Origin of the sequence: Catellatospora tritici (genome assembly GCF_019083965.1) — a bacterium.
Taxonomy (GTDB): Bacteria; Actinomycetota; Actinomycetes; order Mycobacteriales; family Micromonosporaceae; genus Catellatospora; species Catellatospora tritici.
The window spans coordinates 1-57,238 of the sequence record NZ_JAHRCY010000039.1; the positions used below are offsets into that span (position 1 = coordinate 1).

The following is a 57,238-nucleotide window of genomic DNA, read 5'->3' on the forward strand; positions in this document are numbered from 1 at the left end:
AGTTTGCGGGTCGACTCATGGGTACGGATCCGACCCAACCTCGGCAGGGTCACATGGTGGCGGCTGTCCTCGACCCGGATCGTGCCGGTGGTGAACCGCACCGACGGCACCACCCGCCGCCGCGACCTGAACCGCGGAAACCCGACCCTGGGCCCGGCGCGGCGGCCACTGCGCGAGGCCGACCAGTTGCCCAACGCCCGCGCCAGACCGTCCAATCCGGTGTTGTACGCCTCTTTCGAGCACTGCGCCCACCACGGCGCGACCTGCGGCTTGGCCGCGTTCCAGGCACGGCGCAGCGCGGGCAGGGTCCAGCCCAGTGCGGGGGTCAGCTGCGGGCCGGTCAGGCCGTAGGTGCGCTCGGCGGCACGCTGGCCGAGGTTGGCGCGTACCGCGGCCAGGGCCCAGTTGAACGCAAACCGGCCGGCACCGGCATGCCGGTACAGGTCACGGTCCTGAGCCGGGCTCGGGTCCAGGGCGAAACGGTACGCCTGCACCACCACAGCACCGGCCACATCAGACACACGGCACACGCTAGACACCGGGTACGACAACACCCGCCACCACCTGCCGGACATTACCCACGCCGAGTACGCCAACGACCACTGGAGCACGCGACAGCTCACTCAACCGTCAGCAGTTGGCAGCCCTCAGCATCGCCAGCTGACGCTGGACGTGGTGACATAGAGGAGCCGGTAGGCCGTCGCGACGAACGCTCGGTAGACGGGTCCACGGCACCGCCTCGGCACACTGCCAGCACCGCCTCGGCACACTGCCAGCGTAACCGAGGGAACTCACCGGCGGTTCTCCGCCAGGTCGGCCAGTCGCCGCAGCGCCTCGCGGTTGCGGGCATGCAGCAGCAGGTCATTGAGCTTGTTGCGGGCCGCGCGCATCGGCCCGTCGGTGAACTCCTCCACCAGCACCACCCGGGTCGTGCCGGCGGACTGTGCCACCAGGGTGAGCACGACGACCAGTTCGCCGAGTGGCCACAGTTTCGGCTTCAGGGCCAGGCGCACCGGCGGCTCGCATTCGAGCACCTCGGTCTCGTGGCTGCGGGTCAGCGGCCACATCCCGACCGTATGGTGCAGTTTGGTGCCCGTCTTGGGCCACTGCGGGTCGACGTCCCGGATGTGGGCGGTGCCGACCACCCAGTCTGAGTAGGTCCAGCCGTCGGCGAGGACCTCGAACACCTGTTCGACGGGTGCGTGGATGGTCCATTCGGTGCGTGACATCGTTCAGTCCCTTCCGGCCAGGGTCGCGGGTGCGCCCGCGTTGGTGGCGGTCCTGCCGCGCCAGCCACCGGTGACCCGGCGACCGCCGGGCATCGGCGTGAACAGGTCGGTGGTGGGCGGCGCACGCCGCCGCCGGCCTCGCCCCAGGTGCGGGGCGGCGGCGCGGGCACCGTGCAGGAGCCCTGGAAATCGACGTCGAAGGTGCTGCGGTCTGGTCCGTGGCACCGAGGGTTCATACCCGATCACGCTGCGTACTAATCGCGGGTGAGCGGGTTGCGTCAGAGTGGTGGGAGGGTGATCACGCCGGGCGGCGGTGCGGCTGCCACCGCGGGCGTGGCGTGTCGGCGGCCTGACCCGTCGGCACCCCCGCCTACCTGGCCCCGGAACGGGCCAACGGTCGGGTGGTCGCTCCGTTGGCCGACGTGTTCGCCCTCGGCGTGCTGCTCTACCGCATGCTGTCGGGAGAGCTGCCCTGGTAGGGCGAGACGCCTACGGCGCTGCTGCCGGCACCGGCCCTGCGGCCGCCGGACCCGCTGCCCTACGTACCCGGCCTGCCCGAAGCCGTCGAGTCGGTGACGCTCGCATGCCTGGGCTCCGACCCACGGCGCCGGCCGGGTGCCCGCGAGCTGTCGTCGATGCTGCACACGCCGGCGCCCAGAGCCGCCGTGCGGCGACTCACCTCCCGCCGCGTGGAAACGGCTGCGCAGCAGCCGAACCCGCTCGGCCGCCGACTGTTCGACGACACCTTGGACCTGGCCTTGGCCTACTCATGACCGCTGGAGCAGGGCGATCAGCGCGTCGGCCGCCGGTCCGGAGGAGGCCGGGTTCTGGCCGGTGATGAGCAGCCCGTCGGTCACGACGTACGGCTGCCAGTCATCGGTCTTCTGGAAGTTGGCTCCCTTGGCGATGAGTTCGTCCTCGACCAGGAACGGCACGACCTTCGTCAGGCCCACGGCCGCTTCCTCGCCGTTGGTGAACCCGGTGACATTCCTGCCTGCCACCAGGGGAGTGCCGTCGGGTTTGGTGGTGTGGCGTAGCGCGCCCGGGGCGTGACACACCAACGCGATGGCCTTGCCCGACCGGACGACGTCCTCGATCAGCTTGATCGAGGTGGGATCCTCGGCCAGGTCCCACATCGGACCGTGCCCGCCTGGGTAGAACACGGTGTCGAAGTCGTCGGCCGACACCGAATCCAGCCGGAGCGTGGCGTCGAGCTGTGCTTCGGCCGCCGCGTCGGCTTCGAAGCGGCGGGTCAGGTCGGTCTGGAACTCCGGTTCGTTGCTCTTGGGATCCAACGGCGGCCGTCCGCCCTCCGGCGACGCCAACGTGGTGTCCCAGCCCGCCTCCCGGAAGCGGAAGTACGGCGCGGCGAGTTCTTCGAGCCAGAAGCCCGTCTTACGACCGGTGTCGCCGAGCTGATCATGTGAGGTCAGCACCATCAGGACTTTCATCAGCACACCTCCTACGACACGTAATCGTATGGCTCCCACGGGTGACGCCGGGCCGCTGTGCGACAGCCGCCGAGGACAAACCGACAGTCGGGCTGAAACAACTCAGTGTTGCTGCCACGTGCGGATGCGGGTGCCGGAGTCACTCGGTACCCGCATCGCCGATTCACACCCGGCGGGCGGTGAACAGCAGGTACTCCCAGTCCATGGCGCCCCAGCCGAGGTCGTGGCGGCGGGCCAGCTCGGCCAGGTCGTGATCGAGCGCCGCGACCCGGTCCGGGTCGTCGCCGATGTTGCGGTACGCCGCGATCGTCGGCCCGTAGCACCGCTTGAAGAAGTCCCGGAACGCCTCGGCACTGTCGAACCGATCGACGCGCACCGTGCGCCGCTGCGCCTCCACCTCGGCGACCCGGTCGCCGAGCAGCTGTCGCACGTGCTGCTCACTGCCCCACAGTGGCGGCGGCTGCGCCCCGGGTGGCGGCGCCGCCGCGTACGGCTTCATCACCGCGAACATCTGCCCGATGAACCCCTCCGGCGTCCAGTTGATCAGGCCGATCGCGCCGCCCGGTCGGCACACCCGCACCAGCTCGTCGGCGCTTGCCTGGTGGTGCGGCGCGAACATGACCCCGACGCAGGACATCACCGCGTCGAATTCACCATCGCCGTAGGGCAGCCGCTCGGCGTCACCCTGCTCCCACCGCAGCCGCAGACCCAGCTCGGCCGTGGCCTGCCGACCGGTCTCCAGCAGCTCGGGCGTCAGGTCGCTGGCGACCACCTCGGCCCCCGTCCGCGCCGCGGGCACGGCCGCGTTGCCGGACCCGGCGGCCACGTCCAGCACCCGCTGTCCGGCGGTCACCCCGCACGCCTGCACCAGCGCCGGTCCCAGTTCGGGGATCACCTCGGTGGCGACGCTGGGGTAGTCGCCCAGCGCCCACATCGCCCGATGCCGTGCCTTGAGCGCCTGGTCGGCGTCGGACGGAACGGTCGTACCACTCATCTGTACAGCTCTCCTGTGGTCGTGATGAAACCACGCTAGGAAGAGGGGTATGGGCCGGCCTAGTACAGGATCTGTACTGGACCCGGTGCGTCGGGCCGTCTAACGTGCGCGCCATGGGAGCGTCCTACCACCAGTTCTGCCCGGTCGCCAAGGCGATGGAACTGCTCGACGAGCGCTGGACCATGCTCGTGATCCGGGAGCTCGTGGCCGGAAGCCGACACTTCAACGAGCTGCGCCGCGGCCTGCCGCGCATGTCGCCCACGCTGCTGTCCAAGCGCCTGCAACAGCTGGTGGCCGCCGGGGTCGTGCAGCGGCGGCCGGAAGGGTCGGAGGTGCAGTATCTGCTGACGCCCGCGGGTCGGGAGCTGGAGCCGATCGTGCTGGCGCTCGGGGCGTGGGGGGTCCGTTGGATCGGCAAGATCGGTGACCAGGACCTCGACCCGAAGCTGCTGCTGTGGGACATGCACCGAAGCGTCGACCGGGCCAGGGTGCCGGCGGGCCGGACCGTGGTGGAGTTCGGGTTCGACGGGGTGGCGCCGCAGCTGCGCCGCTGGTGGCTGGTGATCACACCAGACGACGTGGACGTGTGCGACAGCGATCCGGGTCATCCGGTGGACGTGCTGGTGGGGTGTCGGCTGCGGACGCTCGTCGAGATCTGGATGGGCAACCTCGGCTGGTCCGATGCCGTTCGGGCGGGCAGCCTGGATCTGGCCGGACCGCGGGTGCTGTGCCAGGACCTGCCGACGTGGTTCAGTTCGACGTTCGCCTCCGTGCCCCGTCCGGCGTCGACGGCATCGATGCAGGCCGTTTGAACCGGTTTCGGTCGGCCCGCGCTGCCTTTTGACGGCAGCGCGAATCCACCATCGGTGGGGACTTGACTCGGCCGTTCGATGGAGCCATGGAGATTTCCAGAATGATTCCGTTCCGCTACGCTCCTTGAGACCGGGCCGGAGAGCGCTCTCTCTGTTGTCTGCCAAGCAGATCACGCCTAACTGTCATGGGCGAGAGCGCTGTCCCGTGCCCGGGATGTCCCCACCAGAGAGGACTTCCTCGCAATGATGAGCACGAGTCCCGGCGGCGTCACCGTACGCCGAAGATTCGCCCTCGGCCTGGCCTCGGCTGTCGCCGTCGCCATCGTCGGCACCACCGGAGCGGCCGCGGCCGCGGTCCCGCCGTCGTTCGGCGCGCCCGACCTCGGCGCCAACGTCACCGTCTTCGACCCCAGCACCCCGGTCGCCGAGATCCAGGCCGCGCTGGACGCCGCGAACACCGCCCAGGTCGCCAACGAGATGGGCACCAACCGGTACGCGTTCCTGTTCAAGCCGGGCACCTACGGCACGGCCGAGCAGCCGCTGCAGATCAAGGTCGGTTACTACACCGAGATCGCGGGTCTGGGCGCCAACCCGACCGACGTCGTGATCAACGGCAAGGTCGAGGTCTACAACCGGTGCCTGAACGACGGCGGCACCAGCAACTGCCTCGCCCTGGTCAACTTCTGGCGCACGCTGGCCAACCTGACCATCAACGTCAACGCCGCCGGCCAGGACGGCTGCCGCGCCTCGGCCGACTTCTGGGCGGTGTCCCAGGCGGTCTCGCTGCGCCGACTCAACATCACCGGTGCCAACCTGTCGCTGATGGACTACTGCACCGCCGGCCCGCAGTACGCCAGCGGCGGCTTCATCGCCGACTCCAAGCTGCCGTTCGTCATCAACGGCTCGCAGCAGCAGTGGCTCATCCGCAACAGCCAGGTGGACGGCTGGTCCAACGGCGTGTGGAACCAGGTGTTCAGCGGCGTGGTCGGCGCCCCCGACGACGCGGCCTTCCCGGACCCGCCCTACACCACCCTGGACACCACCCCGGTGAGCCGGGAGAAGCCGTTCCTGTTCCTGGACGCCAACGGCAAGTACCAGGTCCGCGTGCCCTCGGCCCGGACCAACAGCAGCGGCATCTCGTGGGCCGACGGGCTGACCCCCGGCCGCACCGTGCCGCTGAGCGACTTCTACGTCGCCAAGCCGGGCGACTCCGTCACGAAGATCAACATCGCGCTGGCCCTGGGCAAGAACCTGCTGCTCACCCCCGGCGTGTACGACATCGCCCGCAGCATCGAGGTGTGGCGCCCCGACACCGTGGTGCTGGGTCTGGGCCAGGCGACGCTGACCGCGGTCAACGGCTCCACCCCGCTCAACCTCGCCGACGTGCCCGGCATCGTCGTCGCGGGCGTCACCATCGACGCCGGTCTGCAGGAGTCCTCGGTCCTGCTGCGCGTCGGCCGCAAGCACAACTTCCTGGCCTGGTCGCAGGCGAGCAACCCGACCACCCTGTCCGACGTCTACTTCCGCGTCGGGGGCCCGCACGTCGGCAAGACCGACACCGCGCTTGAGGTGAACAGCGACAACGTGCTCATCGACCACACCTGGGTGTGGCGCGGCGACCACGGCGTGGAGGGCTTCACCGACACCGAGCGGTGGAACACGAACACCGGCCGCTACGGCGCGGTGATCAACGGCGACCACGTCACCGCCACCGGCCTGTTCGTCGAGCACTTCCAGCGCCACAACACGGTCTGGAACGGCGAGAACGGCACCACGATCCTGTACCAGAACGAGCTGCCGTACGACCCGCCGACACAGGCGGACTGGATGAACGGTGCCGTCGAGGGCTACTCCGCCTACAAGGTCGGCGACAACGTGCGCACGCACAACCTCTACGGCGGTGGCGTGTACGTGTTCAACCAGAACAACCCGTCGATCCACACCGAGAACGGCTTCGAGGTGCCCAACCGGCCCGGCGTGCAGCTGTTCCACATCATGACGGTCAACCTGAGCGCCGGAACCATCGACCACGTGGTCAACGGGATCGGCGACCCGGCCGACACCACCCGCATCGGCGGACCGGTGTTCATCACGCAGTACCCGACCCCGTAACACCCGTACCACCTCCGCGGCCGACCGGTGCGAAAGCTCCGGTCGGCCGCGGCCGTCTGTGGGCTGACCGACCCGGGCATTCCGCACTGGGCGCCACCGACCCACGCCGCGCCGCAGGCCCTGCTGGTGGCCTGATCGCCTGAGACCAGTGGGGTTGGTTGTCGGCGGTGGGGCGGTGGTTCGTGGTCGCCGGTCCCGCAGCCGCCGCGCTGGCCACATCCGCGCAGCTGGTTGGGGTTTGGTGACCGATTGGCCGGGAACTAGCGGCTGACCAGGTCGTTAACCAGGGAGGCAGCCATGGCCATCGATGAAAGTGCGGCGGTGCCGCAGACCGCTTCGGCCGAGACGGCCCCGGCGGCCGGAGCGAAGCAGGAGCAACTCGCGCCCTACCGGGTGGACAAGACGGGAACGCGGTTGACCACCGATCAGGGCATCCCGGTCGACGACACGGACAACTCGCTCAAAGCCGGACCGCGTGGGCCGAGCCTGCTGGAGGACTTCCACCTCCGCGAAAAGATCATGCGGTTCGACCACGAGCGCATACCCGAGCGCGTCGTGCACGCCCGTGGCTCCGCCGCGCACGGCTACTTCCAGCCGTACGGCGATGGCCTGGCCGCCTTCACCGCGGCCCGGTTCCTGACCGACCCGAGCGTGCGCACACCGGTGTTCGTGCGCTTCTCGACCGTGCAGGGCTCACGCGGCTCCACCGACACACCCCGGGACGTGCGCGGGTTCGCGACCAAGTTCTACACCGACGAAGGCAACTTCGACCTGGTGGGCAACAACATGCCGGTGTTCTTCATCCAGGACGGCATCAAGTTCCCCGACCTGGTGCACGCGCTCAAGCCCGAGCCGCAGCACGAGATGCCGCAGGCCGCCTCGGCCCACGACACGTTCTGGGACTTCGTGTCGCTGCAGCCGGAGACCATGCACCACCTCATCTGGCTGATGTCCGACCGGGCGCTGCCGCGCAGCTACCGCACCATGCAGGGCTTCGGCGTGCACACGTTCCGGCTGGTGAACGCCGACGGACAGACGACGTTCGTCAAGTTCCACTGGACCCCGACGGCCGGGGTGCACTCGCTGGTCTGGGACGAGGCGCAGAAGATCTCCGGCAAGGATCCCGACTTCAACCGCCGCGACCTGTGGGAGTCCATCGAAGCGGGCGTCTATCCGGAGTATGAACTGGGCGTGCAGCTGATTCCCGAGCAGGACGAGTTCGCCTTCGACGATCTCGACCTGCTCGACGCGACGAAGATCGTGCCGGAGGAGCGGGTGCCGGTGACCCCGGTCGGGCGCATGGTCCTGGACCGCAACCCGGACAACTTCTTCGCCGAGACCGAGCAGGTCGCCTTCTGCGTCGGCAACATCGTGCCCGGCATCGACTTCACCGACGACCCGCTGCTGCAGGCGCGGCTGTTCTCGTACCTGGACACGCAATTGACCCGGCTCGGCGGCCCGAACTTCGCCCAGATCCCGATCAACCGCCCGGTGGCACCCGTGCGCCACCACCAGCAGGACGGCTTCCACCAGGACGACATCCCGCTCGGCCAGGCCAACTACCACCCGAACTCGACGGGCGGAGGCTGCCCGTACGTGCCCGGGGTCGGGTCGTTCCCGGAGGCGTTCACGCACCGTCCGGAGCTGGTCGACGGGCACAAGGCACGCAAGCGCGCGGAGAGCTTCGCCGACCACTACGGGCAGGCGATGCTGTTCTGGAACAGCATGAGCGCCTGGGAGCGGGAGCACATCGTCGCGGCGTACCGGTTCGAGCTGGGCAAGGTCGCCTACCCGCACATCCGGCAACGGGTCGTCGCGGAGCTGAACCGGATCGACAACACCTTGGCCACGGCCGTGGCCGCGGGCATCGGCGTGGACCCGCCCGCGGCGGTGTCGGTCAACGACGGACGCAACTCGCCCGCGCTGAGCCAGGCCGACCAGCCCAAGGCCGGTATCGCCGGACGCAAGGTGGCGCTGCTCGCGGCCGACGGAGTGGCGGCGACCAGCGTGGCCGGGCTCAAGGACTTCCTGGAGGCCAACGATGCGGTGCTGGAGGTGCTCGGCCCGGTCGACGGAGTGCTCCGCACCGCCGAGGGCGGCATCCTGCCGGTGACCCGGGCGATGAACACGGTGTCCTCGGTGCTGTACGACGCGGTCGCGGTGCCCGACGGCGACGAGGCTGTGTCGCGGCTGATCGGCGACGGGCTCGCCCTGCACTTCGTCGCGGAGGCGTACAAGCACGCCAAGCCGCTGGCGGTGCTCGGGACGGGGGACAGGATGGTCGAGGCGGCCAGGCTGCCGGTGTACACGACCTCCGACCGGGTCGAGGGCGTATCGAGCAAGCCGATCGCCGCCGCCCTGGACGGGGTGGTGTTCCTGGCCGCCGGGGCGCCGGTGGACGAACGTTTCACCACCGACCTGTTCGACGCGATCGCCGCCCACCGCCACTACGACCGGCCGGTCGACGGCATCGCCGCCTGAGCGTCGACGTGGACGGCCTTACGGCGCATAGTGGGCGTATTGCGCCAATCGGCAGGAAGCACGCTGCCCGAACTGGGGCCGGCCGTGGCCGCTGTTCGAGCGCCTGAGTGTTTGAGCAGCTCAGGCCAGCGGTACAGACGCTCCTATGGCTGACAACCCGCACGCGGCCGCGCCGCCGCCGGAAGCCGGACCTGACAGCCCGGTCGACCTGGGTCGCCATTCCTGGTGGCAGGTGCTGCGGCGCACCGTCAAGCAGTTCGGCGAGGACAACCTGGGCATCTGGGCTGCCGCGTTGACGTACTACGGCATGCTGTCGCTCTTTCCCGGGCTGCTGGTCCTCACCGCCCTGCTGGGCTTGATCAGCGACGACCTGATCGGTGGCCTGGTCGGCGACGTGAAGCCGATCATGCCTGGCCCGGTGCAGGAGATCTTCACGACCGCGCTGACCGACGTGCGGCAGAGCCCGCACAAGGCGGGTGTCGCCGCGGTGGTGGGCCTCGTCGTGGCCACGTGGTCGGCCTCGGGGTACATCGAGGCCTTCATGAAGGCGTCGAACGCCATCTACGACGTGCCGGAAGGGCGGCCCCTGTGGAAGCGGCTGCCGATCCGGCTGGCCGTCACGATCGTCACCGGGTTGTTGCTGGTGATCTGCACCTTGATCGTGGTGTTGGGCGGTCGGCTCGCCGACACGTTGGGGGACGCGCTGGGTATGTCGGGGGCGGCCGTGACCACTTGGAAGATCATCAAGTGGCCGATACTGGTCCTGCTGGTGGCGTTGCTGTTCGCGATCCTGTACTGGGCTTCGCCCAACGCCCGCCAGGGCGGCTTCCGCTGGGTCAGCCCCGGCGGTCTCGTGGCGGTGCTCCTCTGGGTCATCGTGTCGATGGCCTTCGGGTTCTACGCGGCGAACTTCGCCTCCTACGCGGCCACCTACGGCGCACTGGGCGGCGTCATCGTCTTCCTGATCTGGCTGTGGTTGACCAACATGGCGATCCTGCTGGGCGCCGAGTTCGACGCCGAACTCGAGCGCGAGCGCGCCATCGCCGCCGGACACCCGCCGCAGGAGGAGCCGTACCTGCGGGTGCGCGACGACCGCGCGATCGGCGACGACGACCAGCCCGATCTTTGACGGCGCCGACAAGAAGGTGACCGGCGGCCCGGCTGCGGGCCGCCGGTCACCTTCTGGCCGACCGGTGAAAGTGTGCCTGTTCAGCGTCCGCGATCGGCGCGACTCTGACACGGCACGCAGTGGACTGCCCAGGGCATGAGTTCGAGCCGACCCAGCGGGATCTGGCCGCCGCACGTCTGGCAGGCGCCCAGTGTGCCGGCATGCCAGCGCTCCAACGCCGTCTCCAACCGGTGCAGCTGCTCCTGTAGCGCGGCTGACACCAGTTCGTGCTGTGCGCTCTCGGAGGCGAGGGAACCCGCGTCGGCGATGTCGCCGGGGCCCTGCTGCATGAAGTTGAGTTCCGAGCGAGCCTGCGACTCCAGGTTGATGTGCTCGACCGCCTGCTCGTATCGCTGCTGCAGCAGCCGGCCGATGCCGTCCATCGACAGGTTTTCCGCCACCACGGTCATTCCCGGCTCCTCACGATGCGCTGTTTGGCGGTGTGCTTCCCGCATGGATGTCTGTTAAACGTCTCGATGGCGAAAGGGGTTCGGCTCCGCTCTGGACGGACCTTTCGGAATCTGTTTACGGACCCGTGCGGCAGGGCAGTCGAAGTCCGAGGACACTTCGCGCAAAGGAGAGGGTCATGACTGTCGCCGGAATCATCTCGGCCATCATTGTCGGCCTGGTCATCGGCGCGCTCGGCCGACTGGTCGTTCCCGGCCGCCAGGACCTGCCGGTCTGGCTCACCATCGTGGTCGGCATCGTCGCCGCGCTGATCGGCACCGCACTGGCCCAGGCCGTCGGGGTCGCGGTGACCCCCGGTGTCGACTGGATCGAGCTGGTCTTCCAGATCGGTCTGGCCGCACTGGGCGTGGCACTGCTCAGCGGCGTTCGTGGACGCCGTTCGGTGTAACCCGCCGAACAGCGTTGCGGGCCGGGGTGGACCACCACCCCGGCCTGCAACGCGTTTGCGGCGGATCGGCACTCTCTTGCGCGACACCGGGCCGACACCGGCGAGTGTTTGCCACCCCGAGCGAGCCAGGCTCGGCCGTACGATGGCTCATTCGGAGCCGGGACCTGGCGTGGGGCCGTCTCCGGCGGTGAGATGACGGGTGAGGGCGCCCAGTTGCTGCCGCAGGTCACCGAGCTCTTTCACCTCCGCTCGGAGGCGGGCGAGTTCGGCGAGCACCGCCTCGTTCGAGGCGTCCGACCCGTTGTCGGCCTGCTGGGGTTGTAGGCCGAAGAAGCTGGCCAGGGAACCGGCGAGCAGGCCGAGCAGGGCGACACCCATGAACATGATGGCCGTCCCGTCGATCCGACCGGCGGTCGTGATGGGCACGATGTCGCCGTATCCCACGGTGGTCAGGGTGACCACCGCCCACCAGATCGCATCGCCGAAGGTGGCGAACTCCGGATTCGTGGGGTGCTCGGCGTAGTAGGCCATCGCGGCGCCCACGAACAGGACCGCCGCCGCGACGATCGCGACCCGCCCCAACCGGGCGAACAGCCGTCGGACACCCTTGGTGGCGATCAGGAGCCGGGTGAGTCTGGCCAGTCGCAGGACCACCACGAAGCCGGCGCCGTGTACCCCGGACAGCAGGAACCAAGGTGCGGTGAGGACCACGATGGTGAGGTCGAACTTGCCCACCTTGGTGCCCAGGTAGTTCACGATCAGTCGCTGGTGCACGAAGAAGTCGACGGCGAACACGAGCCATGACACGACCCCGACCAGCACCCCCACCCAGTTCCCCGGGGTGGGGACGATGATCAGCGGCAGTATCGCCGACAGGATGATCGGCAGTCGAGCCCAGCGGTCGTACTTCGTCAGCGCCGCCGTGGCCGCCGCGTTCCGCGGCTGTCCGCGTTGCGGGACCTCGGTGCTCGTCCCTTTCGTCGCGTTCACCCCACAGATCCTGCCGGTCCCGGGCCGCCGCGCTCGGGAACCGCGCGATTCACGCCGCAGCGTGTTGTCGACCCCGGCATCGAGCGCGACGGCGGATCGGTAACCCATCGGCATCGTGCGATACCGCTACGGAACGTCCCGCGCCGCAGTGCGGTCCGTGGCCCGGACCGGTCGGTTGCGGCCGATCACAGGCGCCGGGTGAGGATCTGTCCCGGCCACTGCCCGAACGGTTGCGCCACGGTGAACGTCTCTCCTCGAGTGAAGCCCTGCCGCTCGTAGTAGCGCACCAGCGCCGCTTCGCCGCGGGCGAAGCAGTCCAGCCGCAGCAGGCCGACACCCTGCCGTTGGGCCAGCTCGCGGGCATGGGCGAGCAGGTCGGCGCCTACACCCCGCGCCTGGGGGTTGGACTGGTCCGAGATCACCAACTGGACGTAGAGCTCCGGCTCGTCGCACGGCGCTACGTAGGGCAGGGCGTCACCGACCGAGAGGACACCGACCGCGACGCCGTCGCGTTCGGCGATCCACAGGCCGCCGCCACGGGCGAACTCTTCGAACTGCGCGACCCGTCTGGGGTTCGTCGAGTGGGGATCGGAGCCCCACTGGTCGGCCCGGCCGATCGACACGAGCCAGGCCGTCGCCCGGTCCATGAGAGCGAGCGCGGTGGCGACGTCATCCAGGCCGCCAGGGCGGATGACAAGGGGGGTGAGGTCGGACATTTGATGATCTTAAACGGTGCCGGTGCCGGTCGAAAGGATGCGGCCGCCCTCAGTGACCAGCCATTCGCCGGTCTCCCAGTCGGACGTGCCGCCTTCGGCGCGGTAGCACAGGTCGAAGCGGATGCCCAGGTCCGGCCACGGGTGGCGGACCGGAACGACACGGAAGATGTCGTCGAGGCCGGGGAAGGTCAGCCCTTCTGGCTCCGGGAACAGCAGTTCCAGCTCGGCTCGGGTCAAGTCGGTGCGCAGGGCGATCTGCCAGGAGGTCTGGGTCAGCTGCTGCTCGTAGACCAGCTCGAACCGGGGCTCGCGGCCCACCGGGAAGTCGCCGATGTCGGCGCGGAACTCGTCAGCCGAGGCGGGAAGGACGAAGGGCCACTGCTCGCCGGTGGGGTAGCGGTACATCGTGGACTCGGCGGCCACGGCGCTCACCAGCTGCTGCCACTGCTCGGGCGAGGTGTCGACGGGCAGGTTGACGCCCGTGTGGTCCACCCGCTGAACGTGGCCGGCCAGGCGACGGGTCAGCTCCGCCAGGTCCAGGGTGCCGGGCAGGACGCAGGTCTGGGTGGTCTCGCCGTGGACGAGGCCAAGAACCAGCTCGGTGCCCAGGGCAACCTCCGGCTCGGCTATGTCGGCCAGGGTGAAGGCGGTCACCGGCCGGGCGCCTTCGGGTACCGGCGGGGTGAGGGTGAGACGGTCGGCCCCGGCTGCGTCGACCGACTCGACCGAGTCCGCGTACGCCACGTCGGCGAACAACGTGCGCAGCTGGTCGAGGAACGTCTGGGACGCCGGCGTGCGGGGCAGGCGGAAGGTGATCTCGGAAAGCTGGTCCATGCGCCTGACCGTAGCCGCGAGCCCGTCCTCGTCGACGTGACAATTTGGCGCTCGGGCGCCGAATCCGCGAATTGCCGACGCCGCGGCCCTGGTCGATCGGCTGGCGGCCGAGCAGGGCCGCACAGAACAGCCAATTGGGAACGTCATCGGTTCCCGAGGGCGCGGCACCGCACGCGGCGACTGTCAAGGATCGAAATGCGACAGTTCGTCACCGGCATGTCACCACCCCTGCCGCATCGGCTCGACAGCATCATCGAGGTTGTGAGCCGGCCCGGAAATCCCGTCGCAGTCGAAGTCGCCGAGCAGCTCGACTACTACCTGGTCTTCCCGAGCAGTCGTGCGGTCGAGCGTGGCCTGTCGCCGGAGGGCCTCGTCGTCGAAGAGTTCGAGTTGCGGCCGGACGGCACCACAGCCGGGCTCAACAGCGCGGGGTGGACCAAAGCCGGAGGCAGTTGGTGGACGGCGGCCGCGTTCAGCCGCACCCTGCGCGCCGACGCCCGGCTGCGAGCCAAGGTGGCGCCGGTCGGTCGGACGGTCGCGCAGTCGGCGTACCGGGAGCTGAGCGGCGTCGACCTGCCCACCGAGCCGCAACTGCGCCGCCACTTCCTCGACGGCCTGGAGTTGCCCGCCTCGGCCAGCTTCGTGCCGGTGCAGGCCACTGCGGATCAGCGCCTCTACCGGCTGCTGCTGGCGGGCGAACTCACGGAGCACGGGCTCGCGTCGCTGCGCGGTGGCTGGCGCATGCCGCCGTTCGACCGCGCGGGCGATGCCGCCCAGGGGGTCGCGGGACGCACCCGCCGAACCGTGGACGGCCGGCTGGTGTCCTGGACGCTGCGTCGTGTCGACGGCGACGCGGCTTGGGCGGTCGACCTGTCCGTCGACTGGGTCGACAGCACCCCGGCGCACACGGAGCCCTTGCTGAGTCGGCTACGTGCCGAAGCCCGGCGGCACGGCCTGATCCCGGTCACGGTGGCACGTCTGCGCTGAGCCACCCGTGCCAAGGGCACCGCCCGCCCGTCCCTCGCCGAGCTCTTGCCGCGGGTAAGATCTGGTCCGGCTGCGACTGGCGAAGGTGGACGACCACCGGGGAGCGGCCGCTTTTCCGCGTGAGCGTCGACCGCCTGGGCGCCTGCGTCAGTGATGTCCCACTGACCCAGGAGGCATGACGTGGAGCTGCGTTACGGAACCAACCCGCAGCAGGCGGCGAGTACCGCACCGGTGCGGCCCGGCCGGTGGCCGGTCCGGGTGCTGCAGGGCGGCCCGTCATACATCAACATGCTCGACGCGCTCAACAGCTGGCAACTGGTGCTGGAGGCCAGCCGGGCCCTGCACCGACCGGCCGCTACGTCCTTCAAGCACGTCTCGCCTGCCGGAGCCGCGGTGGCCGGGCCCGTCGATGACGTCATCGCCGAGCTCTACGGCATCGACCGCACCGCCGTCGGGGCGCTCACCAGCGCCTACCTGCGGGCCCGTGATGCCGATCCGAAATCCTCCTACGGCGATTTCGTCGCCGTCTCGCACCCGGTCGACGCCGAACTCGCCGAACTGCTGACCGGCGTGGTCTGCGACGGCATCATCGCCCCCGGCTACGCGCCCGGCACCGTCGCGACGCTCAGCCGGAAGAAGAACGGCCGGTTCCTGGTCCTGGAAGCCGACGAGACCTACCCGCCCCCGCAGCACGAGGCACGCGAGGTGTTCGGCCTACGGCTGACCCAGCGGCGCGACGACGTGACGCTGTCCACCGCGCTGCTGAACGACGTCGTGTGCGGCACGCTGTCCGCGACGGCTGCGGAGGATCTCCTGCTGGGCTTGGTCGTTCTGCGCTACACCCAGTCCAACTCCGTGTGCTACCTGCGCGGCGGGGCGACCCTGGGGATCGGCGCGGGCCAGCAGTCCCGCGTGGACTGCACTCGCCTGGCCGGCGCGAAGACCGACACCTGGTGGCTGCGACGCCACCCGGCAGTCCGTGCCCTCGCCTTCCAGCCACAGGTCCGACGCCAGGACCGAATCAACTGGCAGATCCGTTTCGTGGAGGGCGACCTCACCCCGGACGAGAACAGACGCATGTCGACAGTACTGGCCACACCCGCACCCGAGCTGACCAACCTGCAGCGCACGCAGTGGCTGGTGGGTCTGGCCCAGGTGGCGTTCGTCTCGGACGGCGCCCTGCCGTTCCGCGACAACGTCGACCATGCCCACCGGCACGGTGTCGGCTACATCGCCGAACCGGGAGGATCGATCCGCGCCAGCGAAGTCGAGGACGCGTGCCGCGAGTATCAGATCGCGCTGGCGCGCACCGGACTGCGGCTGTTCCACCACTGAGTGCCCGTCGCACCGCCGAATCCGACCGGACATGCCGGTCGCGGTTCGTCGCCGAGCCGTCACAACCGATTCACAACCACCCGGTCGTAGCCTGACGGTGGCCGTCGACGTCCCCAACCCGCCGTCGGATCGGCCGCGGCGAGAAGAGGCGGCCAGGAAAGGCGCCCCGTGATACGACTGCTTCGCCTACCGTTGCTGACCGCAGCCGCCGCTGCGGTGCTGCTGGCAGTTGCCCTGCTGCCCGGCCGCCCGGCCACCGCACCCATCAGCCCGGTGAACCTGACGCTGACTCTCAGCCCGTCACCGATTCTCAGCCCGTCACCGGCTCCCAGCCCGTCACCGACCCCGAGCGGCTGTGCCGGTTGCGTCCAGCCGCTGGACACGCTCTGCTGGGAAGGTCCACCGCGCTGCATGGTGCCGGTGCTGCGGGTACCGCCGCGCACCAATCTGGTCACGGCTCACTTCCGGACCGTCGCCATGTCGGCCAAGCCGGGGATCGACTACGTCGGCGTCACTTCGGGAACGCTGGTCATCCAGCCAAACCAGACCTCAGCCGAGATCGTGATCCAGCTGCTGCCCAATCCCACCCTGAACGAGGACCGGACGTTCGGCGTGGAGTTGTTCGCGGTGTCCGGCGCGGGCCTGGTCAGACCGATGGCCACCGTGACGATCAGACCGTCGCGGTCCTAGTCGGCGTCGGCGGACGCCGCGGCGACGGCGTCAACCTGTCGGAAGAGATCTACGGCCAGCTCGTGATGGTGACGCGCCTGCGGAGAGCGCCCGGCGCGTGCGGCGAGCTGGCCCAGATCGCGGTGGATCGCGGCGGCCTCGTACGGGTCCGGCGCGAGTTCCCGGGCCGCCAGGGCCCGGCTCAGATATTCACCGGCCGCCGTCACCTCGCCCGCGGCGAGAGCGATGCGCCCGAGGTGGGCCAGCGCGATCGCCTCCTGGTGCGGGTCGGCCAGTTCTCGGCTGAGGGCCAGCGACTGGAGAAAGCGTTCGGTGGCCGAGGTGAACCGCTGCCGGGCGAACTCGGTGAGGCCGAGGTTGTTCAGCGTCTCGGCTTCATAGCGGCGGTCACCGGCCTGGCGCCGCAGGATCAGCGCGTCGTGGAACCGGGCCGTGGCGAGGTCCCACTCGCCCCGGTCCCGGTGGGCCTGGCCCAGGCCGCCCAGCGCCGCGGCCTCCAACCGTGGATTGCCGATCTCGCGGCTGGCGGCCAGCGCGCGACTGAGATGGTCGAGGGCCAGATCGGCGCGGCCCATGCGGACGTAGGCGTCACCCAGGTTGCTCAGCGTCAGTGCGACGCCCAGCGTGTTGCCCTCGGCCAGGTGCAACGCCAGGGCCTGACCGTAGGCGTCGACGGCTTCGGCGAAGCGTCTGGCGCTCGCGTAGGTGACCGCGAGGTTGTTGCGCACGTGGGCTTCCCCCCGCTTGTCACCCTGCGCCCGCAGCACCTCCAGCGCCTGATTCAGGGTGGTCAACGCTTCGTCGAAGCGGCGGGTCGTCAGGTACGCCACGCCCAGGCCGCTGCCCATCAACCCCTCGGCCACGGGATCGCCGGCGGCTCGGGCGGCGGCCAGACCGAGTCGGCAGAGCTGGATACGCTGCGTCCAGTGGCCCCGGGAGTCGAAGAAGCCAGTGACCAGGTAGGTCATCTGCCAGGCCACGTCGGGGCGGCCGTGGTCCATGGCGCAGGTCAGGATCGGCTGCAGGTTGTCGCGCTCGCCGTCGAGGAAGGACAACGCCTGGTCGGCCTCGGCCCGGAACGGCAACGTCGCCGGGGGGTGACCGACCACGACGCGGACCCGGTCACGACCCCGGTCGACGATCTTGTTGGCGGCGTCGGCGATGGCGAGGTACCAGTCGAGGATCCGGGCCACGATATCGGCCCGGACCTGCTCGGACTCGCCACGGTGGGCGCATTCGCGCGCGTACAGGCGGATGAGGTCGTGGAAGCGGTAGCGGCCGTTGGCCACCTCGGTGACGAGGTGGACTGCGGCCAGTTCGTCCAGTGCGCGCCGGGCCGCGGTGGGGGCGACGTCGGCGGCCGCCGCGGCCAGATGGGGGCCGAAGGTGGTGCCCGGGTGCACGCCCAGTGCGCGGAACACGCGGGCGGTGACCGGCTCCAGAACCTCGTACGTGGTCGCGAAGACCGCCCGCAGATTGCGGGAGTCGCCTTCGACCGACAGTTCGTCGAGCCGCTCGCCGGTGGTCAACTCGTCGGTCAGGTCGGCGATGTCCCGCATCGGTCGGGAGGTCAGCTTGGCCGCCGCGATCTGCAGGGCCAGCGGCATGCGGTCACACAGCTCGACCAGCCGGACGGCGCTGTCGGGCTCTCGGGCCAGCCGCTGGGTACCCAGCACGGCGTCGAGCAGATTCAGCGCCTCGTCGGGGCGCAGCGCGTCGAGGTCGATCACCTTGACCGCGTGATGGGTCTTCAGCGCGGTCAGCCGGTGGCGGGAGGTCACCACCAGCAGCGTGCCGGTGTTCGCCGGTACGAGGGGAAGGATCTGCGCGACGGTGCCGGCGTTGTCGGCCAGGATCAGCATCCGTCGATCGCGCGTCAGTGAGCGGTACAGGCCCACGCGGTCGGGTTCGTCGGCCGGGCTGCCCCGATCGGGCTGGTCGAGGCTGGTCAGCACGTGGGCCAGCGCTTCGGCCGGGGGCATCGCCACGGCCGGGTCGTGGCCGCGCAGGTCGAGGAACACCTGCCCGTCGGGGAAGTCCGCGGCGGCACGATGGCCCCACTGGACGGCCAGCGCGGTCTTGCCCATGCCTGCCGCGCCGGAGATCACCACGACCCGGACGTCGGGGTCGGCGACGACGGCGTCCAGTTGCGCGAGCTCAGCGCGACGGCCGATGAAGTGCCCGACCGAGCCGGGGAGCTCGGCCGGACGGGGGCGAGGCCGAGTGAGCGGCGACGTTACCGGTACGGTTGGCGGCCCGTGGTGGTCGAGCGCGGGATCGCGGCGCAGCATCTGTACATACAGGACAGCCAGCTCCGAGCCGGGTTCGGCGCCCAGCTCCTCGCGGAGGTGGACCCGAAGCAGGTGGTAGAGGTTGAGCGCGTCGGTGGTCCGGCCGCACCGGTACAGCGCGAGCAGTGCGAGTCCGACCAGGCGCTCGTGGAACGGATACCGCGTCAGCAGGCGCTGCAGCTCGCCGACGGCGACCGTGTGTCGGCCCAGGCGCAGCTCGCCCTCCCAGAGGTCGCACAGGGCGGCCAGCCTCACCTCCTCGAGTCGGACCAGTTCGCCCGCCGCCCAGCCGTACGCCTCGGCACCGGCGAAGGCGTCGCCACGCCACAGGTCCAACGCGCGGTGCAGTCGGCTGACGGCTGCCGGGTCGGCGCCCTCGGCCAGTTCGCCGCGTGCCAGTCGCACCTCGCGTTCGAAGCGGTGTGTGTCCACGGCGGCCGGATCGATGGCCAGCTGGTAGCCGGAGTCGTTGGTGTGCACCAGATCGACGAGTCCGCAGTCGTCGAGTGCCTGCCGAAGTCGCGCGATGTGGCTGTGCAGCGTCTTCACGGCCGTACGCGGCGGTTCGTCGCCCCACAGGCCGTCGACCAGCCACGTCCGGGAGACCGTGTCGGGCGCACCGAGCGCCAGCAGTCCCACCAGCGCGGGCTGGCGGTTGCCGGTGAACACGGCGGGTCCGGCGGGTCCGGTCACCTCGATCGGGCCGAGAAGCCGGATGCGCGGCGGCGGCTCGGTCGGAGCGGATCCGGTCGGTGGCATCGAAGCCTCCTTCGCGTCCGCTCGCGCCCCGGACGCGAGACAGTCATGACCAACGATCTCCATTTCGAGAATAGGTCGTGATCGATAAATGCGACAACCATCTCGCAGCCGGATGACAGTCGCCGACTGATAGGAGTCTGCCAATGCGTTGGCGTCCGCCGACGCGGCACACGGCAGGAGGATCTCCATGAACACAGCGGATCGGCCGAAGCGTCGATCAGGTCTGCGACTGGTCATCGGCGCCGCGCTGACCGCCCTGGTGGTCATCTCGGCGGCGGGCGTCGCCGTGGCCGGCAGCGGCGGCGCGCAACCGACCGCCAGTGGCCGCACCGACGCCTATACCCGGGACCAGGTCGGCGACATCGGCATCGAGCCCAACCCGTCGGCGCTGCCGTTCTGGGCCAGCCCCGACATCAAGGTCTGCGCGACCGCGCTCGGCTGCGCCGCCGACCAGCCCCTGACCGTGGGCGGCACGGCCTACATCTTCATCACCCTGAACAATCCCGGGCCGTACGGCAGCGGGGTCAGCACCGGTGTCATGAACGTCTACTGGACGCTGCTCGGCGGCGCGGCCCAGTGGCCGACCGACTGGACCTCGATCGGCGCGGTCGCGGTGACCGCGGCGCCGGGCGTCACCACGATCACCATCCCGTGGATCAACGTACCCGACGACGGTCCGGCCCCGGGCGCCCACTTCTGCCTGCTGAGCCGGTGGGTGTCGCCGACCGACCCGTTCACCTTCGAGGGTCCGAACACGGTGGCCAACACGACGGCCAACAACAACATCTCGTGGCACAACGTGGCCCCGATCCCGGTCGTCACCAGCTCCAGCTCCGGCACGACCGTGCCGTTCGCCATCGGCAACGTGGCGGGCGTGCCGACCGCCAACGATCTCGTCTTCGGCGAGGGGGCCGACCGGCACTTCGCGGCCGTCGGCGGCAAGGTCGTGGTGGACCTCGGTGCGCAGCTGTTCCAGCGCTGGGTGCAGGCAGGTGCGAAGGGCACCGGGATCCAGCGCATCGGCGGTACGAAGATCGCGATCCTCGACCTGGCCAAGGCGCGGATCGCCGGGATCACCATCAACCCGGGTGAGCGGCCGCAGGTGCTGCTGATGTTCACCGCGGCCCAGCCGACGACGACCGTCTTCCCGATCACGGTCACCCAGTTCGGTCCGGGCCAGGCCGGTGCGCAGCCGACCGACATCGGCGGCGTCCGGTACGACGTCACCGTCGGACAGGAATAGGCGCGACGCCGCGATGGTGGCGACCCTTGCCGGGCCGGGGTCGCCGCCATCGCTCAGGTGAGGCCGAAGACGCGGTCGAAGAAGTCCAGCCGGGCCGCGTCCTGCACCGCCTCGCCGCCCTTGTGTCCGTTGAACGGATACACCTCGATGGCCTTGGGCCCGGCGTAGCGGTGGAAGGCGGCGTACACGGTTGACGGCGGGCAGCTGGCGTCCATGTGAGCCACGCTGAACAGGGCTGGGACGCGGGCCCGATCGGCGAACAGCACTCCGTCGAAATAGGAGAGGGTATGGAACACCTGCCGCTCGCGGTCGCGGTGCACGCCGAGGTAGGCGGCCAGTTCCGGGTAGGGCCCGGCGGTGGCCAGCTGCGCGCCCCGGCGCATCTCGCACAGGAACGGGACGTCCGGCGCAGCCGCGACCAGGTCGGGCACCAGCGCGGCGACGGCCAGAGCCAGGCCGCCGCCCTGGCTTTCGCCGGTGACCGCGACCCGGTCCGGATCGACCAGCGGATGGGTCCGGGCCGCGGCCACGGCCCGGACGGCGTCGGTGATCACCCGCCGGTAGTAGTGGTGGTGCGGGTCGAGCACCCCGCGGGTGAGAAATCCCGGGAAGTGTGGGTCGGACCCGGCCGGATCAGGGGTATGGCCGTGCCGCCACCCGCTGCCCTGGCCGCGTACGTCCAGGAACAGGTGCGCGTATCCGGCGGCGGCGTAGAGCAGGCACTGGTGGGCCAGCCCCCGCCCGCCGCCGTAGCCGGGGAACTCCACCACGCAGGGCAGCGGGCTGGCCGCGCCCTTCGGCACGGCCAGCCACGCCTTGACCGGGTCGCCGCCGAACCCGGCGAAGCCGACGTCGTACACCTCGACGGTCCGCCGCCAGGCGGAGGTGAAGACCGCCTCCAGCGGCCGCGACCCGGCCTCGGCCAGCGTCCGCGCCCAGAACTCGTCGAAGTCGTCCGGCGCCCGCAGCGTGCTGTGGTAGGCCTCGGGGTCCGGTTCGGTGATCGGCATCGCCTCAGCCCTTCACCCCGGTGTGGGCCAGACCCTCGATGAACTGCCGCTGCGCGATGACGAACACGACCAGCACCGGCAGCGCGGTCATCGACGCGGCCGACAGCTGCACGTCCCACATCGGGCCGCCGTACGCGTCGACGAACTGGGTCAGCGCCTGCGGCAGCGTGAACTTCTCCGCCGAGGACAGGAACACGATCGGTTCCAGGTAGAGGTTCCAGCTGTGCAGGAACGTGAAGATCGCGACCGCGCCCAGGGCCGGGCGGGCCAGCGGCAGCGCGATGCGACCGAACACGGCGAACCGGCCCAGCCCGTCGACCCGGCCCGCCTCCTCCAGCTCGTACGGCAGCGCCAGGAAGAACTGGCGCATGATGAACGTGGCCAGCACGCTGGGCGCGCCCAGGATCGGCACCAGGATCAGCGGCCAGTGCGTGTCGACCATGCCCCAGCGGTGGAACATCTGGAACAGCGGCACGATGGTGACCTCGCTCGGGATGAGCAGCCCGGTCAGCACCACCAGGAACAGCACGTTCGCGCCCCGGAACCGGATGCGCGCGAACGCGTACCCGGCCAGCGAGGACACCGCCAGCGTCCCGACCGTCACCAGCGCGGCGATGTACATGCTGTTGAAGTACTGCCGCGCGAACGGCTGCAGCGTGAACGCCTCCCGGTAGGCGTCGAAGCTGAACGTGTCGGGCCACAGCGTCGGCGGGAACGCGAAGATCTCGCTCACCGGCTTGACCGACGAGGTCAGCATCCACCAGGTCGGGAACAGGAACGGCAGCGCCAGCAGGCACAGCACGCCGTAGACCGCGGTCTTGGCCCTACGACTCATGGAAGACCCACTTCCTGCGCATGCGCCACTGCACGACCGTCAGCAGCAGCACGATGGCGAACAGCAGCACCGACAGCGTCGCGCCGTAGCCGAAGTGATGGAACTGGAACGCCTGCTGGTACAGGTAGTAGACGAGCACCGTGGTGGAGGTCCCCGGGCCGCCCTGGGTGAGCACCGCGATCTGGGCGAACACCTGCAGCGACCCGACCACGGTGATGATCGAGGTGAGCAGGATGGTCGGGCTGATCATCGGCACGGTCACGCTGCGGAACTGCCGCCACCGGCTGGCCCCGTCGACGGTGGCCGCCTCGTACAGGCTGCCGGGCACGCCCTGCAGCGCGGCCAGGAACAGCACCATGTTCAAGCCCACGTTCTTGACCACCTGCACCACGATCACCGACACCATCGCGGTGCCGCCCTCCCGCAGCCAGTTCGGTCCGTCGACGCCGACCGCCTTGAGCAGCCCGTTGATGCCGCCGTCGTCCTGGAGCAGGAAGCCCCAGACGATCGTCCAGGCGACCAGGCTCACCACGACGGGAGAGAAGAACACGGTACGGAAGAACGTGGTGCCGCGCAGCCGCTGGTTGAGCAGCACCGCCAGCAGCAGCGCCAGGGTCAGGTTGAGCACCACCAGGCCGACCGAGAACAGCCCGGTCGCGGCCAGCACGTCACCCAGGCGCGGGTCGTCCAGCAGCGCCCGGTAGTTGTCGGTGCCGGTGAAGGTGAAGGTGTCGGCGAGCACGTTCCACTCGTGCAGGCTGTACCAGACGGTCAGCGCCAGCGGGGTGAAGACGAACAGCACCGACCCGACCAGTTGCGGGGCGATGAACAGGTAGCCGGCGAGGTGGTCGCGCCGGCTACCGGTCCAGAAGGGTCGGTTCACTTGCTCAGCAGGGGGTTGATCGCGGTGCAGACCCCGCCGAGCACCGTTTTGACGTCGGCGTCGGCCTTCCACAGCGGGTCCAGCGCGGACCGGACCGCCTGGGCGATCTCGGCCTGGCCACTGTGACTGGGCTTGACCACGCCGGTGCTGATGCCGTTGATGACGACAGACTGCAGCTGCTCGGGCTTGAGCAACGGGTTGGTCTTGGCGAGGGTGTCGGCGGTCAGCAGCGAGGTGCGCGGCGGCGGGAAGTACGCCGCGAGCTTCGCCGAGTTCGCCGGGCTGGTGAAGAAGGCCAGGAAGTCCGCGGCGACGTCGGGGCTCTTGCCCTTGCGCAGCGCGCCCAGACCCGCCTGCCCGATCACCGAGTAGGCGCCCTTGGGCCCGGCGGGCAGCGGCACCAGGTCCCAGCCGAACTTGGCCTCCTTGAGCAGCGAGGCCCGCGAGATCTGGGTGATGGTCATGGCGGCGTCAGCGGCGAAGAAGTCGGCCGAGGTGCCCGGACCCGGCAGTGCCTGGTCGGTGAAGATCGCCTTGTGCAGGAACGTCATCGCGTCGACCATCGGCTGCTGGTCGAACCCGCACGTCTTGCCGTCGGCGCTCCAGGCCTGCGCGCCCCAGCCGGTCCACACGGTGGCCAGGTTGTCCCAGGTCTTGTAGTCGAAGTCCCGGACGACCAGGCCGCCCTTGCCGTTCTTGGCGTGCGCGGCGGAGGCGACGGCCACCGCCTTGTCCCAGGTCCACTCGCCCTTGGCGATCAGCTGCGCGGGGGTGGGCTGACCGGCGGCGGTGAGCAGGTCGTTGTTGACGAACACGCCGAACGGCGAGGTGCTGAACGGGTACGCGTACAGCTTGCCCTCGTTCTTCCACAGGTTCGTGGCGGCGGGGCTGAGGTCGGCGGTGTTGTAGCCGTCGGCCTTGGCCAGGGTGTCGTCCAGCGGCAGCAGCGCGCCGGAGCTGACGAAGTCCGGTGCCGAACTCTCCAGTACCCACGCCAGGTCAGGGCCGTTGCCCCCGGCGATCTGCGTGGTCAGCGTGGTGGTGTAGCTCTCGAACGGGATCGGATCGAACTTGATCTCGGTGACCCGGGGGTTCTTCGCCTTGTACGCGTCGGCGATCTCGTTGAACAGCTTCAGGTGCGCCTCGTTGGAGGTCCACACCGTCATCCGCAGCGAGACCGGTCCGGTCGACGCCTCGGGCTCGTCAGCGCCGCAGGCGGCCAGACCGAGCGCGAGCAGACCGGCGGTGGCACCGGCGAGCAGACCGCGTATTCTCATCTTCACTCCAACTCCATAAGCCGGAACACTCAGTAACCGGACACATCGGGCCAGCGCAGCTCAACGCCGTCGCGGACCAGCTGTGCCTGGAACCCCGACAGCAGCTCGGGGCTGTTGCGCACGCCTCGCGGCGTGGTCTCGTACCGCAGGCTGTACGCGGCCAGCGCTCCCGCGACCTCACCGACGTTCCACTCGACCGGATGCAGCCGGAACGAGCCGTTGGTGATGTGGGTGGTGCCGATGTTCTTGCCCGCGGGCAGCAGGTTCTCCATCCGGCGCGGGATCAGCGCGCCGAGCGGGATCTCGAAGGGGCAGGACCCGACGTCGATGTAGTTGTCGCCGCCGGTGGAGGGGTGCAGGTCGATGCGGTACATGCCGACCCCGACCGCGTCGGGGTAGGACACCGCGCCCTTGTCGCCGCGTACGGCCAGGGACAGGTCCTGCTCGACCACGGTGTACTCGGCCCGGATCCGCCGCGACTCGCGGATGTAGGGCGCGATCGCCAGTCCGTCGGCCGAGCTGCCGGTGACGTCGCCGCGCAGCCGCAGTCCGGGGAATCCGGCCTCGGTCTGCAGCCAGTAGAGGACCGACAGCGACAGCTGCCGCGCGTTGGCCAGGTGCTCCGCCGCGTCCGGCACGTCGATGACGGGCCCCTCGAAATAGTCGATCATCGGCCAGTTGACCAGGCAGATGTCGCTGTCGTACGTGCCGGGCGCGAACAGTTTGCGGGCCGCGATGCGCCGGAACGTCCAGAGGTTGCCGTCGCCGGGGCTCAACCGCTGGTCCGCGACGACCGACAGCGGGTCGTCGTCGGGGTTCGGGGTGAAGGTGCGCTCGCTGATCGCCAGCGTGCGCGGGTTGGGGGAGCGGAACGACAGCAGCCGGTCGCCCCAGAAGTCGGGCCGGTAGTCGCGCCAGAAGTCGTACTGCGCGGGCTTGTCGATGGTGTGGTCGCCGTCGACGTGGTCGACCGCGAAGCACACCGAGACGGCCTGCATGTTCATCGGCTGCGCCTGGTCGGGGGCGCTGGGCTCGCCGGTGTCGTGGGCCGACTCGAATCCGGTCACGTACTCGGTGCCGGTCAGCGGCAGCAGCTCGCCGGTCTCGGTCGCGTCCAGCACGTACGCGGCCTCGATGGTGATCTGCTCGCCGGTGCGGCGGTGCTCCACCGTCACCGCGCCGACCCGGTCGCCGTCGACGTCGGCGGCCACCGGCCGGTATGGCTGCAGCACCGTCAACCGCCCCGACGACCGGTACGGCGCCAGCATCGCCTCGATCACCGCCACCGCCACCCGGGGCTCGTGGCACAGGCGGCTGACGTGCCCGCCGCCGGGGTTCAGCTCGCGCCACGCCCGCGCCGCCGGGGTCAGCGGGTAGTGCTGCCGGTAGTGGTCGCGGATGCCCTCGCGCAGGGTGCGGTAGCTCGCGGTCACCCCGAACTGCTCGACCCAGCTGTGCTCGTCCGGGGGGACGGCCTGGCTGGTCAGCTGGCCGCCCAGCCAGTCGTACTCCTCGGTGAGCACGACCCGGCGACCGGCCCGCAGGGCGCCCAGCGCCGCCGCGACGCCGCCCAGGCCGCCGCCGACGACCAGGATCTCAGCCCGCATGTCAGTTACCTCTTTCGATGAGCGTGGTGCCGGGCACGAGCTCGCACGGCAGCAGGCGCTGCCGCGGTCCGGGCGTGCCCTCGATGACCGCCATCAGGACCTCGACGGCCTGGGCGCCCATCGCCTGCCGGGGGATCCGCAGGCTGGTGAACTCGGTCTCGGTGGCCGGTGCGGCCCGGGTCGGCTCGCCGAGGGTGGCGATGGACAGCCGCACCCCACGTGAGCGCGCCAGCTCGTGCAGCGCCACCCCGTCGGCGTGCTCCTCGGCCAGCACTGCGGTCACCCCGGCGGCCAGCGCCGCGTCCAGCGCCGCGACCAGGTCCCGGCCCGGCTCGGTCGCCTCGTCGGGTGTACCGGAGGGTTCGCGGGTCGGGTAGTGCACGCCGGTGACTCCGGCGCCCTCGACCGCGGTACGGAACCCGCGCATGCGGTCGGCCCAGGACTCGGGCCCGGCGCCCTGACCCAGGTAGGCCAGGTGGTCGTGGCCCAGCTCCACCGCCCGGCGCACCAGCGCCGCGACCGCCGCCGGGTAGTCGGCGCCGACGCTGGGCACCGGCCCGCCCGCGTCGTCGCGGCGGCCGATCGACACGAACGGCACCTCTTCGGCCAGCAGTCGGGCCAGGTCGGAACGGTCCAGCGAGCGGCCGAGCAGGATGCTGCCATCGGCCAGCCGCAGCCGGTTGTCCTGGTGGAAGATGCGGCGCTGCCCGTCGACCACCGGTGCGCTGGTCAGCAGCAGCAGGTCGCAGCCGAGCTGCTCGGCCTGCTGCTCGATGCCGACCAGGAACGGGTTATAGAAGTCGCTGTTGGCGCTGGGGAACACCGGCTCGTAGGTGAACACGCCCAGGATGCGGTTGTGTCGGGCGGCCAGGCGCCGGGCGATCGGGTCGGCGACATAGCCGGTCTCGGCGATCGCTCGCAGCACCCGCTCCCGGGTCTCGGCCGACAGCTTCACGCTGTCCTCGGCGCGCCCGTTGAGCACGAGCGAGACGGTGGCCTGGCTGACCCCGGTCATCCGGGCGATGTCCTGCTGGGTCACCCGCCTGCGGGCGGCTCCGGTCACGGTACGTGTCCAATCCTCGGGCTAATGCGCATTAGTTGTTTCGGTGAGATGACATGTTGCTGCCGCACCCTTCGTTCGTCAAGCCTTCGCGAACAAATTGAAGTCGATCAAATCTCCTGAACTAATTCGTATTAGCCCCTTGACGCGCCCGCGCACCGCCACCCAGACTTCCGGTTACTTTCGGTTAACTCCATTGACAGGAGGCACCACCGATGAACCCGTCCCTCAACCGGCGGCAGCTCCTCAAGGGCACCGCCGCGGTGGCGGCCGGCGGGCTCGGCGCGGCCACGCTCCTCGGCGGCACCGCCCACGCCGCCCCGGCCGGCTTCCCGACGTACCAGTACATCGGGACCCCGTTCACCAAGGCCAACCTGCGCTACAACCCGACCAACGAGCTGATCTTCCCGTGCATCCGCGGGGTGTACGACAAGCTCGCCGCCCCGCTGGCCAGGTACTACCTCTACTACGCCCCGCACGACAGCCCCGGCGGCATCTGCCTGGCCTACGGCAACTCCCTGGGCGGTCAGTTCACCGAGTACCCGAACAACCCGATCGTGGCGAACGTGTGGTCACCGCACTACTCGGTCAGTCACGTCTCGTCGCCGCACGTCATCTGGAACGCCGCGAACTCGAAGTTCTACCTGTACTTCCACGGCGAGAACGACACCACCCGGATGGCCTGGTCCACCGACGGCGTCAACTTCACCTACTACGGCCGGGTGCTGCACACCGGCGTCATCCCGGGCGCCACCGAGACGTCGTACGCCCGGGTGTTCGAGCACGCCGTGCCGGGGCTGGGCAACAAGTACGTGATGGTGTTCATGGGCGTCACCGGCGGCACCCGCAAGATCTTCTGGGGCTGGTCCAACGACGGCAAGACCTGGTCCTACGACCCCACCCCGCTGGTCACCCCGGGCCCGGACGGGCAGACCGACATCGCCGCCCCGTACCTGCTCAAGCGCAACGACACCGCGTACGTCGTCTACCACGGCAACGGCGGCGACATGTACCTCACCGAGGTCGGCAACAGCTTCGACCGCGAGGTGCACCTCGGGGTGTTCCATTACGCCATGGACGGCGCCCCCGACCGCGGCCGCAGCGCCGCCCCGTCCTTCGGCACCGACGGCGGCGTGCAGTACATGTTCTACGAGGCAGGCCCCCGCCTCGACGGCACCATCGCGGTCGCCCGCGCGGTCTGACCGCCGCACGATCCGTGGGCGCCGGCGGTCGGCACCACCGCCGGCGCCCACGGATACGGCACGGTGGGAGCACATCCACAGATGTCGAGAAATAACGTGCGCGCGAAGCCTGAGCCGTGTAGGAATCCGGCAGAGTTCGCCATCCGCGCCTGACGGGGGATGCGGCACCGCGCGGACGGAATGGACAGTGCGACTGATGCTCAGGGACCGGATCCGCGCCTGGTGGCGGCTGACGGCATCGTTGCGACTGGCCGGGCCCGCGGTGGTGGTGCCGACGGCCGCCCTGTCGTTGCTGACTGGCCTGCTGCCCACCGTTTTCGTCGTGGCCATGGCCAGGGCCATGTACGACCTCACCGCAGCCGACGCCGATGCCGTACGCGGCCTGGCCGACGTCGTCTCCCGCGCCGGCGCGAACCTGCTGCTCGCCTTCGGGGCGCTGGCCGTGCTCCAGCTCATCGCCCCGTTCCAGGAGGCGCTGGCCTCGCTGGCCGCCCGCCGCATCGACCGCCGCGCGCTGCAGACCCTGGTATCCAGCGCCATGCGGGCGCCACTGGCGCGAGTCGAGAGCGACCAGGCGAGGTCGTCCGTGACCGAGATCAGCAACGCGTTCCTGCACAACTTCCCCACCCCCGGGGTGGGCGCCGCCGCGCTACCTCAGCTCGCCGCCCGGTACCTGCAACTCGTCAGCGCGGTGGCGCTGGTCGGACTGACCGTCTCCTGGCTGGTGGCCGGAGCTCTGCTGGCGGGGGCATTGGCGATCCGGCGCGGCAACCGCGGCTCACTGGACCGCTACACCGAGGAGTGGAAACGCCTCAGCCCGGCACGCCAGCGGATGGGCTACCTCCAGTCGCTCGGGACCGAAGCCGCCACCGCCAAGGAGATCCGCGTTCTCGGGCTGCTGCCCTGGCTCATCCGGCGCCACCAGTCGGAGGCCGGCACCTACCTCGGCGGGTTGTGGCGGCGCCGTCGGGCGGTGTTCTTCCGGCCGTTCCTCAGCTACAGCGGCATCGGCCTCATCGTGGCGGTGGCCGCCTTCACGATGCTGACCCGCCTTTACTCGGCGGCCGACGGCGTGGTCGTGCTCGCGGTCGCGGTGCAGGCTGTCCTGGTCCCGCTGCGCTTCGGCGTGTTCTTCCCCGAATGCGACGTACAGACGCAGTACGGCCTGCAGTTCCAGCAGCAGATCGAGGAATACCGTCAGCTGGTGCGCGCCGACGAGGGTCCGCCGTCGCCGTCGCCGTCGCCGTCGCCGTCGCCGTCGCCGTCGCCGTCGCCGTCGCCGTCACCGTCACCGTCGTCCTCGGCCGCGGTCACCGGCGACAGCCACGAGATCCGGTTCTCCGACGTCCGCTTCCGTTACCCCGAAGCCGATCGGGAGGTGCTGCGCGGCCTCGATCTGATCCTGGCGCCCGGGCGTTCGACCGCCATCGTCGGCGTCAACGGTGCGGGCAAGACCACCCTGGTCAAGCTGTTGACCGGGGGATACCCGCCGACCGGCGGCCGGCTGACGGTGGACGGCCGCGAGCTGGCGCAGCTCGACGGCGCCGGTTGGCGCCGCGAGGTCGCGGTCATCTTCCAGAACTTCGTCCGCTTCGATCTCAGTCTCAGGGAGAACCTGCTGCTCGGTGCGGTCCACGCACCCGAGGACCCGGCTGCGATGACCCGCGCCCTTGGCCGTGCCAACGCCCTCGAAATCGTCGAGTCGCTGCCCGACGGCCTGGACACGGTGCTGTCACCGGAGTACGCCGGGGGCACCGGGCTCTCCGGCGGGCAGTGGCAGCGGGTGGCGCTGGCGAGAGCCTTCTACGCGGTCGAGAAAGGAGCGACGGTGCTGGTGCTGGACGAGCCGACGGCGCAACTGGACGTCCGCTCGGAGATCGACTTCTACGACCGGTTTCTCGAACTGACGGAAGGCCTGACGACGCTGGTGATCTCCCACCGATTCTCCACCGTCCGGCGCGCCGACGCGATCGCGGTCCTGGAGGACGGCCGCATCAGCGAATACGGCAGCCATGAGGAGCTCATGTCGCGACCGGGGACCTACGCCGCGATGTTCCGCAGCCAGGCGGACCGGTTCTCGGACGCGGCGACGTCAGGAGGGCAGCGGTGAAGACACTTCGCGCCGCCGCCGATCTGCTGTCCATGGCCTGGCGCATGGACCGCGCGAAACTGCTCAGAGCGATGCTCCTGCTCGGTGCGGGCTTCGTCGCGACACCTCTGGTCGCGGTCGGGCTGCGGGAGCTCACCGACGCCCTGCTCGCCGGGCAGACCACCCAGGCCACGGTCGTCGGCGTCCTGCTCGCGGCCCTTCTGGTGCTGGAACTCATGGGCCAGCACTTCGCGCACATGTCCTACTTCGAGCTCGGTGAACTGGCACAGAACCACCTGCATCACCGGCTGATCACCGCCGCCAACGCCAAGGTGCCACTGGCCCGCCAGGAGCAGCCCGACTACCACGACGACCTCCAGGTCGCCCAGTCGCAGACCTGGAAGATCAGCAACGCGCTCGAGTCCACCCTGCGCTTCGGCGGGCTGGTGGTGCAGCTCGCCATCGGCACGGCCCTGTTGGTGACGCTGAATCCGATCCTGGTCCTCATGCCGTGCCTGGCGATATTCCTGGTCGTGGCCGGCGCCCGCGCCCAGCGACTCCTCGACGCCGCGCAGCAGTCCGCGGCCGAGCACACCCGACGATCCCAGCACTTCCTACGCCTGGCCACGACATCGGAGACGCTCCTGGAGCTGCGGTTGCTGGGGATGCACGACGACGTCTTGGCGCGGCACGCGGCGGCCTGGGATGGCGCCACCAGCCGGCTGTGGCGCGGGCAACTGCGAGCGGCGTTGACCCGGGGCGCCGGGCAGCTCGCCTTCTCCGTCGGCTACGCGGCCTCGCTGCTGCTCGTGTTCCAGCAGCTGGCGACCGGCACCGCCACCATCGGTGACTTCGTGCTGGTCCTGGCTCTGGCGGTGCAGACCACCCTGCAGATCACCGCCGCGGTGAGCCTGCTGTCGGTGCTCCAGCAGACCGGTATGACGCTCAAGCGGATCGACCGACTGGCCGAACCGCAGCAGACCGAGCCGCGCCCGCCCGCCTCGGCTCCGCCGGGGCCCGAGTCGGGGATCGTGGTGCGCGACGTGGCATACCGGTATCCGGGCGCCGAACGCCCGGTGCTGTCGGACATCGAGCTGGACCTGGCACCCGGCACCATCGTCGCGATCGTGGGAGAGAACGGCGCCGGCAAGAGCACCCTGGTCAAACTGCTGTGCGGCCTGTATCAGCCCACCGCGGGCAGGATCTGGTTCGGCGGTCGCGAGGTCGACGCGGGCACGCCAGGGGACGGCACCGTGGCGGCCCTGTTCCAGGACTTCGCCCGAATCGAGCTGGCACTGCGGGAAAGCGTCGGCGTCGGTGCCTGCGAGGGGCCGCAGCCCGCTCCCGATGCGGCCGTGCGTCAAAGCCTGGCCCGAGCCGACCTCGCCGAGCTGCCCGACGGCCTCTCCGACGGACTCGACTCGATCCTCGGCTCGCGGTATGCCCGCGGCGCCGAGCTGTCGGGCGGCCAGTGGCAGCGCATCGCGCTGGCGCGCACGCTGGTCCGTGACCGCCCGTCCCTGCTGGTGCTGGACGAGCCCGCGGCAGCGCTCGACCCGATGGCGGAGCACTCCCTGTTCGAACGCTTCGCCGCCGCCGCGCGAGCACAGGATGCCCACGGCGCCGTGACCGTGTACGTGTCGCACCGGTTCTCCACCGTACGCATGGCCGATCTGATCGTGGTGGTGGAGGACGGGCGGGTCGCGGCCACCGGCACGCACGACCAACTCATGGCGGCGGGCGGCACCTACGCGGAGCTGTACCAACTGCAGGCACGAGCGTATGCGGTGTCCTGACGGCCGACGGTCGGGCCCGGCGGCAGCGGACTTCCCCACCGCCGCCTGCTGCGGGTTGAGCCCGACACCGGTCTGAAGCGCGTCGGCGTCCGGAACGGTGCCACCGCTCCGGACGCCGACGTGTTTCCGACGTCGGTCAGGCCGCCGCGACCAGGACGCGCGAGTCCCGGTGCGGTTCGGCGGCACGATTCAGCAGCATCGCGGCCACGTCCGTCCGGGCCACCTTGGGGTTGCCGCGCAGCGGCCGACCGGTCGCGTCCACCGGCCGTCCGCTGCCCGGATCGTCGGTGAGCGTCACCGCACGGATCACGGTCGTCGGATGGGCCGCCGCGGCCAGCATTCGTTCGGCTTCGCCGAGTTCCCGGTACGCCGTCGGAAGCGAGCTCGTGGCGGTGACGGCTCTGGCGATCCACGGTAGCCGCTGCCACGATTCGCCCACGCCCACCGCGCTGAGCAGCACCAGCCTCGTGGTGGGCGGGACGACGCCCAACAGTGTGCCCACCGCGGCGGGCACGACATCGGAGCGGCCGTCGACGCCGCTCCACGGATGGCCGCGCCGGTAGCGGACCCCGGCGGCGACGACGACCGCGTCCGGCGCGGGAGTCGTCGCCTCCGCCACGGCCGCCGGGTCGTCGACCTGCCCGACCACGACCCGCAGTCCGCCCCGGCCGAGCAGCTCGGCGGGCAGGCGGGCCGCGTCGCGGACCAGGGCGGTCACCAGCCAGCCCCGGTCCAGGGCCTGCCGCGTGACGAGAGCGCCGACCCGGCCGGTGGTGCCGAGCACGGTGATACGAGTGGACATGGGTCTCCTCACCCTTGGGCCCACCGCCTGTGCGTGGGCTACCGTGCATGCCACACCTTCGAGCCGACTCGAAGTCAAGCGAGCGGGAGCGCACCGTGACCCATCCGCCCGTGCCGACCGCCGCCCAGTGGACCGTGGCGGAGTTCGCCGTCCGCTCGGGCGTACCGGCGACCACGCTGCGCTACTGGGACGCCGAAGGGCTGCTGGTGCCGGGTCGGCTCGTCAACGGCCATCGCCGGTACCAGCCCGCAGACCTGGACCGCGCCGAGATGATCCGGATGTGCCAGGCGCTCGGCGCCAGCGTCGAGGAGATAATGCTGATCCTCGACGCACCCGATCCGGGGCAGCGGGCACGCTACGCGGCGGGCAAGCTGCCCGAGGTGATCGAGAAGATCGCGTTGCTGCGCACCGCCGAGGCCCTGCTGCGGCATCTGGCCGTCTGCGGCCATGGCGACGCGGAGAGCTGCCGCGCCTGGATGCGCGCCCACCTGCCCTGACCGCGCGTCTCACCGACTGCGGGCGAAGATCCGCCACCGACGGTCCTGATCGGAGTGGCTGACCAAGACGCGGTCTGATCGGCTACCCGACAGCCTGGAGATTGTTTTTGGGGTTACCGTCGCGGTGATCACCCCGTGGAGGAACCATGTCCCTTCGTCGTCTCGCCATCCTGTCCGCCGGCGCCGCCGGCTTGCTGGTGCTGGCCATGCCAGGCGTCGCCGCGGCGTCCGTGCCGCTGTCCAACGACTCGGTCACCCTGTCGAGCACACCGGAGTCCTACACCTACAGCACCACCAACACCTACTGGTCGGTGGTGGCGCTGCAGTCACCGAGCAACGCCGACTTCGACCTCGCGCTCTCCGGCGGCGGTGTCGCCCTGGGCACCAGCACGCAGGGCACCGGCCGCACCGACTTCATCGCGGTCAACTCCAACAGCGGGTTCCGGCCGATCGGCCGCTACCTGGCGACGGTCACGGCCTACAGCGGGTCGGGGACCTACTCGGTCCAGCGGCAGACCGGGGCGACCACGATCGTGCTTCCGGCGATCACACATCCGGGCAGCACCGGGCCATCCGATCCGGACCTCGCCTTCGTGGTCCTCGCCGACGACGACATCGTCTCCATCGCCGACATCTGGCTCACGACGGGTCAGGCTTTCTGGGCCACCACGCCCACCGCGGGACAACACCTCTATCTGCTCAAGAGCACGGCGGGTACGCCGTCCACCTACGTCCGCAACCGGACCGCCGCGGCGTCCGGCCAGTCGGTGGCGGTCATCGACGGGTGTACGAAGTACACGGCCACCGCCACCGGATGGCATGCCCTGGTGCTCGTCGACGACCGGGAACCCGAGCTGCCGCAGGTGCCCGCCGACGGGATAGCGCACGCGTTGAAGCTGGTGGACCCGGCGACCCCGAACACGTGCCCGGTGCGGAACTTTCCCGACGTCACCCCGTGACGCGACCGCCCCCCGTGACTCGAGCCGAGTCACGGGGGGCGGTGGTGCACCCGCGCGGCGTCATCGTGATGGCCGACGGCGCCCAGGCATGCCCGCCGTGGCGGTGCGACGAGGGCTCAGCAGCTCAGCCGCGCCCCGGCCCAGGTGCCGTGATCGTAGGCGTTGCCGTCACCGGCGTCGGTGACGACCAGATGCAGGGTGGACCGACCGGCCACGCCCACGTCCACTGTGGCGGCCGTGCCGGCGCGCAGTGTGGGACTCGTCCAGAGCGTGACCCCGTCCGCGGTGACCGAGAAGACCACGCTCGCCGCCGCCGAGGTCACCTCGCCGTCGACTCCGACCACCGCGGTGAAGCGCTGGCAGGTGCCGTTGAGCGTGAGCGCCACGTCGCCGTTGGCGTGCGTGCCGACGCCCTTGACGTAGCTGACGCCGCCGACCACCGGCACGACACCGTCACCGGTCGCGGTCTCGCCGTTGGACTGGTCGCGCTCGGCCGCGCCCCACCCGTTGCTCGACGAGGCCCAGGTCAGGTCGCCGGCGTTCGACCCCGAACCGGCGGCGGTACACGTGAGCGTGGCGGCGCCCCAGTCGCCGTGGTCGTAGTCGATACCGTTGTGGCCGTCGCTTGCCCGCAGCTCCAACGTCGCGTATCCGGCGGTGGGGACGGTCAGCGTGGTAGCGCCCTGGCTCGCGGTCTTGACATCGGTGTACGCCAGCAGCTTCCCGTCACCGTAGACCTGGAACCGTACGCCCGCCCGCGCGTCGCTGACCTCGTCGTCGATGCCCACCTGTGCGGTGAACAGCGGGCAGGCCCGGCCCAGCCAGAGGTGCACCGAGCTTTCGGCGTGGACGCCGACGCCCTTGGCGTAGGTGGTGCCGTTGATGGTCAGCGTGGTGCCGTCCCCGGCCGCCTGCTCCTTGTTGGAGCGGTTGCGCTCGGCCGGGCCCCACCGGTTGGTCGAGGCCAGCCAGGTCATGTCACCGACCTGGTATGTCCCGGCCGCCGGGGCGGTCTGGGTGGTGCCGGACCGGCTCACCCGGTACATGACCACGCCGTGCGAGGCGACGCTGCCCGAGATCGACCCGCTGCTGGTGGAGGTGGCGCCGGTCCAGAGGTTCTTCAGGTTGTAGCTCGACGACCCGCCCAATCCGAGTTCGGCCGCGCTGGTGGTGACCGTGGCCGTGGCGGCCGTGCGGTTGAACAGGACCACCGCGACCGAGCCGTCCGACATCGGCTTGGCCCAGACCTCTGTCTCGCCGTCGTCGCGCATGCGCCGCCCCTGCGAGCCGCCCCAGTCCTGGTCCACGGCGATCACGTCGGCGTTGCGGACGATGCCCAGGGTGGTGTCGTTGACCGAGCGCAGGTCGTTGCCGAGCAGCAGCGGCGCGTTGAGCAGCGCCCAGAGGCTGAAGTGCGCCGTGTACTCGGTGGTGGTCATGCCGCCGTTGCCGACCTCCAGCATGTCCGGGTCGTTGAACCCGCCCTTTCGCGCGAACGGCTCGAGCCCGGCCTGCTGGTCGAGGATGCTGGTCATGCTGTTCCACGAGTCGTTGATGTCGTCGGTGGTGCGCCACATGCTGCCGCCCACGTTCGGCCCGAAGATCCACGGTGTGTCCAGGCCCCAGTTGCACAGGCTGTAGACGATCGGGCGGCCGGTCGCCTTCAGCGCGTCGCCCATGGCCTTGTACCGCTCGATCGCGGGCCGTCCCTGGTTGTTGCAGTTGTCGTACTTCAGCAGGTCGACGCCCCACGACGCCCAGGTCTGCGCGTCGACGACCTCGTGGTCGAGGCTCGCGGGAAGTCCCTGGCAGGTCGCGGTGCCCGCCGAGGAGTAGATGCCGAGCTTCAGACCTTTGCCGTGTACGTACGCGGCCAGAGACGCGATGCCGGAGGGGAAGCGGGTCGGATCGGACCGGAGTTTGCCCTGGGCGTCACGCGTGGACGCCATCCAGCAGTCGTCGATGTTGACGTACCGGTAGCCGGCGGTGTCGAGGCCCTTGGCCACGATCGCGTCGGCGGTGGCTCGGATCAGGTTCTCGTCGATGTTGCAGCCGAACCGGTTCCAGCTGTTCCAGCCCATCGTGGGGGCTGTGATCTGGACCACCGGGGTGGACGCCTGGGCGGGCGGACCAACCGGGGCGATCGCCGCGGTCAGCGCGACCGCGAGCAGGAGAGCGAGTCTGCGCACGAGTACTCCTTGGGGACGGAGTGTGTTCGATGGCGACATAGCGCGTTTTTCTGATATCGAACACGGTGAATCGGTTGTACTCCCCACCCATCGAAGATCGCAATAACGTTCTACCGGGCGCTACTCCGGCGTGTTCGCCCTACCGCCGCCGCACAGACCCGGTGCGCTTCGGGTGGTGGCCGCCGTAGAGGTTGACGCGATGATCGGCCAGATGGTGCGGGGTGCGGCCGAGGAACACATCCGACCTGGCGGCGGCGTGGGCGACGTTGATCGTCCAGTCCTCGTACCACCAGCTCGCGGAGCACTGGCAGCCGCGGAACCGGAAATTGGCGAGGTAGAGCGCCGTCTCGCCGGGCGACAGGGTGAACAGGCGCCGCGGTGCACCGGATCGCGGATACACCGCCGAGCTGTGCGCCAGGTGCACCGTGACGCCGCCGTCGGCGCTGCTCAGGTCGAGTGACAGGGCGTACGCCGCCCTGTCACCGGACCGGACCCGCTCGGAGAACCGGTAGCCGTCCAGTGAGCTCGCGACCACGTCGTGAACGACCACGGCGTCATCGGGCATCTCCTCGGGCAGGGGCAGGACCTTGGGCACCTGCCGCCGCAGGTCGGCGTGGGCGGCACCACGTTCGTCCGCCCGCCACGTCACCCGGATCCGCTGAATCACCAACACCGGGGAATTATGGCGTGACCCACCCAGGCCCGCCACGCTCGGTGCGGTCGTGAGCCGGCCCATACCCGTGTGGGCTGCTTAGGCAGCGAGCAGCCCACATCAAGCACTTGGCGGAGGCCCGTCCGAGGTGATGCTGAGGAGCCGGTCGTGATGAGCGGACATTCCGAGGTGGTGTCTCGCGGATCATGGCCCTGTTCGTCCGGCGCGTATAGTTCGCGCGAACCTGAGCGATGCTCAGCCGGCGGCGCCGGCCGCGGCGACGGAGCGATCAACCGTCTTGGCGGGGTGAAGCGCTGGTGGCCGACCGCCGACCAGTGGCTCTACGGAGATGGAGTGCTCAATTGCTGACGGGCGGACGGCGGCGACTGCGGATGGCGGCGCTGCTGGTAGTCGGAGCGTTCGCGCTGTGGTCGTGCTGGGCCATCGGTTGGCCGTACCTGCGGTACTCGTCGGCCGAACAGCGGCTGGCCGCCTCATACCTCGATGAGGTCGAGGTCGAGGGGTACTCGATGGAGAAGGAGTACACCGAGTCAACCTCGGTGGTCGGAAGGTACTACCTCGGCCCCGCCACCGGCGACCCGCTGTCGATGGTGCACGCGCCCGGGGTGACGCTGGCGCTGCTGCCTCCTGCGCAGCGGGTCGACACCGAGTTCGAGCGGAGCTTGGCGAGCACATCGCTGCCGTCAGCCTGGCCGCACTGCGGATTGAGCGTGCACCAGCAGCTCAACAGGTTGCAACTGGACTTGTCAGCGACCGATCAGGACCGGTTCGACCGCGGCGAACTGCAGATCATCAAGGTCGCTGTCGGCTGCGGAGGCTGATGTGGGAACCGCGACGGCGGGTTCTCGTCACCGGCTCGATCGTCGCTCACCTTGGAGCACCCGGTCCAGGCGGCTGTCGACCTCCTGCGCCATCCGGAGGAAGGACTCCTTCGGCAACCCGCTGCGGTCCAGCCGCACGCACACGATGTACTGGCCGTACCGGGCCATCATCTGCCAGCTGGAGCAGGACCGCGGCCAGACCGGGTCGTCATCGGGCCACTCGATGCAGACGACATCGGCCGTGTCAGCCGCCATGGCGGACTCCGGTGCGAGCGGATACGTGACCGCGTCGTCCCCCCCCCGTATCGGGAATAACCGCCGCGATACGGCGCCGGCGCAGCTCGGCGCGGATCTTCTTGGCCGTGTACGCCTTGTCGGCCGGCAGCCGTCCCGGCCGGGTGCGTGGCCGTCCCAACCTCGACCAGCCGCGACGACGTCGAGTTCGTAGTGGCAGGTCGAGAACTTCAGCACCCGGTCGGCCACCACCAACCGCCCAACCAACGACCCGCCTCACGACGCAGCGTCGCCGACAGGATTCGCTGGGCGCGGGTCGAGGGTGAACGGACTGACCTGCGACAATCTCGGCCGTGGGAACAAGTATCCACGGATTCGTCGAGTGCCGTACCTGGGGCGCCGGACTCCCGGTCGGCGAAACGGCCTGGTACGCGGCGATCAGTCTCGAAATGCTCGGCATCACCCGCGACTACGCCGCGTTCGACTGCCTGTTCGGAGTGCGTAGTACCGGGTCGTGGCTGCCTGTCGCCGCCGCCCGCGGCCTTCCCGACACTCCGTCGGAACAGTTCAGGTCTGAACTGAGCGCCTGGGGCGATGCGGCGTTCGGTGTCACCTGGATCTCCTGGCCGGAGGTCGAGGCGATCGACTGGGACGAGCCCGCGCTGCGGCGTGCGACCGATGTCGCCGAATATCGCCGGGTCGGTGACGCCCTGGTCCTCGTCCGCGAGGACGTGTGGAGTCGGAAATTCGGGCGGGCGGCGGGGGTCGACACGCTCGAGGTCGATCCCGACCGGGTCGCTGACCTATGGGACGAGGGCACCGAGTGGCACGTCGGCGACACGGTGTTCCGCGTCCGCCGAGCCCGACGTCGTGACCTCGTTCCTTCCGACGGCATCTGGCATTCGGTCTGGACGGTCATGCAAGTGCTGGCCGGTGTGCACGGCGAAGAGAACGTCCGGCTGGTGGCGTGGTTCGAGGAGTAGGCCACGGCCTGGGGCCCCGCACCGGATCCGCGTCGAAGCGACCGGTCAGGCTGGGAAGCGGCTGGAGAAGTCGGTGTTCAGTTCGATCTGGCGCGCGTTGACCGCGGTTTCGCACGGAGATTGTGCCCCGCAGGCCGCGCAGGAGGCGTCGTCGACCGATATCGGCTGATGGGAGTTCAGCAGTTCAAGGGCGGTCGCGACGACCATGCTGTCGGGATCGAACAGGAATGACATGCTTTACCTCGCGCTTGGACGTAGCGGACCGGTCGACGGCCGGTTCGTCCCGACGATATCCGCGATCACGTCGCCGTAAACCTCCGGCTGCCGGGCGCGGAGCGACGATCCGGTTCCGGGTGTCAGTGTCGGCTTTTCGGGAAGAGGCGACATGCGGAATGCTCGACGCCAGCCGACCCCCGGAGGAAGATGTGCTGCACCTTCGTATCATCGCACCGCCGCACCTGTCCGACGCCGTCGTGAAGGCGCTGCGAGCAGACGGTGCGGTTGCCCACCTGGCAGTCCTTCCCGGTGCGGCCGTGCAGCCACCCGGAGATGTCATCCTGTGCGACGTGGCCAGGGAGGGCGCCAACGCCGTCCTCGACCACCTGCGCACGCTGGGCGTCGAACACGAGGGCGCGATCGCGATCGACGAGTCGGCGGTCGTCCTGTCCGATGCCGCCCAGCTCGCGGCCGCTCGTACGCCCGGGACCGGCGCCGACGCCGTGGTGTGGGAGGAGATCGAGCACCGTACCGGCCAGGACACGCGGTTGTCGGCCACTTATCTGGTTCTGCTCATCGTCGCCACCGTCATCGCCGCGGTCGGGGTGCTGCTCGACCAGCCGATCCTCATCGTCGGTGCGATGGTGGTAGGGCCGGAGTTCGGGCCGCTGGCCGGGTTGAGCATCGGGCTGGTGCAGGGCCGTCGGCCGATGGTCGTCCGCTCGGCCACCGCGCTGGCGGTGGGCTTCCCGGTCGCCATGGCGGTGACGGTCGCGGCGACGTGGGTGATGACGGCGGCCGGGCTGGTCGACCGATCCATGCTGCTGGCTGATCGGCCACTGACCGACTTCATCTGGCGACCTGACGCGCTGTCGTGGATCGTCGGTTTCCTGGCCGGGATCGCCGGGATGGTGTCGATCACTTCTGCCCGCTCCGGCGCGCTCATCGGAGTCCTCATCTCGGTGACCACGGTCCCGGCGGCCGCAAACGTCGCGGTCGCGGCCGCGTACGGTGTGCCCCACGAGGCATGGGGCTCGGCCCTGCAACTGCTGATCAACCTGGCCGCGATCGTGGCCGCGGGTGCCCTCACGCTCACCGCGCAGCGGCTGTGGTGGCGGCGGGTACGCCCACCGGCCCGGCCAGTCTCGGTCGCTGCCCGTCAGCCCCGCCGTGGTGGCGCCAGGGCACAGAAGGCCGTCTGACCGGTCCGAACTGGGGTCGCGTACCCGTAGGCGACCTGGTCGGGACCGTGTCGAGCTTTACACAACGAATTGGTTGTGCAAGGATCTGGTTGTGGAAGCTGCGACTGCCGAAAAGCTGGCCCGGACCTTCATGGCGCTGGCCGACCCCACCCGGGTGGCCATCGTCGCGCGGTTGTCCCAGGGCGACGCCACGGTGAAGGAGCTCACCGAGCCGTTCGCCCTGACCCAGCAGGCGGTGTCCCGCCACCTGAAAGTGCTGGCGGAGGCGGGACTCGTCTCGCGGCGGCACGTCGCCCAGGCCCGCCCGGCCAGCCTTGAGGTCGACCGGCTGGTCGAAGTGCTGGCCTGGATCGACGCCAGGCGCATCGAGTGGCACGACCGGCACGACCGGCTGGCCGAACACCTGCGTCGCCTCAGCGAGCAAGCGCGATGACCATCCCGTCCGCCGAGGGGGACTTCACCGTCCGCCACGTGCATCAGGCACCGCGCCACCTCGTGTTCACGTGCCTGACCACGCCCGAGCACCTGGCCGAGTTCTGGGGTCCGACCGGCACCCACACCCCGTTGCGGAACATCGTGGTCGACCTGCGGCCCGGCGGCGCCTTCGAGACCACGATGGTCAACGACGGCAGCGGCGAGACGTACACCATGCGTGCCGTCTACGTGGAGGTCGACCCACCGCGGTTCGTGTCGTGGCGCGAAGTCGAGTCCGGGGTGCTCAGCGAGGTGACCTTCGTCGATCTCGGCGACGGCACCACCGAAGTCCTGACCACCCAGCGCGGCCTGCCCGCCTGGATGCGCACCCCGGAAGCCCGCGCGGGCTGGGGCACCGCGCTCGACCGTGCGGCCGCCTACACCGCGGCGCAAGCGAGGAGGAATACGTGAACGTCGTGGACAACGAGGTACAGGAGCTGGTCGGGCCGCAGTTGCGGGCTTTGGCGGACGCGGTTGCCGGTCAGCCGGTGTCGATCGCCGATGCGCCTTCGCTGTGCGAGGGCTGGGCTGTCCGGCACGTCATCGCGCACATGACGATGGCGGCGCGCTACGACGGCCCGTCCTTCATGGCGGAGCTCGCGGCGGTCGGGCACGACTTCGGCGCCCTGTCCGAGAAGGTCGCCCGCAGGGACGGCGAGCTGCCGTTCGACCTACTGCTGGCCGACCTGCGCGGCGACACCATGGCGCGGTGGGCGCCGCCCGGTGGCGGCGCGGCCGGGGCGCTCAGCCACGCGGTCATCCATGGCCTGGACATCACCTACGCGGTCGGGCTGCCGCGTACGGCCGACGACCGGGCCACCCGAATCGTGCTCGACAGTCTCGCCGAGGGTGGTGCGAGCCGCCACTTCGGTGTCGACACCGCCGGGCGGCTGCTCCGCGCCACCGACCTCGACTGGGAGGCTGGGCACGGAACACCCGTGGCGGCCTCGGCCGGTGATCTCATCCTTGCGCTGGCCGCGCGGCCCCGGCCGGGCGTCGAACTGCCCATGCGCTAGGGCTGCGCCGGCTGCTGCGCGATCCGGTGACCAGCTGCAACGCGTCATGCCCGCGCGGGCACCGGACCTGATGCCCGAACCATACGGCTGTGCATGGACGGCGTCGAACGCTTGGATGATCGGGTGTCGGCTGGGTCGGCTGAACGGCGCGACATCTGCGAACCCGAACTTTTGAATCCGTCGCCCGATTCGGCGGACGAGTCGAATGGAAAATGGCGTTCGCCTGCGATTGGCGGCCATCGGATTGATCGAATGCCGGTGCGGCCGGTAGCGCGGTCGGACGACCCGACCCGACACTCCTCGAACGGCTGATGCCGGTGACTTGTCTCACGATGTCATCGTGGGTGCATTCGGCCCGACGGGAGTATCGATGTTGCGAATGCGCGTAACCCCGATGATGATCGGCATCGCCGTACTCATGATGATCAGCTGGGCGGCGGCTGTCGTGCTGAGTCCGCCCGCGAACCGGCACTGGACCTGGATGATCGTCGCGGTGAGCGCCGGGATCATGGCTGGGGGCGTGTTGCGGCGGGCATACCGTCCAGCAGTGTCCGGGGGCCCTCCGCCCGTGCTGCCGCTGGACCAGTACGTCGTGCCCTTCACGCTGCCGCCGTCGCCCCCGCTGGTCGGGCGTGATGCGGAGATCGAGACCATTGCCGGTCATCTGCGGCGCGACGACGGTACGCCGCGAATCGTGGTCATCCACGGTGTGCCGGGAATAGGCAAGACGGCTCTCGCCATCAATGCGGCCCGGGTTCTCGCGGAGTACTTCACCGGCGGCGCGATATTCGCCTCACTGAGCGAATTCGCCCGCGAGTCGCAGCATGGTGAGCCTGATCCGCGAGACGTCCTCGTCGGTTTCATAGACGCTCTGCAGGGCCAGGGTGAAACGATTCCGGAAGGTCTCGAAGGCCGCCGAAACCGCTATCAGGATCTCATTCGGCGGGCACGGGGCAAGGTCCTCGTCGTGCTCGACGACGCGTCCAGCGCCGAGGCGGTGATGGCACTGCTGCCCGATGCTGTGAACTGCTCGGTGCTGGTGACCGCCCGAAGCCCGCTGCCGATCGAGGGTGCCCTGACGATGCCGGTGCTGGGCGCGCTCGACGAGGCGCACGCCAAACGACTGCTGACCTCGCTCGTAGGAGCCGACCGGGTGGTCGGCGAGGACGACGCCGTGTCGGAGATCGTCATGCGGTCGCAGGGATCGCCGTTGGCGTTGCAGTTGGCGGCCGCCTCGATCGCCAGTCGCCCGAACTGGAGTCTGGCCGCGACGGTCGAGACCATGCGCGAGAACACCGGACAGGCCGATGACCGCGCACCGGACGGGGCGCTGGACCTCAGTTTCGCTCTGCTCACGGAGGACGAGCAGCAGGCGGTGCTGCTGATCGGGTTGCTGGACAAGCGGGTGTTCGAGCCATGGACGCTGGGCGCGCTGCTCGACCGCCCCGAGCCCACCGCGTGGCGGCTGTGTGACCGGCTCGTGGACGCCAGACTGCTGGAGCACGTGATGGACGACGCCACCGGGGTCGCCGCGTTCCGGGTCCTGGAGCATGTCTGGGCGTACGCGCGAGCGCGGATGGGTCAGCATCGACCGGTCGAGGCCCTGCAGCGGTTGGAAGACCTGCAGCAGGCCCGGATGGAACTGGATCTGCGGGATCTGCTGCGTGATGAGGTGTACACCGAGTTCGAGCGCGGCAAACTCTCGTGGGCCCTGCGCAACGCCCGTCGTGCGCTGGCCCGTGCCCGCGAGAACCTGGAGCAGACCAGGCGTGAGCTCGACCAGGCCAACAACGGAGATCCCGTGGTGACGAGCAGGGAGGCCACTCGCACCCTGACCCGCCACAACCAGGCACGTGAGGCAGAGGCGCTGGTGTTGGCGGCGCTGGCTGAGGTGTTGGCCGAACTCGGCGGTGTGGACGACGTCATCGAGGTGGCCGAGAGCGCCCTCGGCGCGCAGAGTTCCCAGGCCAGGGCGAGAGCGCTGCGCTGCAAGGGCAAGGCGCTGCGCCGTCAGCGGCGCTTCCTTGAAGCGCGTGAGGTGCTCCATCTGGCGCTGGAGGTGGCGGGCAACGAGCCTCAGTCCGAGCAGATAAGAATCCTGCGGGAGCTCGCGATAACGGTGTCTTCGCTGCACCGTTTCGAGGAGGGCATGGCGGCGGTTCAGCGGGCGTTGAGCCGCTGCGAGCAGGCCGAGGTGCTGGGCAACCTACGTGCGAGCATCCTGTGGGCCAAATCCGTGCTGCTGTTCGACGAGTTCAAGCAGACCGGGGACCCGCAGTGGTTGCAGGCGGCCGAGGAGACGCTGGACACCGCGGCCGAGACGGCCGAGAAGCATGCGCAACTGCTGTGGCTGGCGTGGGTCGATCACCAGCGGGCCCGGGTCAAGCGCGCCCAGGGCCGTTTCGACGTCGCGCGCTCGATCGCGTATCAGGCGATCGAGGGATTCGCGCACATGCGCCACCGGTACGGGTCGGCGCGCTGCCGACTGGAGATAGGTCTGACCTACCTGGACCAGGGTCTGCCCCAGGAGGCGTTGCCGCTGCTGGAGGAAGCCAGGCAGACGTTCTCCTTCTGCGGGGACCGCTGGATCGAGGCGGACACCGTGAAAGCGCTCGGTGAAGCCCGGCAGCAGCTCGGCCTGCGACAGGGGACGCTGCACGAGCTGCGCGTGGCGCTGTCCCACGGTCTTCCCACGCCATCGGCGCACAATGGAAGCCGATGACATGGCGACCGCCGCATCCGAACCCAAGGCGCCGGGCTGGCTGAGCCGACGACTCACCCTGGTGCGTCGGGGCACCACGCTCGTGCTGGACCGGGCCATGAGCGTGGTGAGCCGTCGCAAGATTCAGATCGGTGCGCTGCTGGCCGGCGCCGGCAGCGGCATCGGAACGCTCACCAGCGGTGATCACATCACCGGGAGCATCGTGCTGCTCAGCGTCGTCGTGTGCGCGCTGACGGGTGCGCCCATCCTGCTGATCGACGGAACGATCCGGGCCAGGCTGTCCTCGGTGTCCGTGGGCGAGTCGAAGCCCGAGACGGGACGTCCGGCGAAGGCCAGGGTGGATCAGTCGGCGTCGGCAGTCGCGTCGACCGCCCAGGAGCGGGACGGCACCTTTCGAGGCCGTACGGTCGAGCTCGCCGAACTGGTGGCACTACACGACCGTGAGCGGCAGGCCCGCACGTCGGGGGCCGAGTCCAGGCCCGCCGCCTCCGGGCCGGTGCAGCTGCTCATCCACGGCAAACCCGGCGTGGGCAAGAGCCGGTTGGCGGGGGAGTTGGCTGACCGCCTGGCCGGTCAGTATCCGGGCGGTCTGTTGCGGGCGAACTTCGGTATCGGCGGGGAGCCCAAACCGCCCGCTGAGATCCTCAAGCAGTTCGTGGTGCAGTTGGGCCGCCCGGAGGCGGAGATCCCGCATGAAGCCACCGAGCGCGCCAATCTGCTGCGCTCGATGACGGCCGGCAAACAGATCCTCTTCCTGTTCGACGCCGCCCGCCACCACGACCAGGTGCTGCAGGTGCTGCCGACCGAACCCGGCTGCGCGGTCATCGTCACCAGCCGGCGTGATCTCGCGGCCCAGCTCAACGCGCCGCCCTCGCGGCCGCCGTTGGACGTGCCGCCGATCGAGGAGGCGCTGGAGATGTTCACCGCGTACTCCGGGATCGACTGGACGGCGCAGGCCGAGCAGGCGATCGAGGTCATCGAGGTCTGCGGGCGGCTGCCGATGGCGATCCGGGCCGCCGCCGACCGCGTCTCCCAGGACGGCACGGACCTGCGGCACGTCGCCGATCTGCTGAGATCACCCAAGACCCGTCTCGACTGGCTGGTGCGCGGTGGTCACGGAGTCAACGAGCGGATCCAGTCGGAGTACAACCGGCTGCTGCCGCGTCAGCAGCGCGCGCTGTGCCTGCTGACGCTGGTGGAGTCACCGACCTTCGTGCCATGGGTGCTGCGGGCGCTGCTCGATGTCCGCCAGTACGAGGCGGAGAACATCATGGCCTCGTTGGCCGCGGCGCAGTTGTTGGACAACGCCGGCGTGGACAAGGCGACCGGGGTGGCGAGGTACCGGTTCAACCCGCTGATCCGGCTGTTCGCCAAAGCCCAGCTGGTCGAGCACGACGATGTCGAGGCGGCTCAGGAACGACTGGACCTGGCCTACCTGCGACTTGTCGACGACGTTCTCGCCGAACTGCGCTCCGGGTATGAGCGGATCTTCCCCCGGGTCGATCATCGACCCGGCCCGACCGCCGCGCAGCGCATCGTCGAACATCCCGAGGACAGCATCCGCGCCGAGTACCACAACCTGCTGCGCGTGATTACCGTAGCCAGGAGCAAGGGCCACCTGGAGCTCTGCTGGCGCGTCGCCGCGCTGGTCCGAGGCTGTGTTCCGACGTTGCCCGGCACGATCGACAGCCTTGAGGCGTTCGGGCACGGCGTCAGCGCGGCCCGCGAGGACGCGAACGTGCTCGGCGAGATGGACGTCAGCCTGGCCAAGGCGAGCTTCCTGGTGGCGGTCGAGGACTACCCCGAGGCGTTCTCGATTCTCAGCAAGGTGATCGAGAACAGCGATCACCTCTCGTCCCCGCCGCCGGACGGGTCAGCCCGCACCGTTCTCGGTCGGGGGCTGGCGGTGCGCAAGGCGCGGGCCCAGCGCAAGATGGCCGAGGCGTTCCAGCAGATGGGGGCGTACGGCCGTGCCAGCGACCTGCTGGAGGAGGCGGCCCTCACCGCCGATCACGCCGGGACCGAGGAGGAACGCCGGCTGGTGCAGCTGCTGCGGGCGGAGAACCATCGGGTCCCCAGCCCACAGCCCACCTACGCTGACATCCTCGAAGGGCACCTGCAGGACCCCGTCTACTTCCGCGCCCTGCTCGGGCGGTCGGAGGAGAACCGGCGCCGAGCCCAGTGGGGTAATGCCGAACAGGATCTGCTCGATGTCGAGCAGCGCTGCGTCGGCGACGCGAGGCGCACCGCGGCGGTCCAGTACCGGCTGGCGCGGCTTTACATCGATCGTTGGCGTCGCGGTGCGAAGAACCTCGGGGTGCCGATCCCTCCGGTGATCCAGGACGGGACGGAGCCGGACGACGACCCGGCTGCCGGGACCACGGTCGATTCGGAGGCGGGTGCGGACCGTGACGAACTCGCCGCAAAGGCGGTGCGCCGGGCCGCGGAGGCGGCGCTGAGTTCGCACCGGATGAACAACGCCGTCGGCATCGTTCGTGCGCAGTGCCAGCAGGTGCGGGCTCTGGTGGTGGCCGGTCAGCTGCTCGCGGCCGAGCAGCTCCTCCACGACATCTGGCAGTCGCTGAACGGTCCCGCCCTGGTTGAGAGCCCGGCGCGGACCACCTTGCTGGCCCGTTTCTCGCGCGCCCATGGGGAGCTGCTGCTGCATCGGGGCGACATCGACGGTGCCTGGCGGGCGTTGCGCAAGGCTGCGTCCCGGTATCGCATGAACCAGGACTGGGCCTGCTACGCGGAGGTCTGGCAGCTGCTCGACGTGCTGCAGCGCAACTACCCCTACCCCAAGAGCAACGGGCACGACGAGATGGAGACCGTCGAGGACCCGAACGGGGTACGGCTGCCGTGGAAGGCACCCGCGCGTTCATGACGGGAGGCCGGCCGGCACCACCTCGCACGGGCAGACGAGGGTGCCTTCGGTGAGCGGCGCGTCGAACAGTGCCGGGTGGGGCCCGGTCCTGGTCGCATGGACCAGGACCGGGCCCCACCCGGATGTCGTCACCGGACCTGCCGGGACGGCTACCGCAGCACGGCGCGCAGGATCTGCCGCACCTGCTTGTGCTTGCCGGACCGGTGCGCGGCCAGCAGTTCGGCGAACCGCTCGCCGGGCAGCACGGGCAGCCTCAGGTTGGTCGCCCGGTCGGCTTTGGACCCGGCGCCGTCTCCGACGACGACCAGGTCGGTCTTGCCCGACACCGACCCGGACGACTTACCACCGAGGACCTCGACCGCCTCGTTGCCCTCGGTGCGGCTCAGGCCGGGAATCGAACCGGTGACGACCACGGTCAGCGGGGTGCCGTCGCGGCGCTGCAGCGGAAGGACCGCGCCGCCCTGCTCGGCGTCGGCGGGCTCCAGGGCCGGGCTGCCCGGCTCCACCATGGTGACCCCGTGTGCGGCGAGCCGGTCGATGACCGGGGCCAGTTCGATCAGCTCCGCGACGATGACCTGCGCCCGGCCCGCCCCGATGCCGTCGACGAGTTCCCATTCGGCGACCGTCGCGGCCTGGACCGCGGCCATGGTGCCGAAGTGCCGGGCGATGCGCCGCGACAGCGACCGGCCGGTCATCCGGACCCCGAGGCCGGTCAGCACCCGGGACAGGGGCTTGAGCTTGGATGCTTCGATGTTGGCGACCAGGTTGGTGGCCGACAGCGTCCCCATCCGGTCCAGGCGGGACAGCGTCGCGACGTCCAGCCCGTACAGGTCGGCGGGGTCGGTGACCAGGCCCGCCGCGAGGAGGCTGTCGACGACCTTGTCGCCGAGCCCCTCGATGTCCATCGCGTCGCGGCTGGCGTAGTACAGCAGTGCCTCCGCGGCGCCGCAGGCCCGGCCGCGCAGGCAGCGCCACCGCTTCTGGGTCCGGTCGATCTCGCCCTGGCAGCGGGGGCACACGGCCGGGGGCTCGAACGGCTGCGCGGTCTCGGGTCGCTCGTCGAGCTTGGCGCCGGTGATCTCCGGGATCACCTCACCGGCGCGGCGCACGAACACCGTGTCACCGACCCGTACGTCGCGTAGCAGCAGGTCGGCGAAGTTGTGCAACGTTGCCGACGCCACGATGACCCCGCCCACCTGCACGGGCTCCAGCACCGCGACCGGGGTGATCAGACCCGTGCGGCCCACCTGCACGTCGATGCGCAGCAGGGTGGTGGTGCGGGTGTCGGCGGGGAACTTGTAGGCGATGCTCCAGCGCGGTGCGCGGCTCGACGAACCGGCGGCCTGCTGGTCGGCGGCGTAGTTGGCTTTGACGACCACGCCGTCGACGGCGAAGCCGAGCTGCCCGCGCCGGGCGCCGAGCGCGACGACGTTGTCGACGACCTCGTCGATGCTGGTCCCGACGACCATCCCGGCCGACGACTGCGCGGTGGTGGCCACGCCCAGCCCGGCCAGGTATTCGATCGACTCCGAGTGGCTCTGCGCGTGCTGCTCCGGCACGCCGACGGCGGCGTAGGCGAGGAACGACAGCGGCACGTCGTACCCACGGTTGATCGCGCGCATCGTGCCGGCGGCGGCCGAGCGCGGGTGCGCGAACACCGGCTCGCCGTTGGCGATCCGGATCTCGTTCGCGGCGGTGAAGTCGGCGTTGGTCATGAACACCTCGCCGCGCACCTCGATGCTGACCGGCGCCGCCAGCTGCTGCGGCAGGCCCGCGACCAGCCGGGCCTGCGCGGTGACGTCCTCGCCGGTCCGCCCGTCGCCGCGGGTGGCCACCAGCGTCAGCCGCCCGTCGCGGTAGTGGGCCGCGACCGCCAGACCGTCGATCTTCGGCTCGATCGTGTACTGCGCGACCCGCTGTCCCAGCGCCTTGTGCAGCCGGGAGGCCCAGCCGCGCAGGCCGTCCTCGGCGAAGACGTTGTCGAGGCTGAGCATCGGCTCGCTGTGCGGCACGTCGCCGGTGGGTCCGGCGACGACCCTGGTGGGGGAGGTCGTGCTCTGCCAGGCGGGGTGGTGGTCCTCGGTCACGGCGATACGCGCGACGAGCGCGTCGTAGGTGGCGTCGTCGATGGTGACGTCACCGGCGTAGTAGGCGGTGGCGGCGCGCAGGGCCCGTTCGACGGCGGCGAGGTACTCGTCGTGGGTGTAGAACGGCTGGGCGTGGGTGGGGTCGACGATCGATGCGGTGGCGGTGGCAGACATGGGGTTCCCCTTCGTCCGGATCCGCTGGCGGATCAAGGCCACCACAACATATCCGCAGGGTATGACAGTAATGGCGAGACGAAAGTGCCGCGGGCGACCGGTATGCGGGCCGGTGGGGCGGAGCTGAGTCGCCCAGGTCAGCTACCCTGCGCTGCATGTCGCCGACTGTCCTGCGCTGGTGCGCCGTTCCGCTTGGGCTGCTCGCGTTCGCGCTCAGGTTGGTGGTCACGTTCTGGTTGGAGCCGTTGACCTGGGATCAGGACCAACACCTGTTGATGATGCTCGCTGGGATCGTGGTCACCGTGGCGGTCCCATTCGGGATCTTGGTGTTGCTCGCCGGCGGCAGTCTTCGACCACCAGCCCGTCTGGCCCTGGGCGACGGACGTTTCATCGCGCATGCCTCGCCGATATACGCGTGCTCGCAGGCGATCATGTGGATGTCGCTCGGCGGCGGGGTGTTCGGCGCCGAACGGGTTCCGAACGGTGACAGCATGCGGATGGTCGAGTTCGGCTCCCCGACACCGATGACGATCATCGGTGTCGGGTTCTTCTGGGCGATCGCAGCCGGTTTCCTGCTCGTGCGACGCCCGCGGCTTGATCTCGACCCGAACGGCCTGACCATCCACCGGGTATGGCGCACGACCGCGATCGCCTGGGATGAACTGGCCCCCGGCGGCCCGGTTCCGCCGGTCAGGCGCCGCGCCCGCCAACTGCGGCTGTACCTCAACCAGACACCGGTGTTCGGCCAGTACGCCGCCAGCGAGGATGTTCCGGTCGGGTGGTTGCACGCCGACCCGGCGTTTCTCGCTCGCGCCCTGCGCCACTACGTCGACAACCCACAGGAGCGGGCACTGATCGGCACCGAAGAGGGGCTGCGCCGGTTGCGGGCGGCGGCAGTGCCGACCGGCCCCTCACCGCTCGTGCCGCAAACGGTTGATTGATCGCCCCGTAGTCCTTCCACCACGGGAATTCACAGACTGTGGCGTCCGGGCCGACTCCGCTGGAAGCCGACCCGGACGCCACAGCGGGCCGGTCACGGGGCGACGAACACGACCTTCGCCCGCCAGTCGGTGCCGTCCAGGGTCGGCCCGCTGCGTACGGTGAACGACCCGGTCGGCAGGCCACCGGCCCATGCGGTGGACGACAGGTCACCGGTGCTGCGGTTGACCTTGTAAAGGGTGGTGCCGGACAGGAACAGCCCGCCCGCGTCGGCCATGCCGCCCACGCCCGCGACGGTGAACCTGTCCGCGCCGACCACCCCGCTGTCCGGGGTGAACCAGCGCCAGTACAGCTCGTTCGACCCGGAGAGGGTGTAGTACATGCGCCCGGCCGTGTAGAACATGGCGGTCACGTTCGGGATCTCGGCGTAGAAGTTCACGGTCGAACCGGCGTAGGTCTGACCGGAGTCGGTGTCCACGGTGTCCCAGTAGGCGTCGTGGTACGGGTCGACCAGCGTGGGCGTGCCGAAGGTCGTGCCGTTGAAGGTACGCCGCCACAGCGCGCCGTTCATGCCGTAGAACAGCGTGCCGCCCACCCAGAAGCCGCCCCGGGCGGTCGACCAGGCCGTGGCGTCCGGGTTGGCGACCGTGCTGGTCGCACCGACGGTGGTCGCCCCGTCGTACGACCGGACCTGCACGTCGTCGGCGTTGCCCGCCGGCGGCGGCCCGGTCTTGACGATCTCGATGCCGTTGATCAGCGGGTTCTCCACCACGTGCCCGAAGTCGAGGTCCACCGAGCCGTCACTGACGACGGTGAACGAGCGCATGGTGCCGACGTCGTGCCCGACCGACGCGGACAGGTCGAGGTTGGCGAGCACGGTCGTGCCCTCCAGCGCCACGTTGAACACCCGTGAGCCGGGGGAGGCGGTGCCGCCGTACCGGTTGGCCAGGTAGAGGCGAACCTCGACCTCGGTCCCGGCGGTCACCGGGAACTGCCAGCTCATCTCCGGGGCCGAGCCCGGATCCCAGCGCTCGGAGGAGAAGAGCGCGACCGGTGTACCGGCCGGGACGGTGGCGTCGACGGTGGGCACCGTGCCGTACCCGGCGGTGCTGCTGTCGGTGTTGTGGTACGGGCTGGGGCTGCCGCCGTCGTCGCCGGCCCAGTCCGGGCCGTTGTCGGTCGCCGCGACCGTCGACCCACCGGCGTTGACCCGGTAGAGCACGTTGGTCGGCACCGGCACGCCCGCCCGGTACACGTTGCCCGGCAGCGTGGCCGTGGTGGTCGGGTGCGGGGCGTTGCCACCGGTCAGCGGGAAGAACGCGATCCGCTCGCGCCGGTACTGGAAGTTGCCGATGAACGCGGTGTCGGAACCGACCCAGAGGCCGCTCGCGGTGACCAGCATCTCGGAGGCCCCGATGCCGCGCGGGTGCCGACCCGGGTTCCAGGACAGCGGCAGGCCGTTGCTCGGGTCGAGGGCGGCGATGCTGGCCCGGCCGACCGCGCCGGGGCCGGGGCTGTCGCCACCGAAACTGTTGTTGAGCCACCGGGAGTGACCGCCGACGTAGACGGCCTGCTCGCTGATGTCGACAGACAGGAAGGTGTCGCCGCCGGTGTAGTCGACCCAGGTGGGCTGGACGTCGGTACCGGTGGCGGCGGTCTCCCACCGGGCGGCGGCGTCGCAGAGGGTGCCCGCGTTCGGGGCGCCGGTGGACACCACCACGAAGTAGCTGCTGTCCGGCGCGTACGCGATGTCGCGCATGTAGGAGTCGAACGCCCACCAGGCGCAGCGCGGGGTGTACCGGGTGGTGTTCCAGGCGGCGATCGTCGCGGCGGTGGCGCCGAGGTCCAGCCGCACGATCTGGTCGTGCAGCACCCCGTCGGCCTTCTTGAAGTTGCCGATGACCACGAGCACCTGGCCGTTGGGGGACAGCGCCAGTTTGCTGGCGCCGACCCCGGCGCTGGCGCCGCTGACCCCGTCGTAGTTGTGGTTCTCGGTCAGGGTGGTGGTCAGGTAGCTGTCCACCGCGCCGGTGGTGGCGTTCAGCGAGGCCAGGCCGCCGCGGGGGGTGGTGTTGCCGGCGGTGGTGAAGATGCCGCCGACCAGCAGTCGGCTGCCGGCCAGGGCCAGGTCCTTGACCGCGCCGTTGAAGGCCGGGGTGGCGAAACTGGTGACCACCGCGCCGGTGCTGACGTTGAGCAGCGCCACCTTGCGCCGGGTGATCCCGTTGACGGTGTTGAACTTGCCGCCGATGAAGACCGTGCCCGCGGTGGGTCCGGCGATCACCGCGGAGACCTCGCTGTCCACGGTCGGCGCGAAGGCGGTGTCCACCGTTCCGGTGGCCTTGTCGAAGGCCAGGAGATAGTTGCGAGTGATGTCCACTTCGGTGCCGCGGTTGCGGACGGTGGTGAAGTCACCGGCCGCGATGATCTTCGTCCCGGCGTCGTAGATGGCGTTGACGGTGCCGTTCTTGATGTCGGGAGTGGCGGTTGAGGGCACCGCCTTGACCACCGTGGTGTGGTTGGGCGCGGCGAGCGCCGGTGCGGCGGCACCGATACCGGCTGCGGCGAGCGTGACCGCGGCAAGCGCCGCGAGGGCACGGCGGGTCAACGTTGAACGAGGTGACACGGGCACTCCGGAGGGGGCGGACTGGCGGTGTCGGAGCGGGCGCGACAGACCCGTCCGGCCACCGAGGACCTGACGCACCCCATACCCTCTGACACCTGTCAGTCACCGTCCAGTGACCGCCTCGTTTTCTGCCCTTCCACGCCGCAGCACCGCCCGACCACCCGATCCGAGCGCCGGGACAGCCAGCCGAGCCACACGAAAAGGTGGTGGGAATCGGCATTTCGGTGAGCCCGCTCGGACAAATGCTCAGGCGAGTATTGGCGGTCGGATGGCGAGCGACGCGGTCGGTCGCCGGAGGTGGCCGACCGCATCGAAACGAACCCGTGCTCTGCGCTGACCTGCTGTGGTTCGGAGCTTGGTGACCTGCGGTGCGGGTTGCCCTCGCCTATGGTCCCGCATATTGTGTGCGGCCGGCCGACGTTCTGGCGTAGCGGTCCGTGACGGCCGTAGCGGGACGGCCGGATCTCTTGATATCCACGGCTTTCAGTGAGGATCGGTCATGGTCGGTACGGCGACGAGGCAGGCGGCAGGCTCCATGTCTTCGCCTGTCAAAGATGTGGTCATGACGGTGTTGTCGCTGGCCGCGTTCGCCGGGATGTGGTGGTCGGTGATGCCCCGCCTCTGGCGTAACGAGCCCGTGCTCAGACGAGACCTGCTCCAGATGCTGCGGCCGTTGCCGGGTTCGGCCGCGACGTCGCGCGGCATACTGCGGGCACTGCCGTTGGTGATCGCGACGACGACGATCGCCGCTCTGCCGACCCTGGCTGTCGTCCTGCTCGACCTGGTTGGGGTGGGCGACGTCCCGTGGCTGAAGCGCTCGCTGCTGGGCTTGGCCCTGGTCGGGATCGCTCTCGCCTGGGTGCTCACGCCGATGGTGGTGTGCCTCAACGTACCCAAATCGGTGGTGTCGCCCCAGTTGTGGCACGAATGGGGTGCGCTACGCGCCTGGCGGCGCGCCCGTCACCTGCGTCGTGCCTACCGCTCCGCCGGACGGCAGGTGAGGGGCGACCGTGGGGCTGGACATCAGCCGCGTCCCACTGAATCTGTCCCGCTCTGACAGGTCTGCCTGCCCAGACGCCAGGTGTCCTGGACGGACGCGAGGTGTCGCAAAACTCCTCGAGGCTGTCGGTGCCGCCCCCGGGACGGCCGTCGAAGGTCTTTGCCGCCGATGGGTGCCTCAGCCCGTCGTCCCGGAGCCTAGGCGCCGCCGGTGAGCAGGTCGTACACGTCGACGATCTCCAGCACGTCACGGACGGTTCCGTGCGCTCCGGTGAGCCGGAACGCGCAGCCCTCCTGTACGGCCTGCGCGTGCGCGTGCAGCAGCACCCGGATGCCGCTGGAGTCGAGGAAAGTCACCCGGCTGACGTCGACTTCAAGCCGCCGGTCAGGATGGGTGCGGATCGCGTCGGTCAGCCAACCTTCGACGGCGTCCTCAACGCCCATGTCGATCTCGCCGACGAGGGAAACCCGCACGATGTCGGGTGCCAACTCGACCTTGTGCGAGGCTTGGGGCCGGCGCCCGGCGTTGTCCATGGTCAAATGCATCACACCCTCCTTACCGCGACCACCGCGACGTCGTCGGCGTTCGGTGGAGTGGTGAGTCTGTCGAGCAGTCGGTCACAGTATGCGTCGAGATCCGCGTCGACGTGTCCGGCGAGTTCGTGCAAGGTGGCGATCCCGTCGCGGATGGACGTCCCGCGTTGCTCGATGAGCCCGTCGGTGTAGAGCAGCAGAGTGCTGCCCGGCGGCATGGTGAACTCCATATCCGGCGGCCTGGGGTGGCCGATGCCGAGCAGCGGAGCGCGCTGCCACAGCTCGCTGACCTTCCCGTCGACGACCAGCAGCGGGGGCAGGTGGCCGGCGTTGGCCAACTGGGCCTGGCCGGTGGCCGGGTCGGCGGAGATGACGCACAGGGTTGCCATCTCCCTGGGCAGCAGCCGGATCATCAGATCGTCGATGAGCCGGATGATCGTGCCGGGTGGATGCCCTTCGACGGCGTAGGCGCGCAGCGCGTGGCGGATCTCGGCCATCACGGTCGCCGCGTGCAGCGAGTGGCCGACCACATCACCGATCGCGATCAGCAGTCGGTCGCCGAGCAGCGACAGTTCGTAGAAGTCGCCGCCGATCTCGGCTTCGGTGCTCGCCGGTTCGTAGCGTACGGCCAGCTCGACGCCGGGCAGCTCGGGCAGCTTGCGGGGCAGCAGGCTGCGCTGCAGGGTGACCGCGATCCGGTGGTCGAGGTCTTGTGCGCGCTGCGCCTCGGCCGCCGCCCCGAGCGCCTGCGTGAGCTGGGTCAGCAGTTGGGTGCTGTCGTCGTCGAGGTGCTGCGGGACGAACACGTACAGCGGCGGGAGGTCATTGCGCAGTCGAGCGCTGGTGACGCTGAGCGGCTGGGCGTCCAGCCAGCCGGTGGGCAGGTTCCACTGGTCGGCGCGGGCGGTCTGTTTCCGGAAGCCGATGGGCGCGTCGTCGGGGGGCGCGGTCCATTCGCACGACTCGCGTCGGCCGGTGTCGGTGGCCAGTGTCGCGGTCCAGGTCCCGTCCAGGGTGTCGGCGGCCACCACGGCCGCGCCGCCGAACAGCCGTGCCGCGCCCACGGCGGCGTGGGCGAGCAACTCGCCGAAGCCGCGGGCGGTGGTCACCGCGAGCGTGGTCCGGGCCAGCTGCGCCAGTCCGTCGGCGAGATGTTCGGCTTTGCGCAGGGCGCGGTAGTAGCGCAGGACGGCCTGGACCGTGGCGACCAGCTCCTGCGGATCTATCGGCTCGGCGAGGTAGGCGTCGGCGCCGCCGACCAGCCCGATGGTGCGATCGGTCACGTCGACGGCGTGGGCCGACACGTGCACCACCGGTATGGTGGCGGTCCGGTCGTCGGCCTTGATGCGCCGACAGACCTCCAGGCCGCTCATGTCGGGCAGTTTGACGTCGAGAACGACCATGTCGAAGTGGTTGGCCGCGATCTGTTTCAGCGCGTCGTGGCCGGTCTCGGCCTGCGAGACGACGAAGCCCGCTCGGGAGAGCCAGTTGCTGAGCAGG

Annotated in this window: 48 protein-coding genes, 2 pseudogenes and 1 riboswitch (1 of these 51 cut by a window edge); of the genes and pseudogenes, 25 read left to right on the forward strand and 25 right to left on the reverse strand. The window is 70.0% G+C overall.

Annotated elements, in window-relative coordinates; genetic code table 11:
• Positions 1 to 521 (reverse strand): helix-turn-helix domain-containing protein (locus KUA19_RS40785; RefSeq protein WP_308167932.1); only part of this gene is annotated, 521 nt, incomplete at its 3' end.
• Positions 522 to 791: 270 nt separating this feature from the next.
• Positions 792 to 1,229: an SRPBCC family protein gene (locus tag KUA19_RS40790; protein ID WP_217405185.1), complete on the reverse strand. Its 438-nt coding sequence runs from the start codon at positions 1,227 to 1,229 to the stop codon at positions 792 to 794.
• A 368-nt stretch (positions 1,230 to 1,597) separates the two neighbouring features.
• Here KUA19_RS40790 and KUA19_RS45175 point away from each other — a divergent pair.
• Positions 1,598 to 1,708, forward strand: a pseudogene (locus KUA19_RS45175) (hypothetical protein); the annotation flags it as partial.
• Positions 1,709 to 1,996: 288 nt separating this feature from the next.
• Here KUA19_RS45175 and KUA19_RS40800 read toward each other — a convergent pair.
• Both KUA19_RS40800 and KUA19_RS40805 read right to left on the reverse strand, forming a co-directional pair.
• Positions 1,997 to 2,680: a type 1 glutamine amidotransferase domain-containing protein gene (locus KUA19_RS40800; RefSeq protein ID WP_217405187.1), complete on the reverse strand. Its 684-nt coding sequence runs from the start codon at positions 2,678 to 2,680 to the stop codon at positions 1,997 to 1,999.
• 163 nt (positions 2,681 to 2,843) lie between these two features.
• Entirely contained in the window at positions 2,844 to 3,674 is an 831-nt protein-coding gene (locus tag KUA19_RS40805; RefSeq protein ID WP_217405189.1) for a class I SAM-dependent methyltransferase, read from the reverse strand.
• 113 nt (positions 3,675 to 3,787) lie between these two features.
• On the opposite strand from KUA19_RS40805, the gene KUA19_RS40810 reads away from it, so the two are divergent.
• From KUA19_RS40810 to KUA19_RS40825, 4 genes are all read left to right on the forward strand, one after another.
• A complete protein-coding gene (locus KUA19_RS40810) occupies positions 3,788 to 4,486 on the forward strand; it encodes a winged helix-turn-helix transcriptional regulator (RefSeq protein WP_217405191.1) in 699 nt (232 codons plus the stop codon).
• 246 nt (positions 4,487 to 4,732) lie between these two features.
• A complete protein-coding gene (locus KUA19_RS40815; protein ID WP_217405193.1) occupies positions 4,733 to 6,598 on the forward strand; it encodes a pectate lyase-like domain-containing protein in 1,866 nt (621 codons plus the stop codon).
• A gap of 297 nt (positions 6,599 to 6,895) precedes the next feature.
• Complete coding sequence (locus tag KUA19_RS40820; RefSeq protein WP_217405194.1) at positions 6,896 to 9,079, forward strand: catalase; 2,184 nt, start codon at positions 6,896 to 6,898, stop codon at positions 9,077 to 9,079.
• A 145-nt stretch (positions 9,080 to 9,224) separates the two neighbouring features.
• Complete coding sequence (locus KUA19_RS40825) at positions 9,225 to 10,208, forward strand: YihY/virulence factor BrkB family protein (protein WP_217405196.1); 984 nt, start codon at positions 9,225 to 9,227, stop codon at positions 10,206 to 10,208.
• An 80-nt stretch (positions 10,209 to 10,288) separates the two neighbouring features.
• Here the strand turns inward: KUA19_RS40825 and KUA19_RS40830 are convergent, their stop codons facing one another.
• The gene (locus tag KUA19_RS40830; RefSeq protein ID WP_217405197.1) at positions 10,289 to 10,657 is read right to left on the reverse strand and encodes a TraR/DksA family transcriptional regulator; all 369 of its coding nucleotides are present in this window, start codon (positions 10,655 to 10,657) and stop codon (positions 10,289 to 10,291) included.
• 176 nt (positions 10,658 to 10,833) lie between these two features.
• Between KUA19_RS40830 and KUA19_RS40835 the strand changes: the two genes are divergently transcribed.
• Positions 10,834 to 11,103: a GlsB/YeaQ/YmgE family stress response membrane protein gene (locus KUA19_RS40835; RefSeq protein ID WP_217405199.1), complete on the forward strand. Its 270-nt coding sequence runs from the start codon at positions 10,834 to 10,836 to the stop codon at positions 11,101 to 11,103.
• A 147-nt stretch (positions 11,104 to 11,250) separates the two neighbouring features.
• Here KUA19_RS40835 and KUA19_RS40840 read toward each other — a convergent pair whose 3' ends face one another.
• From KUA19_RS40840 to KUA19_RS40850, 3 genes are all read right to left on the reverse strand, one after another.
• Positions 11,251 to 12,093 (reverse strand): potassium channel family protein, encoded by an 843-nt coding sequence (locus tag KUA19_RS40840; RefSeq protein ID WP_217405201.1) that lies wholly within the window; start codon positions 12,091 to 12,093, stop codon positions 11,251 to 11,253.
• A 185-nt stretch (positions 12,094 to 12,278) separates the two neighbouring features.
• Complete coding sequence (locus KUA19_RS40845; RefSeq protein WP_217405203.1) at positions 12,279 to 12,809, reverse strand: GNAT family N-acetyltransferase; 531 nt, start codon at positions 12,807 to 12,809, stop codon at positions 12,279 to 12,281.
• Positions 12,810 to 12,818: 9 nt separating this feature from the next.
• Complete coding sequence (locus tag KUA19_RS40850; protein WP_217405205.1) at positions 12,819 to 13,643, reverse strand: hypothetical protein; 825 nt, start codon at positions 13,641 to 13,643, stop codon at positions 12,819 to 12,821.
• A gap of 195 nt (positions 13,644 to 13,838) precedes the next feature.
• Between KUA19_RS40850 and KUA19_RS40855 the strand changes: the two genes are divergently transcribed.
• The 3 genes from KUA19_RS40855 to KUA19_RS40865 all read left to right on the forward strand — a co-directional run bounded on the left by KUA19_RS40855 (position 13,839) and on the right by KUA19_RS40865 (position 16,655).
• Positions 13,839 to 14,630, forward strand: a complete 792-nt coding sequence (locus tag KUA19_RS40855; protein WP_217405207.1) for a hypothetical protein — start codon at positions 13,839 to 13,841, stop codon at positions 14,628 to 14,630.
• Between the two features lie 62 nt (positions 14,631 to 14,692).
• A riboswitch (ZMP/ZTP riboswitch) is annotated at positions 14,693 to 14,777 on the forward strand.
• A gap of 33 nt (positions 14,778 to 14,810) precedes the next feature.
• The gene (locus KUA19_RS40860) at positions 14,811 to 15,965 is read left to right on the forward strand and encodes a phosphoribosylaminoimidazolecarboxamide formyltransferase (RefSeq protein WP_217405209.1); all 1,155 of its coding nucleotides are present in this window, start codon (positions 14,811 to 14,813) and stop codon (positions 15,963 to 15,965) included.
• Between the two features lie 168 nt (positions 15,966 to 16,133).
• On the forward strand, positions 16,134 to 16,655 hold the full coding sequence (locus KUA19_RS40865) for a Calx-beta domain-containing protein (RefSeq protein WP_217405211.1): 522 nt from the start codon (positions 16,134 to 16,136) through the stop codon (positions 16,653 to 16,655).
• On the opposite strand, the gene KUA19_RS40870 is transcribed toward KUA19_RS40865, so the two are convergent.
• Positions 16,652 to 19,705 carry an AfsR/SARP family transcriptional regulator gene (locus tag KUA19_RS40870; RefSeq protein WP_217405213.1) on the reverse strand — a complete coding sequence of 1,018 codons (3,054 nt, stop codon included), beginning with the start codon at positions 19,703 to 19,705 and terminating at the stop codon, positions 16,652 to 16,654. The two genes, KUA19_RS40865 and KUA19_RS40870, sit on opposite strands and share 4 nt — an antisense overlap.
• Positions 19,706 to 19,892: 187 nt before the next feature.
• On the opposite strand from KUA19_RS40870, the gene KUA19_RS40875 reads away from it, so the two are divergent.
• The gene (locus KUA19_RS40875) at positions 19,893 to 20,948 is read left to right on the forward strand and encodes a hypothetical protein (protein ID WP_217405215.1); all 1,056 of its coding nucleotides are present in this window, start codon (positions 19,893 to 19,895) and stop codon (positions 20,946 to 20,948) included.
• A gap of 53 nt (positions 20,949 to 21,001) precedes the next feature.
• Here KUA19_RS40875 and KUA19_RS40880 read toward each other — a convergent pair whose 3' ends face one another.
• Genes KUA19_RS40880 through KUA19_RS40905 form a run of 6 tightly spaced genes read right to left on the reverse strand, consistent with a single transcriptional unit; the run spans position 21,002 to position 27,623 of the window.
• The gene (locus KUA19_RS40880) at positions 21,002 to 21,958 is read right to left on the reverse strand and encodes an acetylxylan esterase (protein WP_217405217.1); all 957 of its coding nucleotides are present in this window, start codon (positions 21,956 to 21,958) and stop codon (positions 21,002 to 21,004) included.
• Between the two features lie 4 nt (positions 21,959 to 21,962).
• A complete protein-coding gene (locus KUA19_RS40885; protein WP_217405219.1) occupies positions 21,963 to 22,793 on the reverse strand; it encodes a carbohydrate ABC transporter permease in 831 nt (276 codons plus the stop codon).
• Positions 22,783 to 23,676, reverse strand: coding sequence for a carbohydrate ABC transporter permease (locus KUA19_RS40890; protein WP_217405221.1), 894 nt, complete (start codon positions 23,674 to 23,676; stop codon positions 22,783 to 22,785). Before KUA19_RS40890 ends, KUA19_RS40885 begins: the two co-directional genes overlap by 11 nt.
• Positions 23,673 to 24,953: an ABC transporter substrate-binding protein gene (locus KUA19_RS40895; protein ID WP_217405222.1), complete on the reverse strand. Its 1,281-nt coding sequence runs from the start codon at positions 24,951 to 24,953 to the stop codon at positions 23,673 to 23,675. Before KUA19_RS40895 ends, KUA19_RS40890 begins: the two co-directional genes overlap by 4 nt.
• A 29-nt stretch (positions 24,954 to 24,982) precedes the next feature.
• The gene (locus KUA19_RS40900) at positions 24,983 to 26,560 is read right to left on the reverse strand and encodes an FAD-dependent oxidoreductase (protein ID WP_217405224.1); all 1,578 of its coding nucleotides are present in this window, start codon (positions 26,558 to 26,560) and stop codon (positions 24,983 to 24,985) included.
• A gap of 1 nt (position 26,561) precedes the next feature.
• Positions 26,562 to 27,623: a LacI family DNA-binding transcriptional regulator gene (locus tag KUA19_RS40905; RefSeq protein WP_308167933.1), complete on the reverse strand. Its 1,062-nt coding sequence runs from the start codon at positions 27,621 to 27,623 to the stop codon at positions 26,562 to 26,564.
• A gap of 212 nt (positions 27,624 to 27,835) precedes the next feature.
• Between KUA19_RS40905 and KUA19_RS40910 the strand changes: the two genes are divergently transcribed.
• From KUA19_RS40910 to KUA19_RS40920, 3 genes are all read left to right on the forward strand, one after another.
• Positions 27,836 to 28,822 carry a twin-arginine translocation signal domain-containing protein gene (locus KUA19_RS40910; protein WP_217405226.1) on the forward strand — a complete coding sequence of 329 codons (987 nt, stop codon included), beginning with the start codon at positions 27,836 to 27,838 and terminating at the stop codon, positions 28,820 to 28,822.
• A 196-nt stretch (positions 28,823 to 29,018) separates the two neighbouring features.
• Positions 29,019 to 30,932 (forward strand): ABC transporter ATP-binding protein, encoded by a 1,914-nt coding sequence (locus tag KUA19_RS40915; RefSeq protein WP_217405228.1) that lies wholly within the window; start codon positions 29,019 to 29,021, stop codon positions 30,930 to 30,932.
• Positions 30,929 to 32,707: an ABC transporter ATP-binding protein gene (locus KUA19_RS40920; protein WP_217405230.1), complete on the forward strand. Its 1,779-nt coding sequence runs from the start codon at positions 30,929 to 30,931 to the stop codon at positions 32,705 to 32,707. Before KUA19_RS40915 ends, KUA19_RS40920 begins: the two co-directional genes overlap by 4 nt.
• 136 nt (positions 32,708 to 32,843) lie before the next feature.
• Here the strand turns inward: KUA19_RS40920 and KUA19_RS40925 are convergent, their stop codons facing one another.
• Positions 32,844 to 33,509 (reverse strand): NAD(P)-dependent oxidoreductase, encoded by a 666-nt coding sequence (locus tag KUA19_RS40925; protein WP_217405231.1) that lies wholly within the window; start codon positions 33,507 to 33,509, stop codon positions 32,844 to 32,846.
• A 95-nt stretch (positions 33,510 to 33,604) separates the two neighbouring features.
• Here KUA19_RS40925 and KUA19_RS40930 point away from each other — a divergent pair, with 95 nt between their 5' ends.
• Positions 33,605 to 34,006: a helix-turn-helix domain-containing protein gene (locus KUA19_RS40930; RefSeq protein ID WP_217405233.1), complete on the forward strand. Its 402-nt coding sequence runs from the start codon at positions 33,605 to 33,607 to the stop codon at positions 34,004 to 34,006.
• 146 nt (positions 34,007 to 34,152) lie between these two features.
• On the forward strand, positions 34,153 to 34,965 hold the full coding sequence (locus KUA19_RS40935; protein ID WP_217405235.1) for a hypothetical protein: 813 nt from the start codon (positions 34,153 to 34,155) through the stop codon (positions 34,963 to 34,965).
• Positions 34,966 to 35,081: 116 nt separating this feature from the next.
• Here KUA19_RS40935 and KUA19_RS40940 read toward each other — a convergent pair whose 3' ends face one another.
• Both KUA19_RS40940 and KUA19_RS40945 read right to left on the reverse strand, forming a co-directional pair.
• Positions 35,082 to 37,154 carry an NPCBM/NEW2 domain-containing protein gene (locus KUA19_RS40940; protein ID WP_308167934.1) on the reverse strand — a complete coding sequence of 691 codons (2,073 nt, stop codon included), beginning with the start codon at positions 37,152 to 37,154 and terminating at the stop codon, positions 35,082 to 35,084.
• Between the two features lie 139 nt (positions 37,155 to 37,293).
• On the reverse strand, positions 37,294 to 37,827 hold the full coding sequence (locus KUA19_RS40945; protein ID WP_217405238.1) for a hypothetical protein: 534 nt from the start codon (positions 37,825 to 37,827) through the stop codon (positions 37,294 to 37,296).
• A gap of 341 nt (positions 37,828 to 38,168) precedes the next feature.
• On the opposite strand from KUA19_RS40945, the gene KUA19_RS40950 reads away from it, so the two are divergent.
• On the forward strand, positions 38,169 to 38,648 hold the full coding sequence (locus tag KUA19_RS40950) for a hypothetical protein (RefSeq protein WP_217405240.1): 480 nt from the start codon (positions 38,169 to 38,171) through the stop codon (positions 38,646 to 38,648).
• Positions 38,649 to 38,675: 27 nt separating this feature from the next.
• On the opposite strand, the gene KUA19_RS40955 is transcribed toward KUA19_RS40950, so the two are convergent.
• Together KUA19_RS40955 and KUA19_RS40960 are read right to left on the reverse strand one after the other, a co-directional pair.
• Positions 38,676 to 38,903, reverse strand: coding sequence for a hypothetical protein (locus KUA19_RS40955; protein WP_217405242.1), 228 nt, complete (start codon positions 38,901 to 38,903; stop codon positions 38,676 to 38,678).
• Positions 38,904 to 38,928: 25 nt separating this feature from the next.
• A pseudogene (locus KUA19_RS40960) lies at positions 38,929 to 39,060 on the reverse strand (IS5-like element ISAs34 family transposase); the annotation flags it as partial.
• Positions 39,061 to 39,331: 271 nt separating this feature from the next.
• Here KUA19_RS40960 and KUA19_RS40965 point away from each other — a divergent pair.
• On the forward strand, positions 39,332 to 39,865 hold the full coding sequence (locus KUA19_RS40965; RefSeq protein ID WP_217405243.1) for a hypothetical protein: 534 nt from the start codon (positions 39,332 to 39,334) through the stop codon (positions 39,863 to 39,865).
• Positions 39,866 to 39,910: 45 nt separating this feature from the next.
• Here KUA19_RS40965 and KUA19_RS40970 read toward each other — a convergent pair whose 3' ends face one another.
• On the reverse strand, positions 39,911 to 40,099 hold the full coding sequence (locus KUA19_RS40970; protein ID WP_217405245.1) for a hypothetical protein: 189 nt from the start codon (positions 40,097 to 40,099) through the stop codon (positions 39,911 to 39,913).
• A gap of 191 nt (positions 40,100 to 40,290) precedes the next feature.
• On the opposite strand from KUA19_RS40970, the gene KUA19_RS40975 reads away from it, so the two are divergent.
• From KUA19_RS40975 to KUA19_RS41000, 6 genes are all read left to right on the forward strand, one after another.
• The gene (locus tag KUA19_RS40975; protein WP_217405247.1) at positions 40,291 to 41,283 is read left to right on the forward strand and encodes a DUF389 domain-containing protein; all 993 of its coding nucleotides are present in this window, start codon (positions 40,291 to 40,293) and stop codon (positions 41,281 to 41,283) included.
• A 130-nt stretch (positions 41,284 to 41,413) separates the two neighbouring features.
• On the forward strand, positions 41,414 to 41,716 hold the full coding sequence (locus tag KUA19_RS40980; protein ID WP_217405281.1) for an ArsR/SmtB family transcription factor: 303 nt from the start codon (positions 41,414 to 41,416) through the stop codon (positions 41,714 to 41,716).
• A complete protein-coding gene (locus KUA19_RS40985) occupies positions 41,713 to 42,168 on the forward strand; it encodes an SRPBCC family protein (RefSeq protein WP_217405249.1) in 456 nt (151 codons plus the stop codon). Before KUA19_RS40980 ends, KUA19_RS40985 begins: the two co-directional genes overlap by 4 nt.
• Positions 42,165 to 42,773 (forward strand): maleylpyruvate isomerase family mycothiol-dependent enzyme, encoded by a 609-nt coding sequence (locus KUA19_RS40990; RefSeq protein WP_217405250.1) that lies wholly within the window; start codon positions 42,165 to 42,167, stop codon positions 42,771 to 42,773. Before KUA19_RS40985 ends, KUA19_RS40990 begins: the two co-directional genes overlap by 4 nt.
• A 370-nt stretch (positions 42,774 to 43,143) precedes the next feature.
• Positions 43,144 to 45,495, forward strand: coding sequence for a tetratricopeptide repeat protein (locus KUA19_RS40995; protein WP_217405252.1), 2,352 nt, complete (start codon positions 43,144 to 43,146; stop codon positions 45,493 to 45,495).
• Between the two features lies 1 nt (position 45,496).
• Positions 45,497 to 48,379, forward strand: coding sequence for an NB-ARC domain-containing protein (locus KUA19_RS41000; protein ID WP_217405253.1), 2,883 nt, complete (start codon positions 45,497 to 45,499; stop codon positions 48,377 to 48,379).
• A 149-nt stretch (positions 48,380 to 48,528) separates the two neighbouring features.
• Here KUA19_RS41000 and ligA read toward each other — a convergent pair whose 3' ends face one another.
• Positions 48,529 to 50,640 carry an NAD-dependent DNA ligase LigA gene (gene ligA, locus KUA19_RS41005; RefSeq protein ID WP_217405255.1) on the reverse strand — a complete coding sequence of 704 codons (2,112 nt, stop codon included), beginning with the start codon at positions 50,638 to 50,640 and terminating at the stop codon, positions 48,529 to 48,531.
• A 155-nt stretch (positions 50,641 to 50,795) separates the two neighbouring features.
• Between ligA and KUA19_RS41010 the strand changes: the two genes are divergently transcribed.
• Positions 50,796 to 51,581: a hypothetical protein gene (locus KUA19_RS41010; protein WP_217405257.1), complete on the forward strand. Its 786-nt coding sequence runs from the start codon at positions 50,796 to 50,798 to the stop codon at positions 51,579 to 51,581.
• A gap of 92 nt (positions 51,582 to 51,673) precedes the next feature.
• Here KUA19_RS41010 and KUA19_RS41015 read toward each other — a convergent pair whose 3' ends face one another.
• Positions 51,674 to 54,205, reverse strand: coding sequence for a malectin domain-containing carbohydrate-binding protein (locus KUA19_RS41015; protein WP_217405258.1), 2,532 nt, complete (start codon positions 54,203 to 54,205; stop codon positions 51,674 to 51,676).
• A gap of 562 nt (positions 54,206 to 54,767) precedes the next feature.
• On the opposite strand from KUA19_RS41015, the gene KUA19_RS41020 reads away from it, so the two are divergent.
• Positions 54,768 to 55,262, forward strand: a complete 495-nt coding sequence (locus tag KUA19_RS41020; protein WP_217405260.1) for a hypothetical protein — start codon at positions 54,768 to 54,770, stop codon at positions 55,260 to 55,262.
• 140 nt (positions 55,263 to 55,402) lie between these two features.
• On the opposite strand, the gene KUA19_RS41025 is transcribed toward KUA19_RS41020, so the two are convergent.
• Both KUA19_RS41025 and KUA19_RS41030 read right to left on the reverse strand, forming a co-directional pair.
• Positions 55,403 to 55,750, reverse strand: coding sequence for an STAS domain-containing protein (locus KUA19_RS41025; RefSeq protein ID WP_217405263.1), 348 nt, complete (start codon positions 55,748 to 55,750; stop codon positions 55,403 to 55,405).
• On the reverse strand, positions 55,750 to 57,238 hold the 3' portion of the coding sequence (locus KUA19_RS41030; RefSeq protein WP_217405264.1) for a fused response regulator/phosphatase. The gene runs 59 nt beyond the window's last position; the window shows 1,489 of its 1,548 coding nt (coding positions 60–1,548); its start codon lies beyond the right edge, outside the window; its stop codon occupies positions 55,750 to 55,752. Before KUA19_RS41030 ends, KUA19_RS41025 begins: the two co-directional genes overlap by 1 nt.

Coding starts and splice junctions, on each gene's coding strand:
- KUA19_RS40790 (WP_217405185.1), bottom strand. CDS start 1,229: ATGTCACGCACCGAATGGACCATCCACGCACCCGTCGAACAGGTGTTC.
- KUA19_RS40800 (WP_217405187.1), bottom strand. CDS start 2,680: ATGAAAGTCCTGATGGTGCTGACCTCACATGATCAGCTCGGCGACACC.
- KUA19_RS40805 (WP_217405189.1), bottom strand. CDS start 3,674: ATGAGTGGTACGACCGTTCCGTCCGACGCCGACCAGGCGCTCAAGGCA.
- KUA19_RS40810 (WP_217405191.1), top strand. CDS start 3,788: ATGGGAGCGTCCTACCACCAGTTCTGCCCGGTCGCCAAGGCGATGGAA.
- KUA19_RS40815 (WP_217405193.1), top strand. CDS start 4,733: ATGAGCACGAGTCCCGGCGGCGTCACCGTACGCCGAAGATTCGCCCTC.
- KUA19_RS40820 (WP_217405194.1), top strand. CDS start 6,896: ATGGCCATCGATGAAAGTGCGGCGGTGCCGCAGACCGCTTCGGCCGAG.
- KUA19_RS40825 (WP_217405196.1), top strand. CDS start 9,225: ATGGCTGACAACCCGCACGCGGCCGCGCCGCCGCCGGAAGCCGGACCT.
- KUA19_RS40830 (WP_217405197.1), bottom strand. CDS start 10,657: ATGACCGTGGTGGCGGAAAACCTGTCGATGGACGGCATCGGCCGGCTG.
- KUA19_RS40835 (WP_217405199.1), top strand. CDS start 10,834: ATGACTGTCGCCGGAATCATCTCGGCCATCATTGTCGGCCTGGTCATC.
- KUA19_RS40845 (WP_217405203.1), bottom strand. CDS start 12,809: ATGTCCGACCTCACCCCCCTTGTCATCCGCCCTGGCGGCCTGGATGAC.
- KUA19_RS40850 (WP_217405205.1), bottom strand. CDS start 13,643: ATGGACCAGCTTTCCGAGATCACCTTCCGCCTGCCCCGCACGCCGGCG.
- KUA19_RS40855 (WP_217405207.1), top strand. CDS start 13,839: ATGCGACAGTTCGTCACCGGCATGTCACCACCCCTGCCGCATCGGCTC.
- KUA19_RS40870 (WP_217405213.1), bottom strand. CDS start 19,705: ATGCCACCGACCGGATCCGCTCCGACCGAGCCGCCGCCGCGCATCCGG.
- KUA19_RS40875 (WP_217405215.1), top strand. CDS start 19,893: ATGAACACAGCGGATCGGCCGAAGCGTCGATCAGGTCTGCGACTGGTC.
- KUA19_RS40880 (WP_217405217.1), bottom strand. CDS start 21,958: ATGCCGATCACCGAACCGGACCCCGAGGCCTACCACAGCACGCTGCGG.
- KUA19_RS40885 (WP_217405219.1), bottom strand. CDS start 22,793: ATGAGTCGTAGGGCCAAGACCGCGGTCTACGGCGTGCTGTGCCTGCTG.
- KUA19_RS40895 (WP_217405222.1), bottom strand. CDS start 24,953: ATGAGAATACGCGGTCTGCTCGCCGGTGCCACCGCCGGTCTGCTCGCG.
- KUA19_RS40900 (WP_217405224.1), bottom strand. CDS start 26,560: ATGCGGGCTGAGATCCTGGTCGTCGGCGGCGGCCTGGGCGGCGTCGCG.
- KUA19_RS40910 (WP_217405226.1), top strand. CDS start 27,836: ATGAACCCGTCCCTCAACCGGCGGCAGCTCCTCAAGGGCACCGCCGCG.
- KUA19_RS40915 (WP_217405228.1), top strand. CDS start 29,019: ATGCTCAGGGACCGGATCCGCGCCTGGTGGCGGCTGACGGCATCGTTG.
- KUA19_RS40925 (WP_217405231.1), bottom strand. CDS start 33,509: ATGTCCACTCGTATCACCGTGCTCGGCACCACCGGCCGGGTCGGCGCT.
- KUA19_RS40935 (WP_217405235.1), top strand. CDS start 34,153: ATGTCCCTTCGTCGTCTCGCCATCCTGTCCGCCGGCGCCGCCGGCTTG.
- KUA19_RS40955 (WP_217405242.1), bottom strand. CDS start 38,903: ATGGCGGCTGACACGGCCGATGTCGTCTGCATCGAGTGGCCCGATGAC.
- KUA19_RS40965 (WP_217405243.1), top strand. CDS start 39,332: ATGCTCGGCATCACCCGCGACTACGCCGCGTTCGACTGCCTGTTCGGA.
- KUA19_RS40970 (WP_217405245.1), bottom strand. CDS start 40,099: ATGTCATTCCTGTTCGATCCCGACAGCATGGTCGTCGCGACCGCCCTT.
- KUA19_RS40980 (WP_217405281.1), top strand. CDS start 41,414: ATGGCGCTGGCCGACCCCACCCGGGTGGCCATCGTCGCGCGGTTGTCC.
- KUA19_RS40985 (WP_217405249.1), top strand. CDS start 41,713: ATGACCATCCCGTCCGCCGAGGGGGACTTCACCGTCCGCCACGTGCAT.
- KUA19_RS40995 (WP_217405252.1), top strand. CDS start 43,144: ATGTTGCGAATGCGCGTAACCCCGATGATGATCGGCATCGCCGTACTC.
- KUA19_RS41000 (WP_217405253.1), top strand. CDS start 45,497: ATGGCGACCGCCGCATCCGAACCCAAGGCGCCGGGCTGGCTGAGCCGA.
- ligA (WP_217405255.1), bottom strand. CDS start 50,640: ATGTCTGCCACCGCCACCGCATCGATCGTCGACCCCACCCACGCCCAG.
- KUA19_RS41010 (WP_217405257.1), top strand. CDS start 50,796: ATGTCGCCGACTGTCCTGCGCTGGTGCGCCGTTCCGCTTGGGCTGCTC.
- KUA19_RS41020 (WP_217405260.1), top strand. CDS start 54,768: ATGACGGTGTTGTCGCTGGCCGCGTTCGCCGGGATGTGGTGGTCGGTG.
- KUA19_RS41025 (WP_217405263.1), bottom strand. CDS start 55,750: ATGCATTTGACCATGGACAACGCCGGGCGCCGGCCCCAAGCCTCGCAC.